We start from the raw sequence: 54,789 nt of genomic DNA on the forward strand, positions 1-54,789 counted from the left end.
GAAGCTTGCTTGAAGCTTGACACCGCCTTCGCTTCGCCGCGCCCGCGCGTGGCGAATCAAATGGGCCGTTGATAAGCGTGAGATTGGGCGTCCGATGGCGCATCGAACTAGGGGAAAGAGTGCCCATGAACAGTCGGCTGGATGTCCATGTCGCCGCCTACGAGGGCAAAAGCGTCTACGATTTCGACAACGAGATTTCGTTGACCTGGTATCCGAAGCGCATTGCTCGTGTCGTCAAGGATCCGCGTGCCGTCCTGGACCTCGGACTGGGGCACGGCTTCGCCACCGAACTCTTTTCGGACAGCTGCGAGCGCCATGTGGTTCTTGAAGGCTCCCCCGCGGTCATCCAGAACTTCAAGCTGCGGTTTCCGGAGAACAGAAGCGAGGTCATCGAAACCTACTTCGAGGAGTTCGAGACGGACGAACGATTCGACCTCATCGTCATGGGATTCATCCTCGAGCATGTCGACGATCCGCTTCTGATCTTGAACCGTTTCAGCAACTTTCTGACCCCCACGGGCAAACTCTTTGTGGCGGTCCCCAACGCCGAGGTCATGAACCGAAGGCTCGGACATCTTGCGGGAATGCTGCCGGATATGGAGGCTCTTTCGGAGAACGATCTGGTTCTTGGGCACCAGCGGTACTTTACGGTCGGCTCCCTCACCAAGCTGGTGACCGAAGCCGGCTACAAAATAGAGAGAATGGAAGGCATCTATCTCAAGCCCTTCGCGACTAGCCAGCTCCTGTCGTTGCATCTCGACACCAAGATCATCCAAGCCTTGTGCGAGATGGGCGTTGACTACCCGGAACTGTCCTGCGGGCTACTGGCGCAGCTCACGCCGGACGATTCAGCACGATCATGAGGGTATTGATCGTAGGCGGAACTTCGGCGTGCGCGCAGGCGCTTATCCCGCTGCTTCGTGAACGGTACGACGTGCTGACGGCCGGGCGCAGCGGTTGCGATGTCGAGCTGGACCTCTGTTCGAACGATGTCCAGATTCCCGGCGGGATCGACTGCGTGGTGAATATGGCGGCCGCCTTCGGCGGCAAAGAATTGCCCGACACCCTGCAAGCCATGAATGTCAACGTGCTCGGCCTGATGAAGCTCTGTCACGCCAGCTCCAGGGCCAACGCGAAGCACTTCGTGCATATCTCAAGCATTTTCTCGGATCTCGCGAACGATTCTCCCTTCTCCGGAGCTTACGCCCTTTCAAAAAGGCATTCCGAGGACGTTGCGCGGTTCTGCGGCAGAGAGCTTCGGCTGCCTGTCGCGGTACTCAAACCCTCCCAGATCTATGGCGTGGGAGCGTCGTTTCGAAAACATCAGCCTTTCCTCTACACCATGATGGACAAGGCCGAGAGAAACGAAGACATCGACATCTTCGGCTCGAATGACCCTCTGAGAAACTTCATTCACGCTGACGACGTGGCCAAGGTTCTCTCGGCCGTCATTGCGATGCGGATCGAGGGCATCTATCGCTGCGTGAATCCCGACAACGTCAGATATTCGCAGATTGCGGCGGCGGCGATTTCGGCTTTTGAAAGCAAGAGCAAGGTCAGGTTCCTGAGGGATAAGCCCGACATCCCGGACAACGGCTTTTCTTGCGACGACACGTTGTTCCGCATGATCAATTATCTTCCCCGCATATCCACCGAGCAAGGCATGCAGATGGAAGCGGCTCATCGAAGGCTGGCATCGTGACGACAGTCCTGGTTTCCGGCGCCGCCGGAATCGTCGGCTACGGAATCCTGCGCTCCCTCAGACTGTCGAAGCGACCGATGACGCTCATCGGCACCTCGATCTATGCCGACTCGGTCGCGCCGGGATTTTGCGACATCTTTGAGATCGTCTCCAGGACCGATGCGCCTGATTACCTCGACCAGCTTGCCGCGCTGCTGCGCAAACATCGGGTCGACGTCGCATTCCCCGGCATCGATGCCGACATGTACAAATGGGCAGATCACGTCGCCGAACTTGAAGCGACCGGAACCAGGGTTGTTCTCAATTCGCGCGAACTGATTTCCCTCTGCTCCGACAAATGGGCCTTCTACCAGCGGCAGCAGGAACTGATGCCGAGCTACGCGATTCCGAGCTATCTGGACATCGACTTCGATGTCCTCAAGGCGAATTGCGGCTTGCCATTCCTGCTGAAGCCTCGCCGCGGCTTTGGCTCCAAGGGCATCGTGACGGTCGAGACTGCGGAGCAGCTTGCCAGGATTGCTCCCGCGACAAAGACAATTTTGATGGCCCAACCCATCGTCGGACGAGACGACGAGGAATTTACCGTGTCCGCGTTCTGCGACGGCCAAGGGGGCTCTTCCGCCTGCATGGCGCTTCGCCGAAAACTCTCCAAGGATGGATTCACGGAAAAGGCCGAGGTCGTCGACCACGCCGAGTTCTCCGACGCGATCCGGGATCTGAGCAAGGCGTTTTCGCCGGTCGGGCCGACCAATTTCCAGTTCCGCAAGACTGACACGGGCCTGAAGCTGCTCGAGATCAATCCGAGGATTTCGTCATCGACGTCGATCCGCACCGCCTTTGGCTACAACGAGGCGCTCATGGCGGTCGACATGGCCATCGAGCAACGACTGCCGGTGCAACCGGACATCAGGCGCGGCAGAGCCGTCCGCTATACCGAGGATTTCATCTTTCATGACCATAGCGTTCATCTCTGACATCCACGGAAATTTCGAGGCGCTGAAAGCGGTTCTTGCCGAGATCGACCGCATGCGCGTCGCGGAGATCGTCTGCGTTGGCGACGTGGTCGGCTATTATTCCCAAGTGAACGAATGCTGCGATGAGCTGAGAAGGCGCGGCATCCCAAGCGTTCTCGGCAACCATGACTGGTATCTCGGCTACGGTGGGTTCTGCACCAGATCCAAGAGCGTGAACGAGTGTCTGGTCTATCAGCGGAAGGTCATCACGTCCGAAAACGTGAACTGGCTGAGGGCCTTTCACCTGCAACTGCAAATGGACACTGTCCGGATCGTCCATGCCGGCTGGGGCGATCCGATCGACGAATACCTGACCAACCCGAGCGAGGACTATTTCGCGCGACTGTCCGGCACACATTTCGTAAGCGGCCATACCCACGTGCAAAGCATCCACCGCTTCGGCGGAAAGACCTATTGCAACCCGGGATCCGTCGGACAACCGCGCGACGGCGATCCGCGAGCCGCGTTCGCAACCTTCGACGGCCAGACCTTCGCGCTGCACCGGGTCGCGTACGACATGCAAAAGGTCTTTGACCGGATGGAGGCCGCGGGATTCCACGACTACTACTATGGCGGACTGAAGACTGGCGCGAAAAATCTCAGGCGGCTCGCGGATTGACCCTCGCGAACCCGGCGTTGTCCGCTCCTCTCATCAACATGAAAACGTGTGAGCACAAATCATGACATCAAACGATCCGCAGGACGCGCAGAACTTTACCTATGCTGCCCGGGACGAAGTGGCCGCTTACGGCCGGCTGCAGGAGCTGATGAAGACCTCGCCGCTGCCTCCGCGTGAATTCCACGCAAATCTCGGCCTGTTCCTCAATCGCCCGTCGCTGGCACGCATCCTCTTCATGCATGACCTTTATTCGATGACCCTGCGCACCCATGGCGTCATCATGGAATTCGGCGTTCGCTGGGGCCAGAACATGGCGCTGTTCACGACCATGCGCCACATCTACGAACCCTACAACATGAGCCGCAAGGTTGTTGGCTTCGATACGTTCGAGGGCTTCCCGTCGGTGGCACCCCAGGACGGCGATTTCGACGGGCTGAAGGTCGGCGGGCTCAGCGTCACGCCCAATTACGAAGACGTGCTGGCAGACATCCTGTCGGCGCAGGAGAAACTCGCCCCGCGCAGCCACCTCCGCAAGTTCGAGCTGGTCAAGGGCGACGTGACCGAGACCCTTCCCGCGTATCTTGAGAAGCACCCCGAGACGATCATCTCGCTGGCCTATTTCGACCTCGATCTCTACGAACCGACGAAGCGATGCCTCGAGCTCATTCGCCCCTATCTGGCGAAGAACAGCATCGTCGGGTTTGACGAGCTGGTCCTCGCCGAGAATCCGGGCGAAACCCTGGCGTTGCGCGAAGCATGGGGCACCGAGGGCTATCGCATCTGCCGCAGCACGATCTCGCCGCAGCAGAGCTACGTCGTGTTCGAATGAGGCGTCGCTCTCGACGCCTGATCGTTTTCGGATCGACGCACCTTGAGGCCTACGTGTCCTGCTGAACCAGATCGTAATTTTCGGCGATGATCTCGCTCAACTTCGACACCGGGTTGAACATCAAGAGATCGACGATCGACAGATATGGCACATGGGGCTGCCCGAACTGCTCATAGGGAAACGGCCTGGCTCGCAGCGCCCTGAATTCGATTCCTCGGGCCCTGAAAGCATCGGCATCATAGAGCTCCAGGCCGCCGATCGCGTTGATGTACTTTTGCGTGCCTTCCGCTTCGCACAATGCGAGCACCCTGTCCTGGAACTTGAGCGAATGATCGATCGGCACCTCGGACGAAATCTTGAAGGCAGTCTTCAAACCGAGATGCGCACAGGTCATCCGCAGCGAATTGAAGAGATAGCGAAATAGATTAGGATCTTGAAAGCCGACAATCTCTTCCAGAAGCGGGAAGGTCTGCTTGAAGAAGGGCGCGGTTCTGTAGGCCCCCCGCCATTGATTAAGCAGCTTTGCACGGTCGAACTCGGCCGCCAACTCCCTGTCGCGAATATCAAGCGCGTCCGAGGCCTTCTTCAACGGCAGCGAGAACAACGCGTCTTTGCCGTTGACCAGCATCCGGTTGCGATTGACCCAGCCCTTTTTTACATATTTGACGTTATCGTAGACGATGAAGAGATCGACCGCACCGATGAGCTGATAGTAGCCGATATAGGGAAGAAAATACGGCTGCATGATCGCGAGTTTCATCGTGTGACGCCCTGCTAGCCCCAAATGCGCGCATCGTGGGTATAGGTCGTCGACGTCGCATTGTTGTTGCGCGGCACCACAAGCGGCGCGAAGCAGGCATACGCCTGCATGAAGCGATAGACGCTGTTTCCCATCCCGTCCAACCCGGTCGTCGGCAGCATGCGATTGCCGAGCGCCTCGATCCGGACCGGCCGATTATCCATCGGATAGCACAGCTCCAGGAGCCTGTTCGCTCCGGCCGGAGATATCAGGTTTCCGGCTGGTCCGAAGCAAGTGTTCAGCCGGAGCGCGGCCACCTGGGAATTCGCGCTCTGGAAAGCGGCATCACTTCGGTCGTCCGGGTGCGCAGGCCGAAAGACCATCATCGACTTCATGCCCTGCGCGAGCTCGAGATCGAGCACTGAATCCGTATTGTATCCGAGCACCAGGAGGTCCCAGTTTCCAAGAGTCGGAAGCAAATTCTCCAGACGTGCGATGATGTCGTGACGGATGGTACAATCGTCCTCGAAGACAAGGGCAGGCTCAGTCTGCCCGGCGATCCAGTTCAATATCCGCCACAGCGAAGCGGCGCCGCCAACGGCTCCCCTGGTGAACTGCGAACCGGGCGCGACAAGCCGCATCGCCATCACCTCCTGATCGGTCAGCTCCAGACCATTCGTCGCGGAGAAACGCTCGAAGGCGATTCCGCAGCCTGCATTCCGCTTCAGGAAGTTTTCGAATTTCTCTGGATGGCGATCGAGATTGATGACGAAGTTCTTCATTTGCCAAAAGGACCGTTCGCGGAAGGATGCCCGGAGAGCGCCACTAGAATATTGATTCGCCAGCCGCGGCTAGTGCAAACGCGCCTGTCAATCGCGGATCACGTCGCGCACGAATGCTCCACACAAGTCTCGACCTATATCGATAAGCCGTCACGAACTTGCATCGACAATCAGGACTCGAGATGACTGCCGCAGTCCCGCTTGAATCTCTCACGCCGCTGGCCCGGAGCCCGCTTCATATCGTGCGTCCCAGGTTTCCGAGAACCGAACAGTTCTTGGCCGCTTTCGAGACAGCGCTGGAGACCGGCCAGGTCACGAACAATTCCCGCTGGGTCGTCGAATTCGAGAAGCGCTTGAGCGAGTATCTGGGCGTCCCGACGCTGGTTTTCTGCAACGGCCAGATCGGAATGATGGCCATGCTGAGGGCCGCGGGGATCACCGGCGGCGAAGTGATCGTGCCATCGTTCACGTTCAGCGCAACACCGCATGCGATCAAATGGGTCGGCGCCGAACCGGTCTTTGCCGATATTCTCGACGACCAGACCATGCGTCTCGACCCTGATGACGTCGAGCGCAGGATCACGGACCGAACCGTCGCCATCCTCGCCGTCGACGCCTATGGGATCCCCAGCGATTACGCTTCGCTCGCCGGGATAGCCGGACGCCACAAGCTGAAATTTCTGGTCGATAGCGCCCCCTCTTTCGGAACGCGCATCAATGGGCAGCTGGTGGGAGGCTGCGCGGACGCGCAGATGTTCAGCTTCCACGCCACCAAGGCCTTCGCGACGATGGAAGGCGGTTGCGTCTGCAGCCACGATGCGGAATTGCTCGTGCGCGTCAAGGCGATGCGGAACTTCGGGCAAGTGGACGGCGCCGATTGTCACGAGCCGGGCCTGAACGGGAAAATGCTGGAGATAGCGGCCCTCATCGGCCTCGAGCAACTCAAGACGTTCGAGCAGGCCATTGCGACACGCCGACACGCTGTCGAACGCATGCGGACCGGGCTTTGCAAAATTCCCGGTTTGCGCGTGGGGCAAGAGCCCGCAGGCGCGCAAACGAACTGGCTCTATCTTCCTGTCGTCGTCGACGCCAGGGAGTTCGGGCTCGGCCGCGATGCGCTGGCGTCGGCGCTCGAGACGCACAATGTGTTCGTCCGCAAATATTACAGCCCGCCCTGCCACCACATGACCGCCTACACGACGCAGAGGGAAGTGAGTTTGCCGGTGACGGAAAGGGTCGCTTACAACGTCATTGCGCTTCCGGTCTACAACGACATGACCGACGAAGAATGCGATCTCGTCGTTTCCGCCATCCGGTACGCGCGCCAACAGGCGCAAAACAGACCGAAGCCTTAGTCGCAGAGCCGCAACCGACCCGAGACCCTCACGAACATAGAAGTCTAGGACATGCAGAAAGTTCTCGTCACTGGAGCCGGAGGCTATATCGGCATTCCTCTGTGCCAGATGCTGGCGCAAAAGGGCTATTCGGTGACTGCGCTCGATCGATGCTTTTTCGGCCGAGATCGATTCATGCAGGCGGCTTCTCACCCGAATATCAAGATGCTCGTCGACGACATCCGCACCGTCGACCCCCAGCAGTTCGAGGGGATGGACGCCGTCATCGATCTGGCCGGACTGAGCAACGACGCCTCCGCCGAAATCGACCCCGAGCTGACGGTCTCGATCAATCACCAGGGCGGCGTTCGCCTGGCTCGCGCGGCCAAGCGGGCCGGCGTGCGCCGCTATGTCTATTCGAGCTCGGCGTCGGTCTACGGCCACGGCCAGGAAGTGTCGCTCAACGAGCACGCCGTCTGTCGCCCGCAGACGCTTTATGCCGAAAGCAAGCTTCACGTCGAGGACGAACTGCGCAAGCTGCAAAGCGACACGTTCGAAACGGTCATTTTGCGCAACAGCACCGTATTCGGCCTGGCTCCGCGCATGCGCTTCGACCTCGCCATCAACGTCATGACGCTCCGCGCCTGGAAGGAGCGGGTGATCTACGTCATGGGAGGCGGCGAGCAGTGGCGGCCGTTCATCCACGTTCATGATGTCTGCCGCGCCCTCATGATGGGCATCGAGAGCGAAGCGTCGGTCGTATCAGGGGAAACGTTCAACGTCGGCAGTGACGATCTCAACTACCAGATCAAACAGCTCGCGAACTTCGTCAAGGACATCATTCCGAACATCGTCACCCACACGATCCCGGATGCGACGGACAAGCGAACCTATAATTTGTCCTTTGCCAAGATCATCCAGCGCCTGAAATTCGATCCATCCTCCCGCGTCCATGAAGGCATCGTGGAGATCAAGCAGGCGCTGGAGCGGGGCACGGTCAGCGGCGACGATCCCACCACCCATACGCTGGGCTGGTACCGGTCCCTGATCGACTGGGAAAAGCGGATCAAGGAGTTGTCGTTCAACGGCAAGATCTTGTGATCGCTCAGGGCACAAGTTCAGGCGGCGGCGAGCGGTCGAGCACGTCGCCCCTGGCGCCTTCAAGCAGATCGACACCATAGGTCTCGACCACGAGCGGCCCGCGCTTGCGCTGCAGCTCGGCGACTCGCGTCACTTGTGTGAAGAGGTCTTTGAGGAAGGGATGGCCTCCGGGCTTGATCTCGTCGACATAGAGCAGCTTGCCCGCGAGCAGCTTCGGATCGGGCTCGGGCATGTTGACCCAGCGAATGCGCTGGTTCTGCTGCACCACGCAAGCCCCGCGCGGCAGATAGAAGGCGAGCCAGCCCGTGGTACCGTAGTCAGGCGTGAGCACGCAGGTTGCGCCATTGCGGACGCGTTCAGCTTCGATATTGGCTGCGAGCTCGCGCCAGCCGACGCCGACGCTGCGCACGGTCGCGTCGCGGCGATAGCCTGAAAGCCAGCCGGTATTGGCCTGCAGGATCAGCGCGGCAAACATCACGATGCCAACAGGCGCGGCCCAGCGCAGGCAGAAATCCACCAGGCGGCGCGCCCGCGGCTTCCACTGTGCAGGGCTGGCGGCGGCCGCGGCGGCGACAATGAACGGCGGATAAACCGGCGCAAACCAGTTGGCCTCGACGCGGGCATGGAGCGAATGCCAGACGAAATAGACCACAATGGTCCAGAACATCGTCTCGATCAGCACGCGCGAGGCCAGCGCGCCGGCCCGGCGCCAGGTCAGCGCATGCAGACCCATCGCACCGAGGATGAAGACCAGCGGCGTTGCGAAAGCGATCTGGGTCGGGATCAACTCGGCAATGAAGACCGGGCGGAAATCCTCGATCCTGGCGCGGCCGAGCTGCTTGACGAACGAGACCCAATGATGATCCGCATTCCACAGGATCACCGGTGAGAACAGCGCCAGCGCGACGAAACCGCCGAGATAGGGCCAGGGCGAGAGGAACCAGCGCCGCAGCTTCGGCACCGCCGCAAGCCAGATCAGGATCGCAGCACCGAAGAACATCGCGGTGTACTTTGACAGCAGCGCCGCGCCGACGGCAGCGCCGACTGCCAGCCACCAGGCACCGCGGCCGGTCTCGAGCACCTTGGCGAGGAAGAACAGCACGAAGCTCGAGGCAACCAGCAGCGGCGCATCCGGCGTCACGATCAGCGTGCCGACCGAGGCCATCATGGTGACGTTGAGCAGGATGGCGCTGGTCGCCGCCACGCGCGCACCGCCAAACAGGATCGCGGCGGTGCGATAGATCGCATAGCTCATCGGCAGCGCGAGCAGGATCGAGACCAGTCGGACGCCGAACGCGGTATCGCCGGCGATCATGGTGCCGGCGCGGATCACGTAAGCCACCATCGGCGGGTGGTCGTAATAACCCCCCGCGAGGTTCTTCGACCACATCCAGTAATAGGCTTCGTCGAAGGTGATCGGCGTCAAGGCGGCCACCACCAGCCGCAAGACGACCAGTGCAAGGATCACCAGCGCCGTGTTACGGACGATCCGCGCGTCAGCCCCGCCCATAGCGGCGCACTATTTCTTGCGCCAGACGAACAGTCCGGACATCGCGTAGTTCCACACCACGCCCATCAGCGCGCCGGCCAAGCCGGCCAGCCACCAGATCGGCTCCTGATCGTAAACCGAGAAGGCGACGCCGACATTGGCGAGCAGGCCGACGCTGCAGACGATGTAGAACATGATCAGGCCGCGCAGGATCGCAAAACCCTTCAGCCGCTGGTCGCGATAGGTGAGGAAGTTGTTCATGATGAAATTGCTGGTCATGGCGACGATCGCGCCGGCGGCCTGCGCCTCCGCGAACGACACCTTGATCAGCTGAAGCGCGATGAACAGCGTGGCGAGATGCACGATGAGGCCGATGCCGCCGACCATCGCGAACAGGATGAAGCGCAGCGAGACGATGTCGTTGGTCAGCTTTGCCAGGACGAGGCCAAGGAAGTCCAGCGCGACCATGGAATCGAGCTTGCTCTCGCCGTGCTGGCGGGCGCCGAAGGTGTAGGGAATTTCGACGGCGCGCAAATTGCCGTGCGCGGTGGCAACGAGGTCGAGCAGAATCTTGAAGCCGTGCACCGACAGTTTCGGCGCCAATTGCTCGAAACGGTCGCGGCGGACCATGAAGAAGCCGCTCATGGGATCAGCGATCTCGACCCGGAGCATCTTCCTGGCGACTTCGGTCGCCAGCGCGCTGGCGCCGGCGCGCTTTTTGTTGAAACCTTCGCTCTTGTAACCCTCGATGTAGCGGCTGCCGACGACGAGGTCGGCCTTATCGCTTGCGAGCAGCAGCAGCATCTTCGGCAGCTGCGTCTCGTCGTGCTGGAGGTCGGCATCGATCACGGCCGCATAAGGCGCGCTCGAGGCCAGGATGCCCTCGATGCAGGCGCCCGAGAGGCCGCGGCGGCCGATACGGCGGATGCAGCGCACGCGGCTGTCTTTCTGCGCCAGCTCGCGCACGACGTCCCAGGTGCCATCGGGCGAATTGTCGTCGACGAACACGACCTCCCAGGCGACGTTAACGAGCGTCGCCTCCAGGCGCCGGTACAGCACGGTGACGTTGTCGCGCTCGTTGAAGGTCGGGACGATAACCGACAGTTCCGGCCCCTCTTGGGCTTGGCTGTGGGCGTCCGGTCTGATCGCTTCATTCATGACGGCAGCGTATATCCGCCGCGTCCAGCGATGCCAAGTTCTTGGGCTATAAGTTCTTGGGCTAGGAGTTCTTGGGCTACAAGCCGAGGTTTTTCAGGGAAACCGCCCCAAAGGGGCCCAAAAATGCCAACGACCCCGGAACGGCGGACCGCGCGTACATCCGGCGCAGGCCCAAGCTATTCCAAGGTCGTTCCAGCGCCGGAGCTTTTGGCTCAACATCGCCGTTAGAGCCTAGATGGGAACGGAAAAGCCTGATTGCAAGGGGCCGAACCCGCCCTTTTTCAGGCCATCATTGATTCGGGACTTCTCGGATCACCGGGCCCCGAGGCGCGGGGGCCACAGGCGCCGCGGGCGCCATGGCGGCGGGGGCCTCGACCTTGGCCGGCTTCGGAGGCTTGCCGTACTGGCCGATCGGCCCGAAGACGACGGCGACCGCCAGCACGACCGCGGCGACGATCGCGCCAAAAATGCCACCGACCGACTCAGACGACATACCAACCCGTCCCCGTTCCAGATGAGCCCTGTCATATCACGGATGAATGCACGGTCGGAAGGGCCAGGGGGCGAGTTGCGAATCGCGAGTAGCGAATGAAGTAAACCATGCCTTCCCGCCCTATTCGCCATTGGCCATTCGCCACTCCCCTACTTCGCCGGCGGCCGGTGCTTGACGTAAGCGGTCACGATGTCCCTCTGCGCCGACTCCACCGCCCTGTTCGCGGTCGCGAGATGGGCGCCGGAATCGATATCAGGATATTGCGTGGTGAGATAATCGAGCAGCGCGACCCGGTAATATTGCCGCTCCGATGGACAGGCCCCCGCAACAGAGCGGCCGAACTCCTGCTCCGACAGGCCCTGATTGGAGTCGCGCGAATACTCGCGCGCCAGGCAATGCCAGTAATCGTCGCGGCCCTGCATCGCGAGCTTCTGTGCGCCCTTTGCATCGTCATCATCTGCCCTCACAGAATGTGTGGCAGCAGATGTCATCATGACGAGCGCCGCTCCCAGCATCAGCATCCGCATCTTGTTCTCCTTTTTGTGCAGATCGCGGGGCAAGCTTAGACGGGATGCGACAACTGGCCAATCACTTCTGGTTTGAATAGGATGCAGCTCTCCCCTTCCCGTCGATGCGAGATCCTCCCGTGGCCAAAGCAAAAACCGCGACCAAAAAATCCGGCAACATCTACATCGGCATCGGCGGCTGGACCTTCGAGCCCTGGCGCGGCGTGTTCTATCCGGAGAAGCTGACGCAGGCGAAGGAGCTGTCCTATGCTGCCTCGAAGCTGACCTCGATCGAGATCAACGGCACCTATTACGGCTCGCAGAAGCCGGAGAGCTTTCGCAAATGGGCGAGCGAAGTGCCTGAGGGCTTTGTATTCTCGGTGAAGGGGCCGCGCTTTGCCACCAACCGCCGCGTGCTGGCCGAGGCCGGCGATTCCATCAAGCGCTTCTATGATTCCGGCGTGCTGGAACTCGGCGACCATCTCGGCCCCGCGCTGTGGCAGTTCGCGCCGACCAAGAAATTCGACGGCGCCGATTTCGGCAAGTTTCTGGAGCTGCTGCCGCGCAAGCTCGAGGGGCGCGCGCTGCGCCACGTGGTGGAAGTGCGCCATGACAGTTTTTGCACGCCTGACTTCATCGCCCTGATCCGCGAGTTCGAGACGCCCGTCGTGTTTGCCGAACACGGCAAATACCCCGCGATTGCCGATGTCGCCGGCGATTTCGTCTACGCCCGGCTTCAAAAGGGCAATGACGAGATCAAAACCTGCTATCCACCGAAGCAGCTCGACGCCTGGGCCGCACGCTTCAAGGCCTGGGCCCAGGGAAGTGAACCCGACGACCTGCCGAAAGTTGACAAGACCGAGCCGAAAAAGGAACCGCGCGACGTGTTCGCCTATGTCATCCACGAGGGCAAGGTACGCGCGCCGCACGGCGCCATGGAACTGATCGCACGGGTGAGTTGAGGAGGCTCCATGGCCAAGGCGAAGAAGCTCTTCACCATCGGCTACGAGCAAACGCCGCCGAAGGCCGTGCTGGATGAGCTCGAGCAGGCCGGCGTCAAGCTCGTGGTCGACGTGCGCGCGGTGACGTCGTCACGGCGGCCGGGCTTTTCCAAGAAGCAGCTCGCCGCAGGCCTCGATGAGCGCGGCATCGCCTATGTGCATCTTGCCGCATTGGGCACGCCAAAGGAAGGCCGCCTCGCTGCGCGCAGTGGCCAGTACGATGTGCTGGAGAAAATCTTCTCGAAGCACCTGAAGACGCCGGAGGCGAAAGAGCAGATGGATGAGCTCTCGGCCCTCGTGAAGAAGGCCGGCCCGGTCTGCCTGCTGTGCTATGAGCGCGACCACACCCATTGCCACCGCCAGATGATCGCGGAGATCATCGAGGAACGCGACGGGGTTGCGGTGAAGAATTTGGCGGGGCGGCAGGTGTAGCAGCAGCTGTAGCCGTCACCCTGAGGTGCCGTAGCGAAGCGGAGGCCTCGAAGGGCGGCGGCGTGCCACAGTCGCGGCGACACCTCGGCCGTACATCCTTCGAGGCTCGCAAGGGCTCGCACCTCAGGATGACGGGTCTATCATCGGCGCTTGGCGCGGAGAGCCTACCCCTGCCCCGCCAGCCTGAACGTCCCCTCCATCATCTGCACGCAGGCACCGCCGACATGGGCGGAGAGGATCTTGCCGTCGCGCTTGACGACGCGCGTCTGCAGGATGCTGGGGCGACCCATGTCAAAGCCCTGGCCGACGGTGAGCTTCAACTCGCCGTCCCCGACAGGATCGAGAGCGGCGAACAGCGCGGCTGCGGCGACCGTTGCGCTGCCGGTGGCGGGATCTTCGGCGAGACCGCCGGCGCCGCGCATGAACATGCGCGCCTGCCGCTCGCACGGCGCCTCCGAGGCGGGCACATCGCTTGTGTAGAACCACACCGAGCGGGCGTCGTCGCGCGGCAAGATCCTGCCGAACGCGGCCGCGTCGGGCCTTGCCCGCTTGAGCGCCTCACGCGACACCACCTCGGCCACCAGAAACGGCGTTCCGACGCCGACGACTTGCGGTGCATGATGTTCGGTCCTGATGTCGTCGGCCGCGAGCGAGATGCAGGCCGCAACATCAGCGGCGGACACTTCCGCCCATCGGGACAGCGGCTGCGGCGCCGTCAGCTCGGTGCTGATGACCCGCCCCTGCTCGCGAAAAATGTCGATCGGCACGAGGCCCGCCTTCTCCTCGAACCGCAAACGCGACTTCGGCTCCCTCGCAAGGCTCGCCAGCACGAAGGAGGTGCCGACATTGGGATGCCCCGCGAACGGCATCTCCCTCACCGGCGTGAAAATGCGAACCTCGGCGTCGTTGTCCCGGTCGCGCGGCGGCAGCACGAAGGTCGTCTCGGAATAATTGAACTCGGTCGCGATCGCCTGCATCTGCTGCGTCGAGAGCCCGGCAGCATCGAGCACCACGGCGAGCTGGTTGCCGCCGAAGGCGCGGTCGGTGAACACGTCGACAGTGATGTAGCGGCGCTGCATGGTGCTTCCTCACGCTAACGGCGGCGGCAACCCGCGCCGCCTCGCGCAGCACTCTACAAGCGCGAAACATCGCTCGTCATGCCCCAAAATTGAGAGCAATCGGAGCAATCACGCTCGCTCGTCAGAAGCGGAAAAGGGGTCGCGGCGATGCCAGCACCTGCGCGCGCTCGCGCTCGTCGACGATGAGCGTGTCGAGAAATTGCCGGTTCTTGGCGTAAGTCTGCGTCGCCTCGAACTGCGTGTGCGGCCAGTCGCTGCCCCACAGCAGGCGATCGAGCCCGTAGGCACTGCGAAGCAGCGGATAGGCCTCCTTGGCAAAGCTCTCGCCCGCTGCGCCGTTGCGATACGGCGCAGAGATCTTGACCCACACGTTCTTCGTCGCCGCTAGCTTCAGCACGGATTGAAAGCCGGGATCTGCGACGCCGAGCTTGGGATCCGGCAGCGCAAAATGATCGAGCACGACGGTGACGCCGAGATCGAGCAGACGCGGGGTGAGCACGGCGAGATCCGACGCGTTGCGCTGGATCTCGACCTGCCAGCCCATCGCCTTCACGTTGGCGAGCAGTCCCTTCCATTCGCTTGCCGAAAGGTCAGGCAAGGGCTGGCCGACGAGATTGAGGCGGATGCCGACTACGCCGGCACGATCGAGTTCACGCAGCTCCTCGGCGGGCATGGCAGGATCGACGACGGCAATGCCGCGCAGGCGGCCGGCCGTCTGCTTCAGGCAATCGACGAGATAGGAATTGTCGGTGCCGAGGAAGCTCGGCTGCACCAGCACGCCATTGCTGATGCCGTTGTGGTCGAGCTGTTCCAGATACAGCGACAGCGGCGCGTCGTAGTCGGGCGCATAGCGCCGGCCCGGCGCGAGCTTCAGTCCGCGGTGGAAGACATGGGCGTGGGTGTCGATCACAGGCATCGTCGCCTCACCTGCCGCTTTGCCCGCAGCCGCGATGGCCGCCAGGGCTGCGGCGCCCGCGCTGAATTGGCGGCGCGTCATGCCGCGTTCGGTTATCTTCATGTTGATTACTCCTCATTCCCGTCAAACGCGCGCGGCCGCAGCCTGCTCGAACACCTTGCCGCGGGTTTCGGGCAGCAGCAGAACCGCGATCAGCACCAGCGAATAGGCGAACGCGGCGTCGATGCCGATCGCGGGCCCAAGGCCGATGTGATCGCTGAGAAAGCCGACCAGGAAGGGGAACGCGGCGGAGACCACGCGGCCGAAATTGTAGCAGAAGCCGACACCGGTGCCGCGGACGCCGGCCGGATAGAGTTCGCTGAACAGCGCCGCCATGCTCGCGGGGATGCCGGCCGAGAAGAAGCCGAGCGGAAAGCCGAGCACCAGCATCTGGCCGTTGCTCAGCGGCGCAAAGATATAGACCAGCACGGTGGCGATGCAGGCGCTGGCGAAGAACGCCACGTTCGCGCGGCGGCCGATGCGGTCGCTGACGATCCCGCTGGCGACACAGCCGCAGAAGAAGGCGATGATGATGACGGCGAGATATCCGCTGGACCCGAGCACCGAGAGGTGCCGCACTTCCCGCAAGTAAGTCGGCAGGAACGTCGTCAGTGCGGCATAGCCGCCATGGGCGCCGATGCCGAACAGACCGCCGACCAGGGTCGAGCGCAGCACGTCGCGGTGGAAGATGCCTGATAGCGTCGCGAAGAACGGCACCTCTGCGTCCTTGGCGACAGCGCGCGGCGGCTCCTTCAGCCCGCGGCGGATGAAGATGATGAGCAGCGCCGGCAACAATCCGATCGCGAACAGGATCCGCCAGGCGATATCGGCCGGAGCATTGGTGAACACCAGCGCGGACAGCAGCACGGCCGCGCCCCAGCCCACGGCCCAGGCGCTCTGCACCGTGCCGAGCGCCTTGCCCCGATGCTCGGGGCGGATGATCTCGGCCATCAGCACCGCGCCGCAGGCCCATTCAGCGCCGAAGCCGAGGCCCTGGATCGCCTTGAGCACCAGGAGCTGGGTGTAGCTCATCGCGAATGCTGATGCGAAGGTCGCAAGCGCGAAGGTCGCGACCGTGATCTGGAGCGCCTTGACGCGACCGAAACGATCGCCGAGCGCGCCGCCGAGCCAGCCGCCGAACGCGCCGAAGAACAGGGTGACCGAGCCGAGCAGGCCCGCATCGGCCTTGCTGATGCCGAAGGCGGCGATCAGCGCGGGAATGGCAAGACCGAACATCTGGACGTCGAGCGCATCGAGCGCCCAGCCGCCAAAGCTTGCCCAGAAGGTGCGCCGCTCCAGCGGCGAGCTTTCACTGTACCAGTTCGACATGTTTCCTACCCCTGTACGCGTTTATTGCTTGGTGTCGTTGAAGGCCGCCATCACCGGATCTCGGCGTGGTAGCGGAAGCGATCCGCCGGCCCGCGCGAGCGGCGCCATTCGATCGGCCGCCGTTCCAGGTCGAGTGCGAGGCGCTCGATCACGATCAGCGGTGCGTGCGCCTCGAGGCGCAACAGCCGGGCCTGCATTTCGTTGGCTGTCTCGACCGTCAAAACTTCTTCGGCGGAAACCACGACCTCGCCGCAGCGCTCTTCGTAGAGCGGATACAGCAGGTCGCCGAACTCGGCGGTGTCGATGTCGAGAATTGGCGCAAAGCGCGATTGCTGCAGCCAGATTTCCTCGGCGAGCAGCGGCACATCATCGAGCAGCCGCAGGCGCGACAGGCTGATCACGGGTTCGCCGACGGGAATGCGCAGCGCGGAGGCGACCGCCGTCGTCGCTGGCACGCTCTTGCGCCTGAGGATGCGGCTCTTCGGGACGCGCCGCTCGCCGCTTTGGGACTGGAAACGGAAGAAGCGGAACAGCGAGGAGTTGAAGCGGGCGCGGCGCACGAAGGTGCCGCGGCCCTGCTGCCGCTCCAGCACGGCATCCGCGACGAGCTGGTCGATCGCCTTGCGCACCGTGCCGATGGCGACGCCGTAATGCGCCGCCAACTCGGCCTCCGATGGGATGGGCTCGCCCGGCCGCCATTCATTGCGGTTGATCCGCGCGGCGAGGTCGTCGCGCAGGCGCTGGTAGCGTGGCAGGCGGTCGTCGCGCGGATCCGGATTCATATAGTCATATAGATGACTAGATGAGAGCCAAGTCAAGCGCTACTCAAATACCGCATGCGGAGGATGCGACGCCGGGCTGGATATTTCAGCACGCGCCTGCAAAGAAACGCGAGCGATCCCCTCACCCCAATTGAAACACGGCGACCGGCTGTTCATAGCCGCGCACCGTGACCTCGCCGAGCGCGACCGCATCCTCGCCGTCTTCACCCAGCGCCTCGCGCACGGACGCCGAGATCAGGAGCTGCGAACCAAACTCTTTATTGAGCGCCTCGAGCCGCGATGCGAAGTTCACGGTGTCGCCGATCACGGTATATTCCTTGCGCCTGGGCGATCCGATATTGCCCGCGACGACCTCGCCGAAATGGATGCCGATGCCGATGCGCAGCGGCCAGCTCGTCTGCGCGTTGATGTGATCCATCGCGATCAGCATCTCGCGGCCCGCGGCGACTGCGCGATGCGCGGCATCGGAGGCCTCCAGGGGTGCGCCGAACAGCGCCAGAAAGCCATCGCCGAGAAACTTGTTCACGATGCCGCCATGGCGGTCGAGAATATCGACCAGCACGGCGAAAGCGCCGTCGAGCCGGTCGACGACCTCCTGCGGGGTGCGCGACTGGGCGCCGGCGGTGAAGCCGCGGAAATCGACGAACATCACGGCGACGCGCCTGATATCGCCGGCGACGCTGGTCCCCTCCGCCATCAGCCGCTCGACCACCTGCGGCGAGACGTGCTGGCCGAACAGATTGGTCACCCGGTCGCGCGCGGTCGCCGCCGCGATGCTCGCGCCAAATTGCCGCCGCAACTGCGCGCCGACGGAGCCCGCGAGCACGCCGCAGAGCAGGATGACCGCGCTGCGCACGGTGTGGAAGTAGATCAAGGGTTCGCCGTCGTCGTTCGCCGAATTGAAATACAGCGCGACCGCCAGCAGTTCGCTCGCTGCGACAAATCCCGTGAAGGTGGACAGCCAGAAATCGAGCCGCAGCGTCGAAAGGATGACGAAGATGAAATAGACGAACGGCAGCACGAAGCCGAGCGCGGGCCCAGCGCCCATGCTGCGGATCTGCAGGATCAGGATCAGCGTCGGCGACGAGGTCTCGATAAAGGCGCCGATATAGCGCCTGATGACCGGCAGGTCGCGATCAAGCTTGAGGTTTCGCCTGATCTGGCTGTGGACCCAGACCTCGAACAGCAGGAAGCCTATCACAAGGCCGTATTCGCGGACCATGCCGTCCGTCCCGCGCCAGATCCGGTTCGCGATGGCAGGGTCGATCAGGAAAGTCGCCGTGAGCAAGACCAGCATGACGAGGCCCGTGGCGATCAGCGCCTGCACCCGCAGGAGCTCGGTCCGCAGCACTTCGCGGGTCAACTCGCGCTCGAACTCCTCCGACAAGACGGCTCTGCGCCGGGCTCTTAAGAAGCTGACCATTGTTCCCCCGGGTCATTCCGGGGCGATGCGACAGCATCGAACCCGGAATCTCGAGATTCCGGGTTCACGCTTCGCGTGCCCCGGAATGACCTCAGCTATTGTGCCTCAATCCAGCGTGCGGCGGAAGCGCGTCACGGCGATGGTCATGGCCACCAGCATCAAGATGGCCAGCGCCAACGTATCGAACCGCAAATTCGGCATGGTGGCGCCCTTCAGCATGATGGCCCGGACGATGCGAATGTAGTGCGTCAGCGGCAGGCATTCGCCGATATATTGCGCCCAGGCCGGCATCCCCGCGAACGGGAACATGAAGCCGGACAAGAGAATGCTCGGCAGGAAGAACATGAACGACATCTGGATTGCCTGCAGTTGATTCTGCGCGATGGTGGAGAACGTGTAGCCGATCGCGAGATTTGCAGCGATGAAAAGGGTCGAAAGTCCCGCCAGAAGGAACAGATTGCCGAGCACCGGCACGCCGAACAGGAACACTCCGATATTGACGATCAGGAAAGCCTGGATGAAGCCGACCAGGATGTAGGGAACGATCTTGCCGATCATCACCTCGACCGGCTTGATCGGCATCGACAGGAGGCTCTCCATGGTGCCGCGTTCAATCTCGCGCGTCACCGACAGCGCCGTGAAGATCAGCATCGTCATGGTGAGAATGGTGCCGACAAGTCCCGGCACGATGTTGAGCCGCGATTCCGCCGCCGGATTGTAGCGCGCATGGGCGCGGATCTCGAACGGCATCGCCGGGGGATCGCCGATATAGAGATCGTGCGCGAGTGCGGTCTGCACGATCATGCCGAGCGAGCCGAGTGCGGAGCTTGCGGCGACCGGATCGGTCGCGTCGGCTGCAACCAGCAGCGCCGGCTTGTCGCCCCGCCGCACCGCGCGCTCGAAGCCGCGCGGGATCTCGACGCCGAACAGCACCTTGCCGGACTTCAGCAAATTGTCGAACTCGTCGACGTCGTGCACTTCGTAGACGAAGCGAAAATAGGCGGTATTCTCCAACGCCTTCAGGATCGAACGGGCAAGGTCCGAGTCCTCCTGCAGCAGCACCGCGCTCGGCAGATGGTGCGGCGTGGTGTTGATGGCATAGCCGAACAGCAGAAGCTGCATCACCGGGATGGCTATGATCATCGCGAACGAGACGCGGTCCCGCCGAAGCTGAATGAACTCCTTGGCCATCATGGCATAGGAGCGACGCCAGAAGCCGAAGCGGTCGCGGATCTCCCGTGCAAGGCCGGTTGTCTGGACAGTGCTCATTGGAAATTGTCCTTGGAGCGGCCCATCAACTCGATGAAGACGTCCTCCAGCGACGGCGCCGATTTCTGCCAGTGCAGCTCACCCTTCTCGCGCCACGGCGCGATGCTGGCTTCGAGGGCGGCGATGTCGCGGCCCGAGACGTGCAGCGAGGTGCCGAACGGCGCCACCATGTCGATCCCGGGCTTGCCGGCAAGCTGGGCCGCGAGGCCGTTCAACTCGCCGGTGACAGTGTAGGTCACTAGCGCGGACTTCGCGATCACCTCGTCGACCGTGCCGTGCGTCAGGAGGTGGCCATAGGCGATATAGGCGATCTCGTGACAGCGCTCGGCCTCGTCCATGTAATGGGTCGAGACCAGCACGGTGAGGCCACCGGCGGCGAGCGCATGGATCTCGTTCCAGAAATCGCGCCGCGCCTTCGGATCGACGCCCGCGGTCGGCTCATCGAGCAGCAGCAATTCCGGATTGGGCAGCGTGCAGGCCCCCAATGCAAGGCGCTGCTTCCAGCCGCCGGAGAGTTCGCCCGCGAGCTGCTCCTCGCGGCCCGAGAGGCCAAGCCGCCTGATCATGTCGCGCGCAGCCCCGCGCGCGTCGTCAAGGCCATAAAGCCGCGCAACGAATTCGAGGTTCTCGCGCACGGAGAGATCCTGGTAGAGGCTGAAGCGTTGCGTCATGTAGCCGACCTTGCGCTTGATCTTTTCGGCATCGCGCAGGATGTCGTAGCCGAGACAGGTGCCTTCGCCGCTGTCGGGCGTCAGCAGGCCGCAGAGGATGCGGATGGTCGTGGTCTTGCCCGAGCCGTTCGGCCCGAGGAAGCCGTAGATCGAGCCGCGCTTCACCTGCATCGACAGGTCGTGCACGACCTCGCGGCCGCCAAACGACTTGGTCAGGCCCTTGACGTCGATCGCGATGTCGTTCGCACCGTTCATCGCTTGTCCGCCACCGGAGTCTTGAAATCAAGATTCTTGGGGTTGAGATAGACGTCGATCGGCTGCCCCACCCGCAAGGCATCGGGCCGCGACGGTCGCGCCTGGACCAGATAGACGAGCTTGTTGCGCTCTTCGAGGCTGTAGATCACGGGCGGGGTGTACTCGGCCGTGGTCGCGATGAAGTAGATCTTGGCGGTGAGATCGGCCGCGCAATTGTCGCAGGCGATCCGCACCGTGTCGCCGATCGACAGCTTCGGCAGTTCCGTTTCCGGCACGAAGAAGCGCAGCTTCATGTTGCCGGGCGGCATGATCGAGAGCACCGGCCGCTGCGCCGCCACCATCTCCCCCTCGCGGAAATAGATCTGCTGGATGGTGCCTGCAACAGGCGCAAAACCCTTGCGGCGCGCTAGTCGCGTCTCCGAGGTTGCCACCCGCGCTTCCGCGACACGCAGCGACGACACGGCGGAATCGAGATTGGCTTGCGTGCCCGAACCGGTCTTGCTCAGCGAGGCTGCGCGATCATAGGTCTGCTGCGCATTGGCCAGTGTCGCCTTGTTCTGGTTGAGATCAGCGAGCTGGAGATCATCATCGACGGAATAGAGCTGCTCGCCGACCCTGACCTCGTCACCCTCCCGGACATTCAGCTTCGTTACCCGCCCGGCTTCATCCGGGCTGACATAGATCATGTCGGCCTCGACCCAGCCCTGGAAACCGGGATCGCGCTTCTCGTTGCAGCCGGCAAGTCCGGTTGCGAGCATGGCGGCCAATGCGGCTGCAAAAATCCTTCGTGACGACGTCATGTCGTCCTCCGTTCGCCAAAAATCAAATCGAGATGGACACGCAGCATCTCTTGCGCGTCGAGCGGCGCGTGCCGCGCAAACAGGCTTTGCCAGATCACCGCGATCATCGCCGGCGCGATCAGGATCTGCGGATAGCGCGCGAGCTTTGCCTGTTGGATCTCGCCACGGGCAATGCCGAGCTCGATCAGCGCGCGCATGCCGGCCATCCCCCGCGAGACCACCTCGCGGTAGTAAAAGTCCGCCACCGCCGGAAAGCGGGGCCCCTCCGCCACGATCAGGCGGACGAGATCGCCGCGCCTCGTGCCGATCACCTCTTTGAGAAAATTGCCGGCAAAGGTTTCGATCAGATCGCGCACCGAGCCCGTCGGCGGCGGCAGCGCGTTCAGCTTCGCCACCACCGGCACGATCACGGTGCGCACCAGCTCCTCGAACATCGATTCCTTGTCCTTGAAGTGCAGGTAGATCGTGCCCTTCGCCACGCCGGCGCGCCTGGCGATGTCGTCGAGCCGCGTCGCGGCAAAGCCCCGCGTGATGAACTCCTCCATCGCCGCCGCGACGATCGCATCGCGCCGCTCCGCCGCGCGCGTGGCCCGGTTCGACACCGGCGCGGCTTCGTCGCCGGCTTCCGGATTGCGCGTCTCTGCTTTGGCCGTAGCCGCTTTGGTGAACTTCTTTGTCATGCTAAGTTTATGACTGACTAGTCAGTCAATGTCAATGAGGCCTGGGCCATTCCGCGACACAACGAATTAGCATTGACTAATGCATTAGTGTTCGCTAATTGATCGACATGATCGAAGCCGCCCCCAATCCCGTCACCGCCGTGATGCGCGCCCTCGCCGATCCGACCCGACGCGCGGTGTTCGAGCGCGTGTTCGACAGCAAGGAGATCAGCGTCGCCGAGCTGACGCGCGGCAGCGGGGTGACGCAGGGCGCGATCTCGCAACATCTGAAATCGCTGAAGCAGGCGGGCCTCGTCGCCGAGCGCGCCGAAGGCCGCAACGTCTATTACCGCGCTGCGCCGCAAGGACTCGAACCGCTTGTGACCTGGATCGATCATTACGGTGTCTTCTGGCGCGAGCGCCTCCAGAACCTGCGTGACCTCTTGAAGGAGATCGACCCGTGAGTGCAGCCGCGCTGAAAGCCGAAACCAAAGATATCGTGATGGACGAGGTGCTCCCTCACGCGCCGGAGACGGTCTGGAAGGTGCTGACATCTGCCCAGCTGATCGCGCGCTGGCTGATGCCGCCGACCGGCTTCGAGGCTGTCGAAGGCAATGTCTTCACCTACCAGACCAAGCCGGGCGGCCACTGGGACGGCGTCATCCATTGCCGCGTTCTGGAAGTCGTCCCTAACAGGCGTCTGGTCTACGCCTGGAAGGGCGGCGACGAGCGTAACGTTGGCTACGGCGCGCCGCTCGACACTGTCGTGACCTGGTCCCTCACCCCCGTCGAAGCCGGCACGCGCATTCAGCTGGTTCATGCCGGCTTCGTCATGCCGAGGAACGACAGTGCTTACACCGTCATGAGTGGCGGCTGGAAGAAGGTGATCCGGCAGCTCGACGAAATCAGCGGCGAAGACAGTTGAGGAGTTATTGCGATGACCAAGCCCTATACCGGCGGCTGCGCCTGCGGCGCGATCCGCTATTCTGTCGTCGGCGAGCCCATGTTCTCCAATCATTGCCAATGCCGGGACTGCCAGCGCGAAAGCGGCACCGGCCACGGCTCCTACGCCACCTTCCCGCGCGCTGGCGTCACGGTGACGGGCAAGGCCAAGACATGGGACATGACCGGCGACAGCGGCAACGTGAAGACGCGCGCCTTCTGCCCTGAATGCGGCGTCGCTGTCTACATGACCTTCAAGGCCATGCCCGACATCTTCACCATCCGCGCCGCCAGCCTCGACGAGCCCACCCGCTACAAGCCGCAAGCGGTCACCTACGCGGTGCGTGCGTATGACTGGGATCCTCTCGATTCCGGCCTGACGAAATTCGAGAGGATGCCGCCCGGTTGAGGCGCTCGAACACGCTTTAGCCAAAGTCGAGCACCATGCGGCCGTCGATCTTGCCAGCCTTCATCCGCTCGAACACGTCGTTGATTTGCGAAAGCGGCACTTTCGTCACCTCGGCTTTCACCTTGCCGTCGGCAGCGAACGCAATGGCCTCGTCGAGATCCCTGCGGGTCCCGACGATGGAGCCGCGCACGGTGATGCGCTTGAGCACGACATCGAAGATCGGCGTCGGGAATTCGCCCGGCGGCAGGCCGACGAGGCTGACGGTGCCCTTCCGCCGCACCAGCTTCAACGCCTGCGCGAACGCGGCAGTCGACACCGCCGTGACCAGCACGCCGTGAGCCCCGCCGCCGGTCGCCGTCAGCACCTTGTCCACGGCGTCTTTTGCGAGCGCGTTGACCGCAAGATCGGCGCCAGCCTCGCGCGCGAGCTTCAGCTTGTCCTCGGCGATATCGACGGCCGCGACCTTGAGCCCCATCGCCTTGGCGTACTGGATCGCGACATGGCCGAGCCCACCGACGCCCGAGATCGCAACCCACTCCCCGGGTCGCGCGTCCGTCTCCTTCAATCCCTTGTAGGTGGTGACGCCGGCGCAGAGGATCGGCGCCACGGCCGCGAAGTCGATCGTGGCCGGCAGCCTTGCCGCGAAGGCCGCCGAGGCGATGACATATTCGGCAAAGCCGCCGTTCACGCTGTAGCCGGTGTTGTGCTGATGCTCGCACAGCGTCTCCCAGCCGGTCTCGCAATATTCGCAACTCATGCAGGCGTCGTGCAGCCAGGCGACGCCGACGGCATCGCCGACCTTCAGATTTTTGACGCCGGGCCCGAGCGCCGCGACGATGCCGGCGGCTTCATGGCCGGGAATGAACGGCGGCACCGGCTTGACCGGCCAGTCGCCCGAAGCGGCGTGCAGGTCGGTGTGGCAAACGCCGCAGGCCTTTACCTTGACCAGGACTTCACCGGGACCGGGCTGCGGTACCGGTACATCCTCAATCACCAGCGGCTTGCCGAATTGTTTGACAACAGCGGCTTTCATGGTCGGCATTGCTCTGCTCCATTGCATGACGCAAGCAGACTAGCAATGCCGCACAGCTCTCACTTGATTGGAGTCAAACAACGCAGGTTTATTGGTCGCATGGCGGAGCGCAGAGCGCGCGCGGCAGCGAAGAGCGCGCCTGGCAGCGAAGAGCGCGCCTGGCAGCGAAGAGCGCGCCTGGCAGCGAAGAGCGCGCCTGGCGTCAGCTATGGAACTTCAATCCGTCGACGATCTTATCGATCAGCTTCCGCTCGGCGCGCATTGCGATGCCGACGAGATTGAGATCGCCGCGCGCGACCGCCCTCACGACCTCGCGATTGGCGGCATCATGCGTGGTCTTGAACATGTCCTCGGTATAGACCGCCGGCGTGACGTTGCGCGTGAGCGCACGATCGAGTGCGCGCGACAACGCCGGACCATCCGCACCATAGATCAGGATCGGCTGACCGATCAGCGCAAGATACTTCGTGCTTGAAGCGTCCTCGTAGGCCTCGCCGATGCACTCCGGAAAGGCAGCCGCGACGCCGCTTGTCAGGAATGACGCAACATTGAGCTTCTGCCAGGCCTGGAGGTCGTTGCGAATGACAACGGCAATCTTGGTATCGAACTGCATGAATTCTCCCGCGCACATCCAAACATCTGGCAAGCGCCTGGAAAGAAAAGAAAATCCCGAGCGCTGCGACTGGTGATGAAATGTAACGCGAATTCTCCGAGCGATCACAGCGCAGAAATTTCAATGCGGGATGCGATCGGCTATGCTTCTCTCCGCCGGTCAAGTCGGATATACGTCGATGCCCTGTCACTGAACTGACATAAAGCTACCAATGTCCGAAACCGGCGCCATCAAGCGAGCACTCGAACCGGTGCGGCGTCTCGCCGGGTCAAACGATCAGCACGTTGCAATCAAGAACGCCGCGGCTTCCGCTGCGGAACAAAAACCTGGTTCCAAAATCTCCGACATCGAGCCCCCGCGCAGTGGACCACGTCCCGCCGGCCTACCCGCCGAGGATATCGGCGCCGAAGCGACGACGCCGGATGTCTCTTCGCCCCGCGATGTTGCGCCTCACGCGAGCGAAATCGAACTCAAGCTGCTCGTGGCTTCCGATCGTCTGGCGGATTTCAACAATGCGCCGATCATCGCAGCGAATGCGCGCAACAAGGGGACGCGCAAGCATCTCAAGGCTGTCTACTACGATACGCCCAAGCGCGCGCTTCGGCGTGACGGATTCAGCTTCAGGGTGCGCCAAAGCGGCACGCGATTCACGCAGACCGTGAAAACGGAATCCAGCAACGATCCGCTGCGACGTGGCGAGTGGGAGGCAGCCGTGCCGTCGATGGCGCCCGACATCGCGCTGGTCATGCCGCTGGTGTCGGACAAGCTGCGCACTGAGCTGGAGCGTCACCCGGTCGAAGCCGTCTTCAGCAGCGACATCCACCGGCATCAGCGCCTCGTCGACTTGCCGTCGGGCACGGTCGAACTCGCCTTTGATCATGGCCATCTGACCGCAGGCGATCGCTCGTTGCCGGTCAGCGAGATCGAGCTGGAGCTCAAGAGCGGCAGCCCGTCCGCGATCTGGGAGCTCGCACTGCGGCTCGCCGAGCATGGTTCCGTGAAACCGTCGATCCGGACAAAATCGGCGCGCGGATTTGACCTCGCGGCCGATGCGCCGCCGCGGACCCCGAAGCCGCCGAAGCTTCATCTCGATCCATCGATCGCCCTCGACGAAGCCTTCTCCGAGATCCTGCGATCCTGTCTGTTGCATTTGCTCCAGTCGTTGCCCCTAGCCGAGGACGGTCGCGACCCCGAGGGGATGCACCAGCTTCGCGTCGCGCTGCGCCGCCTGCGCTCCGCGCTCGACCTGATGCGGTCGGTGGTATCGCTTGCCAAGCTCGACCTGATGCGCGCTGAAGCAAAATGGCTTGCGGGACGTCTCGCCGGCGCGCGTGACTGGGACGTGTTCCGGCAGGAGACGTTGCGAACCGTCGCGGACGGCTGTCCGTCGGTCACCGGCTTCGACGCGCTCGGCGCGCTCGCAGACGAACGTCGCGCAGCCTGTTACGATGCGGCCCGCCTCGCCCTCGCCGACCGACGCTGCCAGTATTTCGTGATCGGGCTCGGCGCCTTTATCGAAGCGCGCGGCTGGCGCAGCGACGTTGCTCCCGAAGGCCTGGCGCAACTGGCGGAGCCGGCGATCAACTTCGCACGCAACATCCTGTCGGCGCAGCATGCCAAGGTGCTGAAGCGCGGCCGCAGATTCAAATCGCTGACGACCGAGCAACGGCACCGCGTCCGCCTCGCCGCGAAGAAGCTGCGCTACTTCGCCGACTTCCTGCTGCCGCTCTGCGGGCACGGCAAATCCGCAAAGCGCTTCTCGCGCAAGCTCGCGGATCTCCAGCAGGAGCTCGGAATCTACAACGACATGGCGACGACGTCGTCGCTGCTCGCCGACGTCAATGCCGGCGCGATCGGCAGCAGCATGGCCGCGGCGGCGATCACGGGCTGGCAGGCCCATGCGACGGTCGGCGTCGAAGCGCGGCTGCTAAAGGCCTGGTCGGAATTCGCTGGGGCCAAGGTGCCCTGGTCAGTGGACGCGGCGGAGCAGCCGATCAAGCTGGTGCAAACCAGCGCGGGCTGGCTGCGCTAACGGCAGTTCGATCCTTGATTAGCCTTTGGCGTCGCACGCCCAGGCCCGGATCACGCATTCCTTGCCGCCATATTTGTAGCATTCGCGGGTCGCGGCATTGAGCGAGGCCGAGATCTTCGGCTTCACGGCGTAGCCATAGGCGCCACAGGGATTGGTCATGTCGACTGACATGGCCGCACAGGCCCGCCTCATCGTCACTGTCGTGCATTCGCCCTTGCACTGCTTTTGAGCGGCGGCACGGGCCTCGTGCTCGGCGCCGTAATCATAGGCCTGGCCATACGCGCCGCACTTGCCAACGGCAAGGGCGCCGGCCGCATGAGCCTCGGTTATATGACGGGCGCCGGCGACACAGACCGACAGCGCAAAGAAAAACATCGCGCAACGGCGCGCGACGACGGTCGTAACCATGGAAAAAACCCCTCACCCCCAAGGCAAGCGGCGGCAACTCTAAGCGGCGGTCGTTTCCAGATGGTGAATGAGTGGTTGAAGCCATGACGGAATAGTGACACCGCATAACACACTTTATAGTTGTAACTTTTCATGGCGTTATTTAAGGTCGTATAGCGTCAAGCAGAGAGGCAGGGGAAACGTTCATGCGTCCAATCAATTCAATGCTGTTCGGAATCGTTGCGGCGGCCTGTCTGATCGGGCCCCTGCCTGCGCGCGCGCAGTCGGTGAACTGGACCTGGACCAACCAGTATGGCTCGACCCTGGCCATCACCAGCTTCAACCAGAACACGGGCGCGATCGCGGGGACCTACACCAACAACGCGGCGAGCAGTTGCGATGAAGGCAAGCCGCAGGGCGTGACCGGCTGGCTGGCCTACGGCAATACGGGCACCGCGATCAGCTTCTCGGTGAATTACCTCGGCTGCGGGTCGACCACCGTCTGGACCGGACAGCTCAACAACTCGGCCGGATTCCAGGGACTGTGGTATCTGTCCCTCGGCGAGGCCGTCGCATGGAACGGCATCAGCGCGGGCGCCGACACCTTCACCTTCAGCAGCGGCGACAAGACCCTGCTGACGAAGAGCGGCGTCGATCTGAAGGCCGCCAGCGAGAAGCTGTCGAACACCAAGAAATAGGCAAGCAGGGACCCGTAGGGTGGATTAGCGAAGCGTAATCCACCAATGTGTCATCGCAGAAAAGGAAGTGGCGGGTTACGCCAGCGGACCGCGCTTCGCGCAGCCGCTGTCTAACCCACACTACGAAGTTACAGCGCCTTCAACCGCGCCTTGCCGCTTCCAGAGCCTGCGGCGTGTCGATGTCGAGGAAGGCACTCTCGCCGTCGACGGGCACTTCCGCGACCGCCTCGGTGTGTTTTGCGATCAAATGCCGCGCGCCGACGTCGCCGTCGAGCGTCATCAATTCCTTGAAGAAGCGACGCGACCACAGCACGGGATTGCCGCGGCGGCCTTCGCTGACGGGCACGACGATCAGATTGCCACGATCAGGCGCAAAGCTGTCGATCAGGCGATCGATCAGGCCGGCATCGATCAGCGGCATGTCGCCGAGGCAAATTACGGCGCCGTCGCTGGCGTCGGGCACGGCCGCAATGCCTGCTTTCACGGAGCTCGCGATGCCGCCGGCGAAATCAGGGTTCTTGACGAACCTTACGTTTAGGCCTTGCAGCGCCTGCTCGACCAGCTCGGTCTGATGTCCGGTGACGACGATCACCTCGGATGCTTTGGAGGCCAGCGCCTGTTCGGTGGCGATCCGCACCAGCTTCTTGCCGTCGAGCTCGGCGAGCAGCTTGTTCGGCCCGCCCATGCGGGTGGAGCGTCCGGCCGCGAGCACGATGGCCGCGACCTGGCTGTTGCCCTCGATCTCGGGTTTTGCGCGCGGCTGCGGCCGCGTCACGATCTCCATCAGCAGGCCACCGACTCCCATGCCCATCAGCTCGGAGCGTGTCACCTTGATGCCGGCGAGCAGACGCATCAGCACCCAGTCGAATCCGTTCTCCACCGGCGAGCGCGCGCAGCCCGGCGCGCCCAGCACCGGCACGCTGCCGGCGCGCGCGATCAGCAGCAGATTGCCGGGATCAACCGGCATGCCGAAATGTTCGATCTCGCCGCCGATTCCGGTGACGGCAGCCGGAATCACATCGCGGCGGTCGGCAATTGCGGAAGCACCAAACACGATCACGAGCTCGGCGCCAAGCGCGAGCAATTCCTTGATCGCCGCCGACAGCGCGCGCTCATCGTGCGGAACCCGCCGTTCGGCGACGATGCTGGCACCGGCCGGCGCGAGGCGTTCGGCGGTGACGCGCAAGGTCTTGTCGACCACCTTGGACGACAAGCCCGGCAGCAGCGTCGAGACCACGCCGACACGCTTGATGACATAGGGCGCGATTTTCAGCACGTCCTTGCCGGCCGCCTTCACCGCGGCATCGCGCAAGCTGCCTTCGACACCGAACGGGATGATCTTCACCGTGCCGACCATCTCGCCTTCGACCACCGGCTTGTAGGCGGGGAGCGTGGCAAAGGTGATGGCCTCGTCGACATTGTTGATGCGGTCGACCGCGGCGCGGTCGATGACCAGCACGCCCGGCCGCGCGGCGAACAAATTGGCGCGGCCGGTAAAGGCGCGCTCGACATGGATGCCCTCGCCCCCGATGGCAAGCGCGATGCTGGCGGCCGCAACGTCCTCGGAAACGTCGCCTTCCTCCATGCGCACCACCACGATGTCCTCGATGCCGGCGCGCTCCAGCTGTTCGACCTCGGCAGGCCCGATCGTCGTGCCTTTCTTCAGCACCAGCGGTCCCTGGCGCAGGGTGTGGACGGTCACCCCGCCGATCGCATCCCTGGGGCTCGCGGGGCCGAACTTCATGCCGCTTCTTCTTTTTCCTTGGGTGGCAGCCGCAGCACCGCCGTGATCTCGGCCATGATCGCCACCGCGATCTCGGAGGGCGAGACCGCGCCGATCGCAAGGCCAATGGGCGCGTGGATGCGCGCGATGTCGCTTTCCTTGGCGCCCTGCGCCCGCAGCCGGTCAGCGCGCTTGGCATGCGTCTTTCGCGAGCCCAGCGCGCCGATATAGAAGCAGTTGCGCTCAAACGCATGCAGCAGCGCGGGATCGTCGATCTTGGGATCATGCGTCACTGCGACGAAGGCGGTGTAGGCATCGACATTGAGCGGCGGCAGCGCGGTCTCGGGCCATTCGGCGACCAGCGGAATGTCGGGGAAGCGCTCGGGGCTGGCAAAGGCCGTGCGCGGATCGACAACGGTGACGTCATAACCGAGCGAGCGCGCCAGCGGCGCCAGCGCCTGGCTGATATGGACCGCGCCAATGATGACGAGCTTTGCGGTCGGCGCGTAGACGTTGAGGAACAGTTTTTTACCGCCGGCCTCGACATTGGCGCTCTTGCCCATGCGAAGCTGCTTGTCCAATTCAGTACGCAGAGGGTCCTTGGCGAAGTCGGCCGCCTTCACCAGGCGCTGCTCGCCGCTCTCGGTGTCGGTCACCAAAATCACCGGCCGGCGCGCGGCGCGCTCGGCATTGAGTTCGTGCAGAATTGAGAGCTTCACGGTCAGCCGACCTTCTCGACGAAGACGCGGATGGTGCCGCCGCAGGACAGACCGACATTCCAGGCGGTCTCGTCGGCGACGCCGAACTCCAGCATCTTCGGCTTGCCGCTCTCGATCACATCCATGGCCTCGGTGACCACGGCGCCCTCGACGCAGCCGCCGGAGACGGAGCCCAGGAACGTGCCCTCGTCATTGATGACAAGGCTCGAGCCCGCCGGGCGCGGGGCCGAACCCCAGGTTTCGACAACGGTGGCCAGCGCGACGCCGCGCCCGGCCTTCTGCCAGTCCTCCGCCGCCTTCAGGATGTCCTCGTCGCGATCGAGCATGGCTAGCCTCTCAAGCTGCGGAGCGGATCAGGCTGCGGTGATGCGGCGGCAGCGGCCGGGAGAGCGTCGTGATCAGCTCCTGGATCGAGCTCAAATTATGTACCGGGCGGAATTCGTCAACGTGCGGGAGCATCATTTTAATGCCCTGGGCCTTGGCCTCGAAGCCCCCGAACCGAAGCAGCGGGTTGAGCCAAATCAGCCGCCGGCAGGAGCGGTGCAGCCGGTCCATCTCGAAGGCCAGCTTGGAATCTGCCTCCCGCTCCAGCCCGTCGGAGATCAGCAGGACGATCGCGCCCTGGCTCAGCACCCGCCGTGCCCATAATTTGTTGAAGTTGTGCAGCGAGGCCGAGATCCTCGTGCCGCCGGCCCAGTCCTCGACTGCCGCCGAGCAGCTCGCCAGCGCCTCGTCGGGATCGCGCTGGCGCAGCGCGCGTGTCACATTGGTCAGGCGGGTGCCGAACAGGAACACCGAGACGCGCTTGCGCGCATCGCCAATGGCATGCAGGAAATGCAGGAACAGGCGGGTGTACTCGCTCATCGAGCCGGAGATGTCGAGCAGGGCCACGATCGGGGCCGGTTTCTCGATCCGCCCGAGGCGATGGATGTCGATGATATCGCCGCCGGTGCGCAACGACGCCCGCAGCGTTCGGCGCATGTCGAGCCGCAGGCCACGCGGATCGGGCAGATAGCGGCGCGTCAAAAGCTCCGCCTGCGGCAGGTGCATCATGTCGATGGCGCGGAGCGCCTCTGCGATCTCGGCCGCACTCATTTGCGCAAAATCCTTCTTCTGAAGGATCTCCTTGTCGGAGACCGACAGGCGCAGATCCTGCTCCTGGTGCTGCGGCGTCTCGGTCATGCGCGGCTGCGACATCGCCTCCTGGACGCGGCGCGAGCCGGCCTGGGGCTTCTTCTTGGCCTGCTCCGGCAGCGGCACCGAATCGAGCAGGTGCTTCCACTCTTCCGAGGCGCGGAAAAACAGGTTGAAAGCCTGCTTGAAGATCAGCGCATGCTCATGGCGCTTGACAAAGATCGCCTCCAGCGTGGTGAAGACGTCGGCGCGGTTGCCGATGTCGATTACCTGCAGCGCGCTCATGGCATCGATCACCGCGCCGGGGCCGACCGGCATTCCGGCCGCGCGCAGCGCGCGCGCAAAGCCGACGATGTTGTCGGCGAACTGCTCGGTCTGCTCCGGGGCAAGGTGGTTGATGGCCATGCTGGTACTCATCTTCTCGTCATTCCGGGGCGCGAGTGAAACGAGCGAACCCGGAATCTCGAGGTTCCGGGTTCGATGCTTCGCATCGCCCCGGAACGACGACGACTAATTCTCGCTCGTCGCTTCCTTCAGCACCTTCTGCAGGGTGTCGCCCTGCATCCGGGTGATGTCGTCCTGGTATTTGAGCAGCGCGCCCAGCGTGTCGCCGACCACTTGCGGGGTCAGCGAGCGGGCATCGAGTTCGGACAAGGCGGTGGCCCAATCGATGGTCTCGGCGACACCGGGCGACTTGTAGAAATCCTGGTTGCGCAGCGCCTGCACGAAGCGGACGACCTGCTGCGAGAGCTTGGCCGAGATACCGGGCACGCGCGTCTTGACGATCGCAAGCTCGCGCTCCGCAGCGGGATAGTCGACCCAGTGATAGAGACAGCGCCGCTTCAGCGCATCGTGAATTTCGCGGGTGCGGTTGGAGGTGATGATGACGATCGGCGGATGCGGCGCCTTCACGGTGCCGAATTCGGGGATCGTCACCTGGAAGTCGCTGAGGATTTCCAGGAGATACGCCTCGAACGCCTCATCGGCGCGGTCGAGCTCGTCGATCAGCAGCACCGGCGGTCCGGCAACGTCAGGCTCCAGCGCCTGCAGCAGCGGCCGCTTGATCATGTAGCGGTCGGCGAAGATGTCGCTCGACAGCTGCTCGCGATCGGTGTCGCCGGCGGCTTCCGCCATCCGGATCGCGATCATCTGCGCGGCGCTGTTCCACTCATAGACCGCGGAGGAGACGTCGAGGCCCTCGTAGCACTGCAGGCGGATCAGCTTCCGCCCCAGCGCCGCCGAGAGCACTTTTGCGATCTCGGTCTTGCCGACGCCGGCCTCGCCTTCCAGGAACAGCGGCCGGCCCATGCGCAGCGACAGATACGTCACCGTCGCCAGCGACCGCTCGGCCAGATAGCCGCGCGAGGTCAAGAGTTCGAGCATCGCATCGACCGATGCCGGCAGGGTCGCTGAAGTCATGAAAGTGCCAGTCTCGTTAGGCCCTCGCTAACGGGCAAGTATCGGGCCAAGGCGTGAGGTCCACTCACTCCTTGGCATTGGCCGCGTCGACGGCGCGCCGTGTCAGCACGCCGATCAGGTGCGCGCGGTATTCGGCGCTGCCGTGGATGTCGCTGTTGAGGCCTTCCGCCGGCACGTCGATGCCTTCAAGCACCTTGGACGAGAACCGCTTTTTCAGCGCTTCCTCGAACGCACCGACGCGGAACACGCCGTCCGAACCGGCACCGGTGACGGCGACGCGCACATCCGACGGACGTCGCGCCACGAACACGCCGACCAGCGCGTAGCGCGAGGCCTGGTTGCGGAACTTGATATAGGCCGCCTTCTTCGGCAGCGGGAACATCACCTTGGTGATGATCTCGTCGGCTTCCAGCGCGGTCGAGAACAGGCCCTGGAAAAACTCCTCGGCCTTGAGGCGGCGCTTGTTGGTGACGATGGTGGCGCCGAGCGCGAGCACCGCGGCCGGATAGTCCGCGGTCGGATCGTTGTTGGCGAGCGAGCCGCCGATCGTGCCCTTGTGGCGCACTGCGGGATCGCCGATCTGGCCGGCGAGATCGGCGAGCGCCGGAATGGCTTCACCGACGACGGCCGAGGTCGCGACCTCGGCATGCTTGGCGGTGGCGCCGATCACCAGCGAACGGCCCTTCATCTCGATCGTGTTCAGCCCCTCGATATGGGAGAGGTCGACCAGATGCGGCGGGCTTGCGAGCCGCTGCTTCATGACCGGAATCAGCGTGTGACCGCCGGCGATCAGCTTGGCGTCCTCGTTCTTCACCAGGAGATTGGCGGCCTGCCGGACGGTGCCGGGGCGGTGGTATTTGAATTCGTACATGGGGGTATCCTGGGGGTGTCCTGATCGCGGAGGGCGCGCGGTTACGCGAGATCGGATTTCGCCATCGCCTTCGCGCCGGCGGCGATCGAGGCGACGATATTCTGGTAGCCGGTGCAGCGGCAGAGATTGCCTTCCAGCTCTTCCCGGATGGTATGGTCGTCGAGCTCGTGGCCCTTGCGATGGACGATGTCGATCGCGGTCATGATCATGCCGGGCGTGCAGAAGCCGCATTGCAGGCCATGGTGCTCGCGGAAGGCTTCCTGCATCGGATGTAGCGGCGCGCCGTCGGCGGCCAATCCCTCGATCGTCTTGACCTCGTGGCCGTCGGCCATCACGGCGAGCGTCGTGCAGGACTTCACGGCCTTGCCGTCGAGATGCACGACGCAGGCGCCGCACTGCGAGGTGTCGCAGCCGACATGGGTGCCGGTCAGGCGCAGATTCTCGCGCAGGAACTGCACGAGGAGCGTCCGCGGGTCGACATTGCCGGTAACAGGATTGCCGTTCACGATGAGGGAGATTTTTGCCATAAGCACTCTCTGTCAGCGCCCCGACGGGTCCCGTCGAAGCGGTTCTTTCTTATAATTATTCCAACCCATCATATGGGCCATTATGGCCGGGGGCAACATTGCCCCAAGCGCAAGGTGCCATGACGGAAAGCGAGGGCGATCAGCCCTGTACCGCCTTGGCGAAATTCGCGAAAAACTCGTCGGCCAGCTTCTTGGCGGTGCCGTTGATCAGGCGCTGCCCGAGCTGCGCCAACTTGCCGCCGATCTGCGCCTCGACGTCATAGGAGAGCAGCGTGCCGCCATCCTTCTCCGCGAGCTTCACTGCGGCGCCGCCCTTGGCAAAGCCGGCCACCCCGCCCTCGCCCTCGCCCGAGATCTTGTAGCCGTTCGGCGGGTCGAGATCGGAGAGCATCACCTTGCCCTTGAAGCGCGCCGAGACCGGACCGACCTTCATTTTTGCCGTTGCACGGAAGCCGCCGTCCTCGGTCTTCTCCAGCTCCTCGCAGCCGGGGATGCAGGCCTTCAGCACCGCGGGATCGTTGAGCTTCTCCCATACGGCCTCGCGCGGCGCCGCAAGCTGGACTTCGCCGTTCATTGTCATGGCCATGGGGCGCCTCCGGGGTCGCAAAAGGTGGGATGCTCAAGTAACGCAGGGAGACCGCAAAGAAAAGGGTCACCCATGGTCACGTGGAATGCATATTCGCACCTGCAAAAAGTCTTGTGCCGATCGTCAGGGATTGGCAGAGCCTGATCATGATGATTAGGTCTCTTTACCGGACTTGCGCAACATGAGCACAGCCCTCTCCCCCCTGCTTGCGCCGATGCTGTCGAGCGCAGCCATGCGCGCCGTCTGCGACGACCGGACCACGCTGCAGAACATGCTCGATTTCGAGGCAGCCCTGGCCCGGGCCGAGGCCGCCACCGGTATGATTCCCGCATCCGCAGTGGGCCCGATCGAAACGGCCTGCAAGGCCGATGCCTTCGACATGACCGCGCTGGCCATGGCTGCGACCCGGTCGGGCAATCTCGCGATCCCGCTGGTCAAGATGCTGACCGCCAATGTCGGCAAGGCTGACGTGGAGGCCGCGCGCTATGTGCATTGGGGCGCGACCAGCCAGGACGTCATCGACACCGCGACCATGCTGGGCTTGCGCGCCGCCATCGATGCGCTGGATGCCGACCTCGGCCGCGCCATCAAGGGCTTCGCCGCACTCGCGCGCGCCCATCGCAACACCGCGATGGTGGCGCGGACCTGGCTCCAGCACGCCCTGCCGATGCCGTTCGGATTGAAGGCCGCTGAATATGCCTCGAGCCTCGCCCGTGCCCGCTGCCGTCTGCGGCGGCTCCGCCGCGAGGGTCTCGCCCTGCAATTCGGCGGCGCCGCCGGCACGCTCGCAGCCCTCGGCGACAACGGCCTCGCAGTCGCCGAACGATTGGCGCAGGAGCTCAGCCTGCCGCTGCCCGAGGCGCCCTGGCACACCCATCGCGACCGCATTGCCGAAGCTGCATCAGCCTTCGCGATCCTCGCCGGAAGCTGCGGCAAGATCGCGCGCGACGTCTCGCTGATGATGCAGACCGATGTCGGCGAAGCCTTCGAGCCCGCCGGCGAAGGCCGCGGCGGCTCCTCGACCATGCCGCACAAGCGCAACCCGGTCGCGGCCGCAAGCGCGCTCGGCTGCGCGACCATGGCCCCGCAGCTCACCGCTACGATTCTGGCCGCGCAAGTGCAGGACCACGAGCGCAGCGCCGGGCCCTGGCATGCGGAATGGCCGACACTGCCGCAATTGATGCTCGTCACCTCGGGCGCGCTCGCCGCGATCGTCGACATCGCCCAAGGCCTCGAGGTCGATGCCGCGCGCATGCGCAGCAATCTCGATACAACGCACGGGCTGATCATGGCGGAAGCCGTCACCTTTGCGCTCGCCGACAAGATCGGCAAGAGCGATGCGCATCATCTGATCGAGGTCGCGAGCAAGCGCGCGGTCGCCGAGAAGAAGCACCTGCGCGACATCCTCTCCGCCGATTCGCAGGTCACCGCGCATCTGACGCCGGAGAAAATTGCGGCATTGTTCGAGCCGATGGCCTATCAAGGTGCGTCACAGGCCCTGATCGATCGCCTGCTCGCTTCGTTGGATCTCTCCTGATGTCATTGCCAGGCTTGACCCGGCAATCCATCATCCAGGATAGATTCACCTTCTAGATGGATGCGCGGGTCAAGCCCGCGCATGACAAGGAACATGCAATGCCCATGATCGATGCCGACGGTTGCCTGATCAACGTCTCTGTCGAGGGCCGTGACGGCGGGCCGACCCTGATGCTCTCCAACTCGCTCGGCTGCACGCTGCAGATGTGGGAGCCGCAGATGAAGGCGCTGACGCAGGTGTTCCGCGTCATCCGCTACGACCGCCGCGGTCATGGCAAGTCCAACGTCCCGCCCGCCCCCTATACGATGGAGCGCTTCGGCCGCGACGTGCTCGCGATCCTCGACGACCTCAACATCGAGAAGGTACATTGGTGCGGCCTGTCGATGGGCGGCATGGTCGGGCAATGGCTCGGCGCCAACGCGCCGGAAAGATTCGGCAAGATCATCCTCGCCAACACCTCCTGCTACTATGCCGAGCCGACCAGATGGCTGGAGCGCATCGACGCCGTGAAGAAGGGCGGCATCGCGGCGGTCGCCGATGGCGTGATCGCGGGCTGGCTGACGCAGGATTTCCGCGAGCGCGAGCCCGAGATCACCGCCAGGATGAAGGCGATGCTGCTTGCGACCCCGGTCGAAGGGTATCTGGCCTGCTGCGAGGCGCTGTCGACGCTCGACCAGCGCGCGCTGCTGCCCAAGATCAAGAGCCCGACGCTGGTGATCGCCGGCCGCCACGATCAGGCCACTCCGATCTCCGCGGGCGAGCTGATCCGCTCGAGCATTCCAGGCGCCAGCATGACCATCATCGACGCCGCCCACATTTCCAATGTCGAGCAGCCGCACGCGTTCACCGACGCGGTGGTGGGATTCTTGACGCAACGGTAGTTGTTATCACCGTCATTCCGGGGCGCCGCGAAGAGGCGAACCCGGAATCTCGAGATTCCGGGTTCGATGCTTCGCATCGCCCCGGAATGACTGATCCGGAGGAAACAGCATGGACGACCAGAAGCGCCGCGATGCCGGCATGACCGTACGCCGCAAGGTGCTGGGCAATGCCTGGGTCGACAAATCGATCGCGAACCGCAACGCCTTCAACACCGATTTCCAGGACATGATCACGCGCTATGCCTGGGGCGAGATCTGGACCCGGCCGCATTTCGACGAGCGGACGCGGCGCGTGCTTGTCATTGGCACCATGGTCGCGCTCGGACAATGGGATGAATTCCGCCTGCACGTGCGCGCGGCGCTGGCCGAGGGCGGCTTCACCCCCGACGACATCAAGGAAATCCTGCTGCAGCAGGCGATCTATTGCGGCGTCCCGGCGGCGAACCACGCCGTCAAGGAAGCATCAGCGATTGTGCAGGAGCTCGGCCTTATCAAAGGCTAGCGCCGCGGTATCCGGAACGGCAACCGTCTTCGGCGCTCCGTCCGGCCGCTCGATCAGCAGCACGATCGCGGCGCCAAGCAGCAGCAGCAGCTCCGTGGCGTGCAACCGAAGGGCGGCCATCTCGCCGACCTTGGAGGCCATGACCATGCTTGCGAACGAGATCAGGCTGCCGATTGCGAGCGCAATGCCGAGCGCCTCGTCGCTGGCCCCGCTCCTGCGGGTGCGCGGAATGACCAGAAGCGCAAGACAGATCGCAAAGAACGCCACCACGGTCAGCCGTCCCAGCGCCAGCAACCAGGCGGCGCGCACCGTGCTCAGGCCGGACATCTGCAGCTGGTCGCTGAGGAACAGCGCCACCGCGACGCTCGGCCGCTCGTAGAGACCATGCACCGGCGCGACCATGATGTTGAAGGCGACCATCGTCCAGGCCGGGATGAAATAAGCCGCCAGCAGCGCGCCGTTGACCGAGCTGATCCGCCAATTTTTGAACATGCCGCTTCCCGCTTCGTCTACTCGCCTTCGTGGTAAGGCCTTGCCGGGAGCTAACTCGCACCGGACTGCGGCGGCAATTTAAACTCTTTGTTTACCTTAACTGGCCTGTTGACAGGCCGTTGTTCCGGGATGGTGCGTGCGCACCAGACCTCAGGTGCGCAATTGCGCACCGGGGAACCTCGAGATTGCGGGCTCGGCTGTTCGAGCGCCCCGGAATGACGCCAGACGAAAAAAGGCCCCGCCTCTCGGCGGGACCACGTTGCGCTACTCCCTGGGGGTCAATCCAGTCTGTTGTCCTGCTTGCCGCCCTGCTGCTGGCCGGGCTTGTCGCCCTGGCGCATCGGATCGTGCTGCTGCTGCTGTCCGGGTTTCTGGCCGCCGCCCTGCTGCTGCCCTGGTTGCTGGCCCGGGCGCTGCTGGCCGGGGCTTTGGTTCTGCTGGCCCGGATTCTGGTTCTGCTGCTTCGTCATGGGGGAAAGCTCCCTTGTTGGACGTCAGTTGGGAGATAACCGCCGGTGTTGATTTTGGTTGCCTTGCGGAACCCGGTTCCTCGCAGGTGCGGAACCGGGAGCCGGCATCCGAAGCCGAAATCAACTCTGTACAAGCGCTTGTGCCAGGGCATCCCCAGTTGCGGCCGCCAGTTCCCTCCTGTTACAAAACGGGAAGAAGACGGGGCTGCCGGGGCCCGAGAAGAAACCAAGCACTCTCTCGAATAGCTCCCTTTCAACGTCAGGTTCGGTAACGGCAGCCCATGGATTACTTCGCCCAGCAGCTCATCAACGGCCTCGTGCTCGGTTCCATCTACGGTCTGATCGCGATCGGCTACACGATGGTCTACGGCATCGTCGGCATGATCAATTTCGCCCATGGCGACATCTTCATGATCGGCGGCTTCATCGCACTGATCACTTTCCTGCTCCTGGTCTCGCTCGGTCTGACTGCGATCCCGCTGATCCTGCTGCTCGTCCTGCTGGTCGCGATGGCGGTCACCGCACTCTATGGCTGGACGGTCGAGCGCATCGCTTATCGGCCGCTGCGGCACTCCTTCCGGCTCGCACCGATGCTGTCGGCGATCGGCATGTCCTTCGTGCTGACGAACTATTCGCAAGTCGCGCAGGGCGCCCGCGTCAAGCCCGTGCCGCCGATCATCACGGGCGGCTACACGCTGCATGAAGGCGCCGAGGGGTTTGCGGTGCAGCTCTCCAACATGCAGATCATGGTCGTGCTGGTCACCATCGTGCTGCTGGCCATGTTCACCTGGCTCGTCTCGCGGACACGGCTCGGCCGCGACATGCGGGCCTGCGAGCAGGACCAGACCATGGCGGCGCTGCTCGGCGTCGACGTCGATCGAACCATTTCCATGACTTTCGTGATCGGCGCGGCGCTCGCCTCGGTCGCGGGTATGATGTACCTGCTCTATTACGGCCAGGTCGATTTCAACATGGGCTTCGTCGCGGGCATCAAGGCCTTCACCGCGGCCGTGCTGGGCGGCATCGGCTCGCTGCCCGGCGCGGTGCTGGGCGGGCTCGCGATCGGCCTGATCGAGACCTTCTGGTCGGCCTATTTCTCGGTGGAGTACAAGGACGTCGCCGCCTTCTCGATCCTGATCATCGTCCTGATCTTCATGCCGACCGGCTTGCTTGGCCGGCCCGAAGTCGAAAAAGTCTGACGGGCCCTCGCGTGACAGCTCTTTCAACCGAAACTATGCAGGCCAGCCGCACGGCGGGCATTCCGTTCATTCTGAAAAAAGCTTTCCTCAGCGCATGCGTTGCGCTGGTGCTGTTCTCGCTGATGATCGGCATCCGCACTGAGGCCGGTCCCGACGGGCAGCTGACCTGGTGGACGCGTTTCGGCGATCTCGCCTCCATCGTCGGCCTCGTGTTCGGCGGCTCCATCATCATTGAGCTGCTGCGGCAATGGCTCGGACCGATCGGCGCGGAAAAGCTCGTGCCAGCGCCGGTCCAGCGCGGCCTGTCACTGGCGGGCCGCTTCCTGGGTCCGGCTCTGCTCGTCTTCACCCTGCTCGTGCCCGTCATCTTCTACAATCAGCGCTATATCCTCGACCTCGCCATCCTCGTGCTCACCTATGTGATGCTCGGCTGGGGCCTGAACGTCGTGGTCGGGCTCGCCGGCCTGCTCGACCTCGGCTATGTCGCCTTCTACGCGGTGGGTGCCTATTCCTATGCGCTGCTTGCCACCAATTTCGGCTGGTCGTTCTGGGTCTGCCTGCCGCTCGCCGGCATGCTCGCCGCGATCTGGGGGGTCATGCTCGGCTTTCCGGTGCTGCGGCTGCGCGGCGACTATCTCGCCATCGTGACCCTCGCTTTCGGCGAGATCATCCGGCTCGTCATCCTCAACTGGCAGAGTCTGACCGGCGGACCCAACGGCGTATCCGGCATTCCCCGCCCCACCTTGTTCGGCATTCCGCTCGACAACAGCGATGACGGGCTCGCCGCCAAGCTCGGTATCGACTACTCGCCGACCCATCGCATCGTCTTCCTGTTCTATCTGATCCTGGCGCTCGCGCTGCTCACCAACTGGGTGACGATCCGCCTGCGGCGCCTGCCGATCGGCCGCGCCTGGGAAGCGCTGCGCGAGGACGAGGTCGCCTGCCGTGCGCTCGGCATCAACACCACGACCACCAAGCTCACGGCCTTCGCCACCGGCGCGATGTTCGGCGGCTTTGCCGGTGCGTTCTTCGCAACACGCCAGGGCTTCATCAGCCCGGAATCCTTCACCTTCCAGGAATCGGCGCTGGTGCTCGCCATCGTCGTGCTCGGCGGCATGGGCTCGCAGCTCGGCGTCGCGCTCGCCGCCCTCACCATGATCGGCGGCTTCGAGCTGTTCCGCGGCCTCGAGACCTACCGCATGCTGGTGTTCGGCATGGCGATGGTGCTGATCATGATCTGGCGGCCGCGCGGCATCATCGGCCATCGCGCGCCGACCGTATATCTGACCAAGGCGCAGGCGATCTCCTCCGACCTCGTCAAGGAGGGCCACGGATGAGCGGCGAACCAATTCTCAGCGTCGACGGGCTCACCATGCGCTTCGGCGGCATCGTCGCCGTGCACGACCTGTCGTTTGCAGCCGAACGGAAGCAGATCACCGCGCTGATCGGACCGAACGGCGCGGGCAAGACCACGGTCTTCAACTGCATCACGGGCTTCTACAAGCCGACCGGCGGTACCATTCGTCTCACCCAGGACGACGGCAGGCAGACCGCGCTGGAGCGGCTGAACGATTTCCGCATCGCCAAGCAGGCCAAGGTCGCGCGCACCTTCCAGAACATCCGCCTGTTTCCCGGCATGACGGCACTCGAGAACCTGATGGTGGCGCAGCACAACACCTTGATGCTCGCATCGGGCTTCACGGTTCTCGGCCTGATCGGCGTCCCCACCTATCGCGACGCCGAAAAGCGCGCGATCGCGCTCGCGACCGACTGGCTCAAACGGATCAATCTGCTCGACCGCGCCGACGATGCCGCAGGCAACCTCGCCTATGGCGACCAGCGCCGCCTCGAGATCGCGCGCGCGATGTGCACCGAGCCCGCCCTGCTTTGCCTGGACGAACCCGCCGCCGGCCTCAATGCACGCGAGAGCGCCGCGCTGAGCGAGCTGTTGCAGTCGATCCGCGGCGAGCTCGGCACCTCGATCCTGCTCATCGAGCACGATATGTCGGTGGTGATGGAGATCTCGGACCACATCGTGGTGATGGACCATGGCGTGAAGATCGCGCAAGGAACGCCGCGGGAGGTGCGCGACGACCCGAAGGTGATCGCCGCCTATCTTGGCACCGACGAGGAAGAGGCTGCGGCCGTGATGGAGAGCGGATCGTGACGGCTGCCACCCCCTTGCTCGCGATCCGCGGCTTGCGCGCCGCCTACGGCAAGATCGAGGCTCTCAAGGGCGTCGATGTCGAGATCAATGCCGGCGAGATCGTCGCGCTGATCGGCGCCAACGGCGCCGGCAAGTCGACGCTGATGATGACGATCTTCGGCAAGCCGCGCGCCCGCGCCGGCCAGATCCTGTTCGACGGCAAGGACATCTCCGCTGTCCCCACCCATCAGATCGCGCATTTGCGCATTGCTCAGTCGCCGGAGGGCCGCCGCATCTTCCCGCGCATGAGCGTCGCGGAAAACCTGCAGATGGGCGCGGACGTCACCGACAGCACGGAGGCGGAGCGGGAAAGCACCCGGGAGCGCGTGTTCGCACTGTTCCCCCGGTTGAAGGAACGCGTCATGCAGCGCGGCGGAACCCTGTCGGGCGGCGAGCAGCAGATGCTGGCGATCGGCCGGGCGCTGATGAGCCGCCCGCGCCTGCTGCTGCTCGATGAACCCTCGCTGGGGCTCGCGCCCCTCATCGCGCGGCAGATCTTCGATGCGATCCGCGCCCTGAACCGCCAGGACGGCCTGACGGTCCTCATCGTCGAGCAGAACGCCAACCATGCACTGAAACTCGCCCACCGCGGCTATGTCATGGTCAACGGCCTGATCACCCTGGCCGGGACCGGCGCCGAGTTGCTGCAGCGCCCCGAGATTCGCGCGGCCTACCTGGAAGGCGGCCGGCACGCCTGACGGCCTTGGCGTGCGGCCGAATATGGCGAGATATCTTTGCAATTGCCCGTATTTTGCCGGTGACTTCTCGAAAAATTCATTGAACAATGGCGCCGGTTTGAACCGGGCTTGCCCGGCAACTCCCACAGACGATCACCCGCGAGGTATCTCATGAAATCACTGAAACTCATCGGTCTGGCATTCGGCGCTTCCGTTGCGCTGTCAACGGCGGCGTTCGCAGACGACCTCACCATTGCAGTCGCGGGCCCGATGACCGGCACCGAATCCGCCTTCGGCCGCCAGATGAAGAACGGCGCCGACCTGGCGGTGGCCGACCTCAATGCCGCCGGCGGCGTTGCCGGCAAGAAGCTGGTCCTCGATGCCGAGGACGATGCCTGCGATCCCAAGCAGGCCCGCTCTGTTGCCGAAAAGATCGCGGGCGCGAAGATCCCGTTCGTCGCCGGCCACTTCTGCTCGTCGTCGTCGATCCCGGCTTCGGAAGCCTATGCCGACGGTAACGTCCTCCAGATCACGCCCGCCTCGACCAACCCGCTTTTCACCGAGCGCAAGCTCTGGAACGTGGCGCGCGTCTGCGGCCGGGACGATCAACAGGGCCTGATCGCCGCGCAGTACATCGCGAAGAACTTCAAGGGCAAGAACGTCGCGATTCTCAACGACAAGACCACCTACGGCAAGGGTCTGGCGGATGAGACCAAGAAGGCGCTCAACAAGGCCGGCATCACCGAGAAGCTCAATGAGTCCTACAACAAGGGCGACAAGGACTTCAACGCGATCGTCTCGCGCCTGAAGAAGGAGAACATCGACCTCGTCTATGTCGGCGGCTATCATCAGGAGGCGGGCCTGATCCTGCGCCAGATGCGCGACCAGGGCATGAAGACGGTCCTGATGTCGGGCGACGCGCTGGCCGACAAGGAATACGCCTCGATCACGGGCCCGGCCGGCGAAGGCACGCTGTTCACCTTCGGTCCCGATCCGCGCAACAAGCCGACCGCGAAGAAGATCGTCGAGGCCTTCAAGGCCAAGGGCATCGATCCGGAAGGTTACACGCTCTACACCTATGCCGCGATGCAGGTCTGGTCGCAGGCGGTCAAGAAGGCCGGCACCACCGATGCCAAGAAGGTCATGGAGACCATCAAGGCCGGCAAGTGGGATACGGTGCTTGGGCCTCTCGAATATGACGCCAAGGGCGACATCAAGCAGATCGACTATGTCGTCTACAAGTGGGACGCCAAGGGCGGCTACGCCGAGCTCAACGCCCACGGCACCTAAGACAGGCCGCCTGATCTTTTAACCAGCTTGACGTCAACGCCCCGGCTCGCCGGGGCGTTTTGTTTTCGCAAGCCGGTCAGACGGCAGCAGACAATTCGCCGCCAGCCGCTGTCTGCGCCTTCCGGAGCGCTTGCAGCAGATCGTTCGGCCGAAACGGCTTTTGCACGCAGATCACGCCGGCGAGACCCGGCGCCTCACGGATGAAATCCAGTGTCGTCATCCCCGATACCGCCACAATCGGAAATCCGGGAACACGCTCGCGAATAGCCGCCATGACCTCGATACCGCTGATGTCGGTCAGGAAGATGTCGACAATGGCCGCGTCGAAAACCTCTTCGCCAAAGGCCTTGAGGCCAGCCACACCGCTCTCGGCTTCAACTACGTCAAATTGGTTGACCCGAAGGACGATCGAGACCATGGCGCGGACGTCCTTCTGGTCATCCACAACAAGGACACGGGGCATGGGAACAACTCCCGGATTCGCATCATTAATTGGTTTCAATTCAAACGGCGACGTACGGCAAGGTAGTATGAGCCCGTCAAGTAAAGCCAACCTTACCGATTTCCTATTCCGATTCCCCGTCCGAGTTAAGTAAGCTGTAACCCTCGGTTGAGTCGTGGGCATATCCCCTCGGGACACGCGCCCAGAGCGGGTTACCATGGAGGCCAAGGCCGAAACGCCAGGCCAGTACCCGAGGCGGCCGGCCGATCAAGTCACGTGGACTACCCATGCCGTCCCTGCGAGAGGTCAACGTGCACGCCAGAAACGACCGAAGCACATTCCTTTCAACCTTGCCGGCCATGCAGAGCGATCGCACTGCAGCGTTGGCGATCGTCGGGATCTCCGCGATCCTGTTCGCACTGGCTGTCCCCTTCGCGGCGACTCCCCTGGTCCAGATGCCGGCCTTCGTGGCCAGCTACCAGTCGGCGCTGGCCGTCAGCGATATCATTACCGCTGTTCTGCTGCTGTCGCAATTCTCGGTCCTGCGCAGCCGCGCGTTGCTGCTGCTGTCAATAGGGTATCTGTTCACCGCAGCGGCGGCGGTGACACACGCCCTCACCTTCCCCGGACTGTTCGCGCCGACGGGATTGCTGGGCGCCGGCACCCAGACCACGGTCTGGCTCTACATGATCTGGCACGGCGGATTCCCGTTGTTCGTGCTGGCCTATGGCTGGTTGAAGGACGGCAACGGCGGCAACAAGATCGAGGGACCGACGCAGCGGTCGATCGTGGTCGCCGTGCTCGGCGTCATTGTCGCGATGATCGTCATCGGTTGGTTCGTCACGGCGCGGCACGATTTGCTGCCGGTCCTGCTGAGGGACGGCCGCTACACCACCACCATGATCGGCGTGGTGTCTTTTGTCTGGTCCTTGAGCTTCGCGGCGCTGATCACGCTCTGGCTCCGCAGGCCGCATACGGTGATCGACATCTGGCTGATGGTCACGATGTGCGCCTGGCTGTTCGACATCGCGCTGTCGGCGATCGTCAATGTCGCCCGCTACGACCTCGGCTTCTACGCCGGCCGCATCTACGGCCTATTCGCCGCGAGCTTCGTGCTCGCCGTGCTCCTGATCGAGAACGTCCGCCTGCAGGCGAGCACGATAGGCCTTGTCGGCCGGCTGCGCGAGCAATCGGCCTTCGAGCGCGACTATTACGGCAAGCGTCTCGCGCTCTATGGCGCCGTGGTCGAATCCTCCAACGATGCCATCATCACCGAATCGCTCGACGGCCGCATCACGGGCTGGAACAGAGCTGCCGAGCGTCTGTTCGGCTATTCAGCCAATGAAGCCATCGGCCGATCGATTGATCTCGTGGTGCCGGAGGACCGCAGGGCCGAAGCCAGGGGTCTTCTCAACCGCATCAGCAGCAACGAGTCGATCGCCCAGCACGAGACCGTTCGCATCCGCAAGGACGGCCGGCAGATCGACGTCGTCCTGAACGTCTCGCCGCTGCGATCCGACAATGGCGAGATCATCGGCGCCTCCAAGATTGCCCACGACATCACCGAGGAGAAGCAGGCGCGGGAGAAGCTGCGCCGCGAGATCGAGGAGCGCGAGCGCATCTTCGAGACCTCGCAGGACCTGATCCTGGTCACCGACGGGTACGGTAATTTCATCCAGGTCAGCCCGAGCGTGAAGGACATTCTCGGCTTCAACCCGGAGGACATGATCGGGCACAGCGCGATCGAATTCATCCATCCCGACGATCTGGACAGGACGCGCGAAGAGATGCGCGCTGCGCGGCGCGGTCAGACCAAGCGTAGCTTCGAGGCGCGCTATTACCACTATGACGGGCACGAGGTCTCGCTGAACTGGGTCGGAAACTGGTCGGAGCCCGTCAAGCGCCATTTCTTCATCGGCCGCGACCTCACCGACAAGCAAGCCGCGGAAGCCCAGCTGCGGCAGGTCCAGAAGATGGATTCCATCGGCCAGCTGACCGGCGGCGTCGCCCACGACTTCAACAACGTGCTCACCGTCATCACCGGCACGATCGGCATTTTGTCGGACGCGGTCGCCGACCGGCCCGAGCTTGCCGCCATCACCAAGCTGATCGACGACGCTGCCGAGCGCGGTGCGCAGCTGACCAAGCATCTGCTCGCCTTCGCCCGCAAACAGCCGCTCCAGCCCCGCGAGATCGACGTCAATGCGCTGGTGCTGGAGGCCGCAAAGCTGCTGCATCCGACGCTCGGCGAGCAGATCACGATCATGCCGCAGCTCACCGAAGACGCCTGGCCTACTCTGGTCGATCCAGGCCAGCTTTCGACTGCGATCCTCAATCTCGCCCTGAACGCGCGCGACGCCATGCCCGACGGCGGCACCCTGGTGCTGGAGACCCGCAACATCTTCCTCGACGACGGCTATGCCAGCATGAATCCCGATGTCGTCGCCGGCAATTACGTGATGATCGCGGTCAGCGACACCGGCTCGGGCATTCCGGCCGCGCTGCTCGAGCGGGTGTTCGATCCGTTCTTCACCACCAAGGAGGTCGGCAAGGGCACGGGCCTTGGCCTCAGCATGGTGTTCGGCTTCGTCAAGCAGTCCGGCGGCCACATCAATATCTACAGCGAGGAAGGCCACGGCACGAGCGTGAAGATCTACCTGCCGCGGTCCACCGGCATGCAGGAGACCGAGTACGAACAGCCTCAGAACGTGCCCATCACCGGCGGTAACGAGAAGGTCCTGATCGTCGAGGACGACGCGCTGGTGCGGCAATATGTCGTGACCCAGGTCAAGAGCCTCGGCTATGCCGCGCTCGAGGCGGCCAACGCCGCCGAAGCCCTCGTCATCATCGATGCCGACAAGGACATCGACCTGCTCTTCACCGACATCATCATGCCCGGCAACATGAACGGCCGCCAGCTCGCCGATGAGGCGACACGGCGGCGACCGCAGCTGAAGACGCTGTTCACCTCGGGCTACACGGAAAACGCCATCGTCCATCACGGCCGGCTCGATTCCGGCGTGCTGCTGCTGGCCAAGCCTTACCGCAAGTCGGAGCTCGCCAAGATGCTCAGGACCGCGCTGGCGAGTTGAGCCCGCCGCTCGCGTACGCTATCGCTGGGACCGTGCCAGCCGCATGGGAGTGCCGTCCTTGAAAAACCTGCTCACCGATATTGCCGGCGTCCGCGTCGGTCATGCCGATGACGCAAAACTTGCCTCGGGCGCAACGGCCATCGTGTTCGATCAGCCGGCGGTCGCGGCGATCGACATCCGCGGCGGCGGACCCGGCACGCGCGAGGACGCGCTGCTTGGCCTTGCCAATACCGTCGAGCGCGTCGACGCGATCGCGCTGTCCGGCGGCTCTGCCTTCGGCATCGAGACCGGCGGCGGCATCCAGGCCTGGCTTGCCGAGCAGGGCCGCGGCTTTCGCGTCCGCGAGGCCCTGATCCCGATCGTGCCGGGCGCCATCCTGTTCGATCTGCTCAACGGCGGCGACAAGGCCTGGGGCCGCTTCGCGCCCTATCGCGATCTCGGCTATGCCGCAGCCGCCTCAGCCGGAAGCGAGTTTGCGCTCGGCAGCGTCGGGGCCGGCTTTGGCGCCACCACAGCGACGTTCAAGGGCGGCCTCGGCTCGGCATCCGCCGTGACCAGCAGCGGCGTCAAGGTCGCGGCGCTCATCGCCGTCAACGCGGTCGGCAGCACCACGGTCGGCGACGGACCCTGGTTCTGGGCGGCGCCGTTCGAGCTTGGCGGCGAGTTCGGTGGCCGCGGATTGCCCGACAAGTTCACCGACGACATGCTCAAGCTGCGCATCAAGGGCGGCCCCGCCGCAACCGAGCGCGAGAACACCACGATCGGCGCCGTCGTCACCGATGCAGTGCTGAGCAAGCCCCAGGCCAAGCGGTTGGCGATGATTGCGCATACCGGCTTTGCGCGTGCGATCTATCCGGTGCATGCTCCGACCGATGGTGACGTGCTGCTCGCCGCCGCAACCTGCGCAAAGCCGATTGATCCGATCGTCGGCCTCACCGAGCTCGGCATGGTCGCCGCCAATGTGGTTGCCCGCGCCATCGCCCGCGGCGTCTACAACGCGACCGCGCTGCCGTTCCCGGGCGCGCAGCCCGCGTGGAAGGATCGGTTCGGAGTGTAACGAGAGCGCCTCTCTCCCCACGTCGTGTGTCATCGCCCGGCGAAGACCGGGCGATCCAGTATTCCAAAGACGATTGCGATTGAAATGAGAGGCCGCGGCGTACTGGATGCCCCGGTCCCGGCTCCGCTAGGCTACGCCGGGCCTACAAGGAGCACGGCCGGCGAAGCTTCAGCGAAGACGGCAAGCCGGGGCATGACAGCGGATGCGCCCCTTACACGCTCATGGACATCGACGAAGCCGCGGAACCGGCCGCGGTCTGGGTCTGGCGCTGCATCATCTGGCCGAACCAGTCATAGGGCGAATTGGCGCTGGAGGCGCCCGGCACCACTGTCGTCATCTTGAAACCGTCAGCATAGGTGACGGTTGTGGTGGTCGAGCCGTCGGCGGCGGTCGTGGTGGTCGAGGTCGACCCGCCGCTCGGCGATGACGAGGAATCCGAGCCGTTGCCCGACGCACCGCCCGAGCCGCTCGGCGCGTGCGCATCGTGGTGGCCGCCATGATGGCCGGCGCCCTTCAGCGCCTTGGACATCTCGTCCAGGCTGACGCTGGCGTCCGAATTGGTATCGAGCTTGGAGAACACGTCGTCGGCCTGCGCCAGATTGGTGCCGCCGGCGCCGAGCGCGTTCTCGAACTCCGATTGGGTGATCTTGCCGTCGCCATTGGCGTCGATCTGCGAGAACAGGTCCTTCAGCGCTGCGTCGCGGCTGCTCGAAGTCGCGTTGCCCGTGCTGGCGGTCTGGTCCGTCGACTGGCTTTGCGCGGCGAACAGCGCATTCATCGTCTCCGGCGAGATCTGCGGATAATAGCCAGGATTCGCCGACGGAGCTGCACTGCTTGACGTGCTGCTGGTGCTGCTGTTGATCGCGAATGGGTTGGCCGCGCCTTGCGACGAGCCAGTCTGCTGCGTCGAGGACGATTTCGAGCTCGTCAGCGATTGAATGGCATCAAGCGCAGTCGAGACGGCACCAAGCGCAAACAACATTGCACAACTCCAAACCATGCGGCATGCCGCGGCCAATGTTCTGGCCGTGAGGTCAGCAAGCGACGTGCCAGCGCGAAAAGCTCAATGAAATCCATATCCGCCGGGCCTTGCGGGGTGCGGGACCATCGGCAATTCATGCCCGCTGGCGGCAGAAATTTCCGCCCACAGGAAGCTCAACCTCCCTGCATTGCCCGGCCGGGAGGCCCATGTTAGGCGAGGCCAACAGCCCCCATGCCGCCCCGGGAAACAGCGCCATGACCCAAGCCTTCGCCCCCCGCCCCCTGGCCATCGCGCCCTCGATCCTGGCCTCGGATTTCTCGAAGCTCGGCGAGGAGGTCCGCGCGGTGGATGCTGCCGGCGCCGACTGGATCCATCTCGACGTGATGGACGGGCACTTCGTGCCCAACATCTCCTACGGCCCTGACGTCATCAAGGCGATGCGCCCGCACACCAGGAAGGTGTTCGATGCGCATCTGATGATCTCGCCCTGCGATCCCTATCTGGAGGCCTTCGCCAAGGCCGGCTGTGACCACATCACCGTGCATGCCGAGGCAGGTCCGCATTTGCACCGCTCGCTCCAGGCCATTCGGGCGCTCGGCAAGAAGGCGGGCGTCTCGCTCAATCCGGGCACGCCGATCAGCGTGCTCGAATACGTGCTCGACCTGGTCGATCTCGTGCTGGTGATGTCGGTCAATCCCGGTTTCGGCGGCCAGGCCTTCATCCCCTCCGCCATCGGCAAGATCCGCGACATTCGCGCGATGACGGCGGGGCGTCCGATCGATATCGAGGTCGATGGCGGTGTCGGCCCCGATGTCGCCGGCGCGCTTGCGGCCGCCGGCGCCAACGCCTTCGTCGCCGGCACGTCCGTGTTCAAGGGCGGCACGCAGGATGTGTACAAGAACAATATTGCAGCGATCCGCAACGCGGCACTCGCGGCGCGCGGCGAGGCGATCTGACCGGCGCTACGCCGGCAAAACTGCGGCCTTTACGGGCATTGCGACGCGCAATGACTAAAATTGCAACCTAAATCCGTACTCCTCCGGACTTCCCTGATTCGTGCAAATCATCGCTAGTGATTCCTGCCTGATTTGACAGGAGCACATCATGACGACGACCCTGGTTTGGACTGGCGTGGCGTTGTGGATCGGTTTTTGTGCGTTCGTTGTGTTCGGCCCATCGGCCGGACCGGTGCAGGTCCCGGCGCGTTCGACCCGCATCATCGGTCGCCGCCGCTATCCGGGCTGACGCCATGCAGATCGCCCTCGTGAAGCGTCAGCCGAAACGCAGGTGCCGCATCCCGCGCCGCCCGCATCCGAACCTCGACTATTTCTTCGGTCGGCTCGAACGCACCGAAGGCAATATGCGCGACGATCCGGGCGCCGAGACTGTAGACCTGGACCACTCGTTCCGGTCACCGCGCCGGCATTGAAATCCTTTTCTGGACTCAACCAATGAAACCGCACTGCCCGAACTGCCTGAAGGAAATGACCAAGGCGTCCGCGTCGCGTAACCTCTTCAACTGCGAGCCCTGCCGCGAGATCATTCAGTACTTCGGCGGCAGCGCGGATCACGGCGAGGCCGGCCCGCACTTCACCTGGCCGATCCGTCGCAAGCGTTCGATGCACACCGCGCACGCGGCGTGAATCTTTCCTAGCCCCACACCACGCCGGCGTCCGGTTTGGCAACAGCCATGCGCGGCGGCCGCACCACGGTGACGGTGCAGGTCGCCTCCGCCGCCACCTTGGCCGAGACGCTGCCAAGCAGCGTGCGCCTGAACGAGCTCTGCCGCGCGCCGATGACGACATGGTCGACCTGGTTGACCTCGGCGAATTCCAGCAGCGCCGTGGCGGGATCGACCGCCTCCAGCACGTGAACCGACAGCCGGCTTTCATCCAGCTTCAGCGGCGTCGCCCAATGCCGGAGCGCGACCAGGCGGTCGATATGCTTGTTGGAGCCCTGGTCGTCCAGCGTCTTGTCGATGGCGATGCGGTTGAGCTTCAGCACATTGACGCAGGCAAGCCGCGCTGACGGCAGCGTCGCGAGAATGCGCTCCGTGGTCACACGCAGCGCCTCGTTCAGCTCCGGCTCACCTTCCACCGTGTCAAGCGCGACTGCGAGGATCGGGCTCGAGGCAATCTGTTCGGCAACATCCGCCTTCGCCCGCGGCTGCATGGCGTCCTGGTTGAACCGGCGCCGCCAGGCCACGCTCAAGGGATCGCGCTTGATCCGCTCCGAACGCGCGGTCAGCCTGACCTGGTTCGGATGCGCGAGATCGAAGGCGAGCTGGGTCGCGGTCGGGTAGCGCCGGACCGGCTCGATCTCGAGACACCGCAGCACCACTTCCTGGAGCCAGGGCGGATAGTCGGCGCGCAAGCTTCGCGGCGGATGCGGATCGCGCCACAGCCTCCGCCGCATCGCGCGCAGTGTCTCGCCCTCGCCGAACGGACGTTCGCCGGTCGTGAAGAAGTACAGCAGCACACCGAGCGAAAACAGGTCGCTGCGCGGATCGTCGCGCACGCCCAGCAGCCGTTCCGGCGCCATGTAGGGCGCTGTGCCATAAGGCAGACGAAACTCCGCCTGCAGCAGGTCGGGCAGATGATCGTGGTGCGACAGGCCGTAATCGATCAGCACTGCCTCGCCGCTCTCGCGGAACATGACGCTGCTTGGCTTGATGTCGTGATGGATCACGCTCTGCCGATGCAGATCGGCGAGCGCAGCCGCGATCTTGGCAACCAGCAACCGCGCCTCCTCGTAAGGTAGCGGCAGATCGGGCAGCCGCTTGTAGAGCGTTGTGCCCGGAATGCGCTCGATCACGGCATAGGCCTGGCGGGCAAAATCGCCGGTGCCATAGCAGTGCGGCACGTGCGGGCCGGCCAGCCGCGGCAGGATCATCATCTCCATCTCGAACGAAACGATTGCCGCGGGGTCCTCGCCTTCCGACGCCCGCGGGACCTTCATCAGCAGCGGCACCTCGATGCCGGGACGGGTGACGGTCCACAGCGTCGCCATGCCGCCGGCATGGACGCATTCGCCGATCGTGTAGCCGTCGATGACAGCGCCTGATTTGACCAGGGATTTGGGCATCGGCCTCTAGCGCCCCTGCGACAGCCGATCGGCGAGCCAGGGCGGCAGGCCGTTCTCGCGGATCTTGCTTGCCGCGCTCGCGATGTCATAGGGCACACGGCAATAGGTGATCTGGCACGAGACCGTGTCGAACAGCACGAAAGATGCCGACGGATCGCCATCGCGCGGCTGGCCGACCGAGCCGAGCACGGCGAGCCATTGCCGGCCGCGCAGGAGCTGCACCGGCACATCGGTCTTGGGCACGAAGCTCGTCATCTTCGCCGTCACCGACATCGAATAGAGCGCGGGCCGATGAATGTGGCCGCAGAACGTGACGTGAGCCGGCGTTGCGATCAGGCTCCTGGCGGCATCCGCCGTCGAGCGGACATAATGCCAGCGCTTGGGGCTCGAGGCTTCCGAATGCACGAACAGCCGATCGCTGTCGTCCACCAGCATCGGCAGTTCGGCCAGGAACCGCCGCTGTGCCGCATCGAGCCGCCCGCGCGTCCACTCGATCGCGATCTGCGCCTCGTTGTTCATGTTCTCGGTGGTGGTGTTGACGGCTTCGTCATGATTGCCGCGCACGGCGACGGCACCATGGGCGACCAGATCCATGGCGGTGTCCACGACCCATTCCGGGTCGGCGCCATAGCCGACGAAATCGCCGAGCAGGATGAACCGCTCCGCAGCCCTGGCGCGGGCCACCTTCAGGCACGCCTCGAACGCCTGCCGGTTGCCGTGGATATCCGAGAAGACAGCGAGAAGCACGCACCCTCCACCCTCAATAGTCTTATTGGAAGCCGATAAAGCCAATTTGAGGGAGGTCAACAAGATGCGCCAGCGCAAGGCGGTTGACCAGCGCCACGCGGCCGCAATGGTGAAGAGCCTATTGCTCGTCCTTGGGCGGCATCCGAGGTGGCGGCAACGGCGTGAAGACGGCGCCTTGCGCGCCTGATGGCGGGGCATTGAACTCCCCGGTCGAGGAATCGCCGCCGCTGGTCTCGAGGATGGCCTTGGGCGTCACATACTCCCTGATCATGTCGACCAGGCTGCCCTCGCCGCCGCCAAAGTCCGCCGCACGCCCGCCTTGCGGATGGCCCGCCGCGATCTCGTTCTCCGCCGCATGGGTCTTGTCGGCCAGGGTGTCGTTATAGGGGACGCGGAAGGCCCGTGGAATGCCGCTCGGACGATGATCCGCATCGAGTTCCTCCACCCACAGATAGATCGAGCCGGGATCGCCCTCCAGCGAATGCGGCTCGACGATCCGCGCCGCCAGCAGCTTGAAGGACGCAGGGAGCCTGTCCGTGCTGGCCCAGCCGAGCAACCCGCGCATGTCCGTGAAGCTGACGACGTAGAAGGCACTGGTCACGACGACGGCGACCGCCT

At 63.8% G+C, this 54,789-nt stretch carries 61 protein-coding genes (1 of these 61 only partly in view); 28 read left to right on the forward strand and 33 right to left on the reverse strand.

The features are described 5' to 3' along the window. Window positions 1–125 precede the first annotated feature (125 nt). From XH80_RS01365 to XH80_RS01385, 5 genes are all read left to right on the forward strand, one after another. On the forward strand, window positions 126–863 hold the full coding sequence (locus XH80_RS01365; RefSeq protein ID WP_271597026.1) for a class I SAM-dependent methyltransferase: 738 nt from the start codon (window positions 126–128) through the stop codon (window positions 861–863). After that, a complete protein-coding gene (locus XH80_RS01370) occupies window positions 860–1,702 on the forward strand; it encodes an NAD-dependent epimerase/dehydratase family protein (protein ID WP_271597027.1) in 843 nt (280 codons plus the stop codon). Before XH80_RS01365 ends, XH80_RS01370 begins: the two co-directional genes overlap by 4 nt. Next, on the forward strand, window positions 1,699–2,676 hold the full coding sequence (locus XH80_RS01375) for an ATP-grasp domain-containing protein (RefSeq protein WP_271597028.1): 978 nt from the start codon (window positions 1,699–1,701) through the stop codon (window positions 2,674–2,676). The genes XH80_RS01370 and XH80_RS01375 overlap by 4 nt, the downstream gene beginning before the upstream one ends. Further along, on the forward strand, window positions 2,654–3,334 hold the full coding sequence (locus tag XH80_RS01380; RefSeq protein ID WP_271597029.1) for a metallophosphoesterase family protein: 681 nt from the start codon (window positions 2,654–2,656) through the stop codon (window positions 3,332–3,334). The genes XH80_RS01375 and XH80_RS01380 overlap by 23 nt, the downstream gene beginning before the upstream one ends. 61 nt (window positions 3,335–3,395) lie before the next feature. Further along, entirely contained in the window at window positions 3,396–4,163 is a 768-nt protein-coding gene (locus tag XH80_RS01385) for a class I SAM-dependent methyltransferase (protein WP_271597030.1), read from the forward strand. A 49-nt stretch (window positions 4,164–4,212) separates the two neighbouring features. Here the strand turns inward: XH80_RS01385 and XH80_RS01390 are convergent, their stop codons facing one another. Then, window positions 4,213–4,923, reverse strand: coding sequence for a WbqC family protein (locus tag XH80_RS01390; RefSeq protein WP_271597031.1), 711 nt, complete (start codon window positions 4,921–4,923; stop codon window positions 4,213–4,215). Window positions 4,924–4,937: 14 nt separating this feature from the next. Then, a complete protein-coding gene (locus tag XH80_RS01395) occupies window positions 4,938–5,684 on the reverse strand; it encodes a glycosyltransferase family 25 protein (RefSeq protein WP_271597032.1) in 747 nt (248 codons plus the stop codon). A gap of 182 nt (window positions 5,685–5,866) precedes the next feature. Here XH80_RS01395 and XH80_RS01400 point away from each other — a divergent pair, with 182 nt between their 5' ends. Next, window positions 5,867–7,039: a DegT/DnrJ/EryC1/StrS family aminotransferase gene (locus XH80_RS01400; protein WP_271597033.1), complete on the forward strand. Its 1,173-nt coding sequence runs from the start codon at window positions 5,867–5,869 to the stop codon at window positions 7,037–7,039. A 51-nt stretch (window positions 7,040–7,090) separates the two neighbouring features. Beyond that, window positions 7,091–8,119 carry an NAD-dependent epimerase/dehydratase family protein gene (locus XH80_RS01405; RefSeq protein ID WP_237865770.1) on the forward strand — a complete coding sequence of 343 codons (1,029 nt, stop codon included), beginning with the start codon at window positions 7,091–7,093 and terminating at the stop codon, window positions 8,117–8,119. A gap of 4 nt (window positions 8,120–8,123) precedes the next feature. On the opposite strand, the gene XH80_RS01410 is transcribed toward XH80_RS01405, so the two are convergent. The 4 genes from XH80_RS01410 to XH80_RS01425 all read right to left on the reverse strand — a co-directional run bounded on the left by XH80_RS01410 (window position 8,124) and on the right by XH80_RS01425 (window position 11,786). Then, on the reverse strand, window positions 8,124–9,629 hold the full coding sequence (locus tag XH80_RS01410; protein ID WP_271597034.1) for a glycosyltransferase family 39 protein: 1,506 nt from the start codon (window positions 9,627–9,629) through the stop codon (window positions 8,124–8,126). A 9-nt stretch (window positions 9,630–9,638) separates the two neighbouring features. Then, window positions 9,639–10,766, reverse strand: coding sequence for a glycosyltransferase family 2 protein (locus tag XH80_RS01415; protein ID WP_057748801.1), 1,128 nt, complete (start codon window positions 10,764–10,766; stop codon window positions 9,639–9,641). 289 nt (window positions 10,767–11,055) lie between these two features. Further along, window positions 11,056–11,259: a hypothetical protein gene (locus tag XH80_RS01420; RefSeq protein WP_057748802.1), complete on the reverse strand. Its 204-nt coding sequence runs from the start codon at window positions 11,257–11,259 to the stop codon at window positions 11,056–11,058. Window positions 11,260–11,408: 149 nt separating this feature from the next. Further along, window positions 11,409–11,786, reverse strand: a complete 378-nt coding sequence (locus XH80_RS01425) for a hypothetical protein (RefSeq protein WP_271597035.1) — start codon at window positions 11,784–11,786, stop codon at window positions 11,409–11,411. A 104-nt stretch (window positions 11,787–11,890) separates the two neighbouring features. Between XH80_RS01425 and XH80_RS01430 the strand changes: the two genes are divergently transcribed. Together XH80_RS01430 and XH80_RS01435 are read left to right on the forward strand one after the other, a co-directional pair. Further along, on the forward strand, window positions 11,891–12,727 hold the full coding sequence (locus XH80_RS01430; protein ID WP_271597036.1) for a DUF72 domain-containing protein: 837 nt from the start codon (window positions 11,891–11,893) through the stop codon (window positions 12,725–12,727). A 9-nt stretch (window positions 12,728–12,736) separates the two neighbouring features. Continuing rightward, window positions 12,737–13,198 carry a DUF488 domain-containing protein gene (locus XH80_RS01435; RefSeq protein WP_220002669.1) on the forward strand — a complete coding sequence of 154 codons (462 nt, stop codon included), beginning with the start codon at window positions 12,737–12,739 and terminating at the stop codon, window positions 13,196–13,198. 164 nt (window positions 13,199–13,362) lie between these two features. Here the strand turns inward: XH80_RS01435 and XH80_RS01440 are convergent, their stop codons facing one another. The 9 genes from XH80_RS01440 to XH80_RS01480 all read right to left on the reverse strand — a co-directional run bounded on the left by XH80_RS01440 (window position 13,363) and on the right by XH80_RS01480 (window position 22,441). Beyond that, window positions 13,363–14,277, reverse strand: coding sequence for a PhzF family phenazine biosynthesis protein (locus XH80_RS01440; protein ID WP_271597037.1), 915 nt, complete (start codon window positions 14,275–14,277; stop codon window positions 13,363–13,365). 121 nt (window positions 14,278–14,398) lie between these two features. Beyond that, window positions 14,399–15,295, reverse strand: a complete 897-nt coding sequence (locus tag XH80_RS01445) for an amidohydrolase family protein (protein ID WP_271597038.1) — start codon at window positions 15,293–15,295, stop codon at window positions 14,399–14,401. A 21-nt stretch (window positions 15,296–15,316) separates the two neighbouring features. Further along, window positions 15,317–16,561 (reverse strand): MFS transporter, encoded by a 1,245-nt coding sequence (locus tag XH80_RS01450; RefSeq protein ID WP_271597039.1) that lies wholly within the window; start codon window positions 16,559–16,561, stop codon window positions 15,317–15,319. Between the two features lie 50 nt (window positions 16,562–16,611). Next, entirely contained in the window at window positions 16,612–17,343 is a 732-nt protein-coding gene (locus XH80_RS01455) for a GntR family transcriptional regulator (RefSeq protein ID WP_271597125.1), read from the reverse strand. Window positions 17,344–17,464: 121 nt separating this feature from the next. Then, window positions 17,465–18,766 carry an adenylate/guanylate cyclase domain-containing protein gene (locus XH80_RS01460; RefSeq protein WP_271597040.1) on the reverse strand — a complete coding sequence of 434 codons (1,302 nt, stop codon included), beginning with the start codon at window positions 18,764–18,766 and terminating at the stop codon, window positions 17,465–17,467. Window positions 18,767–18,871: 105 nt separating this feature from the next. After that, window positions 18,872–20,035 carry an ABC transporter permease gene (locus tag XH80_RS01465; protein WP_271597041.1) on the reverse strand — a complete coding sequence of 388 codons (1,164 nt, stop codon included), beginning with the start codon at window positions 20,033–20,035 and terminating at the stop codon, window positions 18,872–18,874. Beyond that, window positions 20,032–20,961, reverse strand: coding sequence for an ABC transporter ATP-binding protein (locus XH80_RS01470; protein WP_271597042.1), 930 nt, complete (start codon window positions 20,959–20,961; stop codon window positions 20,032–20,034). Before XH80_RS01470 ends, XH80_RS01465 begins: the two co-directional genes overlap by 4 nt. After that, a complete protein-coding gene (locus XH80_RS01475) occupies window positions 20,958–21,761 on the reverse strand; it encodes an HlyD family secretion protein (RefSeq protein WP_271597043.1) in 804 nt (267 codons plus the stop codon). Before XH80_RS01475 ends, XH80_RS01470 begins: the two co-directional genes overlap by 4 nt. Next, complete coding sequence (locus XH80_RS01480) at window positions 21,758–22,441, reverse strand: TetR/AcrR family transcriptional regulator (protein WP_271597044.1); 684 nt, start codon at window positions 22,439–22,441, stop codon at window positions 21,758–21,760. The genes XH80_RS01475 and XH80_RS01480 overlap by 4 nt, the downstream gene beginning before the upstream one ends. A gap of 107 nt (window positions 22,442–22,548) precedes the next feature. On the opposite strand from XH80_RS01480, the gene XH80_RS01485 reads away from it, so the two are divergent. Genes XH80_RS01485 through XH80_RS01495 form a run of 3 tightly spaced genes read left to right on the forward strand, consistent with a single transcriptional unit; the run spans window position 22,549 to window position 23,771 of the window. Beyond that, window positions 22,549–22,884: an ArsR/SmtB family transcription factor gene (locus XH80_RS01485; RefSeq protein WP_057748836.1), complete on the forward strand. Its 336-nt coding sequence runs from the start codon at window positions 22,549–22,551 to the stop codon at window positions 22,882–22,884. Then, complete coding sequence (locus XH80_RS01490; RefSeq protein ID WP_271597045.1) at window positions 22,881–23,345, forward strand: SRPBCC family protein; 465 nt, start codon at window positions 22,881–22,883, stop codon at window positions 23,343–23,345. The genes XH80_RS01485 and XH80_RS01490 overlap by 4 nt, the downstream gene beginning before the upstream one ends. A 12-nt stretch (window positions 23,346–23,357) precedes the next feature. Continuing rightward, the gene (locus XH80_RS01495) at window positions 23,358–23,771 is read left to right on the forward strand and encodes a GFA family protein (RefSeq protein ID WP_057748841.1); all 414 of its coding nucleotides are present in this window, start codon (window positions 23,358–23,360) and stop codon (window positions 23,769–23,771) included. Between the two features lie 16 nt (window positions 23,772–23,787). Here XH80_RS01495 and adhP read toward each other — a convergent pair whose 3' ends face one another. Together adhP and XH80_RS01505 are read right to left on the reverse strand one after the other, a co-directional pair. Then, a complete protein-coding gene (gene adhP, locus XH80_RS01500; protein WP_271597046.1) occupies window positions 23,788–24,813 on the reverse strand; it encodes an alcohol dehydrogenase AdhP in 1,026 nt (341 codons plus the stop codon). 193 nt (window positions 24,814–25,006) lie between these two features. Continuing rightward, window positions 25,007–25,417, reverse strand: coding sequence for a DUF2000 family protein (locus tag XH80_RS01505; RefSeq protein WP_271597047.1), 411 nt, complete (start codon window positions 25,415–25,417; stop codon window positions 25,007–25,009). Between the two features lie 211 nt (window positions 25,418–25,628). Here XH80_RS01505 and XH80_RS01510 point away from each other — a divergent pair, with 211 nt between their 5' ends. After that, window positions 25,629–27,449: a CYTH and CHAD domain-containing protein gene (locus XH80_RS01510; RefSeq protein WP_271597048.1), complete on the forward strand. Its 1,821-nt coding sequence runs from the start codon at window positions 25,629–25,631 to the stop codon at window positions 27,447–27,449. Window positions 27,450–27,467: 18 nt separating this feature from the next. Here the strand turns inward: XH80_RS01510 and XH80_RS01515 are convergent, their stop codons facing one another. Continuing rightward, on the reverse strand, window positions 27,468–27,857 hold the full coding sequence (locus tag XH80_RS01515; RefSeq protein ID WP_057748850.1) for a DUF4189 domain-containing protein: 390 nt from the start codon (window positions 27,855–27,857) through the stop codon (window positions 27,468–27,470). A gap of 185 nt (window positions 27,858–28,042) precedes the next feature. On the opposite strand from XH80_RS01515, the gene XH80_RS01520 reads away from it, so the two are divergent. Next, window positions 28,043–28,534: an avidin/streptavidin family protein gene (locus XH80_RS01520; RefSeq protein WP_271597049.1), complete on the forward strand. Its 492-nt coding sequence runs from the start codon at window positions 28,043–28,045 to the stop codon at window positions 28,532–28,534. Window positions 28,535–28,673: 139 nt separating this feature from the next. Here the strand turns inward: XH80_RS01520 and XH80_RS01525 are convergent, their stop codons facing one another. From XH80_RS01525 to XH80_RS01560, 8 genes are all read right to left on the reverse strand, one after another. Beyond that, on the reverse strand, window positions 28,674–30,278 hold the full coding sequence (locus XH80_RS01525) for a molybdopterin-binding/glycosyltransferase family 2 protein (protein ID WP_271597050.1): 1,605 nt from the start codon (window positions 30,276–30,278) through the stop codon (window positions 28,674–28,676). After that, window positions 30,275–30,976: an XdhC family protein gene (locus tag XH80_RS01530; protein ID WP_057748862.1), complete on the reverse strand. Its 702-nt coding sequence runs from the start codon at window positions 30,974–30,976 to the stop codon at window positions 30,275–30,277. Before XH80_RS01530 ends, XH80_RS01525 begins: the two co-directional genes overlap by 4 nt. 2 nt (window positions 30,977–30,978) lie before the next feature. Continuing rightward, window positions 30,979–31,302, reverse strand: coding sequence for an XdhC family protein (locus XH80_RS01535; RefSeq protein ID WP_008564652.1), 324 nt, complete (start codon window positions 31,300–31,302; stop codon window positions 30,979–30,981). 10 nt (window positions 31,303–31,312) lie between these two features. After that, on the reverse strand, window positions 31,313–32,515 hold the full coding sequence (locus XH80_RS01540; protein ID WP_271597051.1) for a vWA domain-containing protein: 1,203 nt from the start codon (window positions 32,513–32,515) through the stop codon (window positions 31,313–31,315). A 105-nt stretch (window positions 32,516–32,620) separates the two neighbouring features. Further along, window positions 32,621–33,529: an AAA family ATPase gene (locus XH80_RS01545; protein ID WP_188095444.1), complete on the reverse strand. Its 909-nt coding sequence runs from the start codon at window positions 33,527–33,529 to the stop codon at window positions 32,621–32,623. A 64-nt stretch (window positions 33,530–33,593) separates the two neighbouring features. Further along, window positions 33,594–34,400, reverse strand: coding sequence for an FAD binding domain-containing protein (locus XH80_RS01550; RefSeq protein WP_271597052.1), 807 nt, complete (start codon window positions 34,398–34,400; stop codon window positions 33,594–33,596). Window positions 34,401–34,441: 41 nt separating this feature from the next. Then, window positions 34,442–34,927 (reverse strand): (2Fe-2S)-binding protein, encoded by a 486-nt coding sequence (locus tag XH80_RS01555; protein ID WP_057748873.1) that lies wholly within the window; start codon window positions 34,925–34,927, stop codon window positions 34,442–34,444. A gap of 139 nt (window positions 34,928–35,066) precedes the next feature. Further along, on the reverse strand, window positions 35,067–35,513 hold the full coding sequence (locus XH80_RS01560; protein ID WP_057748876.1) for an SRPBCC family protein: 447 nt from the start codon (window positions 35,511–35,513) through the stop codon (window positions 35,067–35,069). 181 nt (window positions 35,514–35,694) lie between these two features. Here XH80_RS01560 and XH80_RS01565 point away from each other — a divergent pair, with 181 nt between their 5' ends. The 3 genes from XH80_RS01565 (at window position 35,695) to XH80_RS01575 (ending at window position 38,433) form a co-directional block, all read left to right on the forward strand. Next, a complete protein-coding gene (locus tag XH80_RS01565) occupies window positions 35,695–37,050 on the forward strand; it encodes a 3-carboxy-cis,cis-muconate cycloisomerase (protein ID WP_271597053.1) in 1,356 nt (451 codons plus the stop codon). A 98-nt stretch (window positions 37,051–37,148) separates the two neighbouring features. After that, on the forward strand, window positions 37,149–37,931 hold the full coding sequence (gene pcaD, locus XH80_RS01570) for a 3-oxoadipate enol-lactonase (RefSeq protein ID WP_057748963.1): 783 nt from the start codon (window positions 37,149–37,151) through the stop codon (window positions 37,929–37,931). 109 nt (window positions 37,932–38,040) lie between these two features. Next, window positions 38,041–38,433: a carboxymuconolactone decarboxylase family protein gene (locus tag XH80_RS01575; RefSeq protein ID WP_057748880.1), complete on the forward strand. Its 393-nt coding sequence runs from the start codon at window positions 38,041–38,043 to the stop codon at window positions 38,431–38,433. On the opposite strand, the gene XH80_RS01580 is transcribed toward XH80_RS01575, so the two are convergent. Together XH80_RS01580 and XH80_RS01585 are read right to left on the reverse strand one after the other, a co-directional pair. Further along, window positions 38,395–38,925, reverse strand: a complete 531-nt coding sequence (locus XH80_RS01580; protein WP_271597054.1) for a hypothetical protein — start codon at window positions 38,923–38,925, stop codon at window positions 38,395–38,397. The genes XH80_RS01575 and XH80_RS01580 overlap by 39 nt on opposite strands. 278 nt (window positions 38,926–39,203) lie before the next feature. Next, window positions 39,204–39,395 (reverse strand): hypothetical protein, encoded by a 192-nt coding sequence (locus tag XH80_RS01585; protein ID WP_057748885.1) that lies wholly within the window; start codon window positions 39,393–39,395, stop codon window positions 39,204–39,206. A gap of 281 nt (window positions 39,396–39,676) precedes the next feature. On the opposite strand from XH80_RS01585, the gene XH80_RS01590 reads away from it, so the two are divergent. From XH80_RS01590 to XH80_RS01610, 5 genes are all read left to right on the forward strand, one after another. Beyond that, the gene (locus XH80_RS01590) at window positions 39,677–40,594 is read left to right on the forward strand and encodes an ABC transporter permease subunit (protein WP_057748888.1); all 918 of its coding nucleotides are present in this window, start codon (window positions 39,677–39,679) and stop codon (window positions 40,592–40,594) included. A gap of 11 nt (window positions 40,595–40,605) precedes the next feature. Next, on the forward strand, window positions 40,606–41,931 hold the full coding sequence (gene livM / locus XH80_RS01595) for a high-affinity branched-chain amino acid ABC transporter permease LivM (protein WP_057748891.1): 1,326 nt from the start codon (window positions 40,606–40,608) through the stop codon (window positions 41,929–41,931). Beyond that, window positions 41,928–42,761 (forward strand): ABC transporter ATP-binding protein, encoded by an 834-nt coding sequence (locus tag XH80_RS01600; RefSeq protein WP_057748894.1) that lies wholly within the window; start codon window positions 41,928–41,930, stop codon window positions 42,759–42,761. The genes livM and XH80_RS01600 overlap by 4 nt, the downstream gene beginning before the upstream one ends. Beyond that, window positions 42,758–43,498: an ABC transporter ATP-binding protein gene (locus XH80_RS01605; protein WP_057748898.1), complete on the forward strand. Its 741-nt coding sequence runs from the start codon at window positions 42,758–42,760 to the stop codon at window positions 43,496–43,498. The genes XH80_RS01600 and XH80_RS01605 overlap by 4 nt, the downstream gene beginning before the upstream one ends. 150 nt (window positions 43,499–43,648) lie before the next feature. Next, window positions 43,649–44,767, forward strand: coding sequence for a branched-chain amino acid ABC transporter substrate-binding protein (locus tag XH80_RS01610; RefSeq protein WP_271597055.1), 1,119 nt, complete (start codon window positions 43,649–43,651; stop codon window positions 44,765–44,767). Window positions 44,768–44,843: 76 nt separating this feature from the next. On the opposite strand, the gene XH80_RS01615 is transcribed toward XH80_RS01610, so the two are convergent. Then, window positions 44,844–45,230, reverse strand: a complete 387-nt coding sequence (locus tag XH80_RS01615; RefSeq protein ID WP_271597126.1) for a response regulator — start codon at window positions 45,228–45,230, stop codon at window positions 44,844–44,846. Window positions 45,231–45,496: 266 nt separating this feature from the next. Here XH80_RS01615 and XH80_RS01620 point away from each other — a divergent pair, with 266 nt between their 5' ends. Together XH80_RS01620 and XH80_RS01625 are read left to right on the forward strand one after the other, a co-directional pair. After that, a complete protein-coding gene (locus XH80_RS01620; protein ID WP_271597056.1) occupies window positions 45,497–48,301 on the forward strand; it encodes a PAS domain S-box protein in 2,805 nt (934 codons plus the stop codon). Window positions 48,302–48,359: 58 nt separating this feature from the next. Next, window positions 48,360–49,358: a P1 family peptidase gene (locus XH80_RS01625; RefSeq protein ID WP_271597057.1), complete on the forward strand. Its 999-nt coding sequence runs from the start codon at window positions 48,360–48,362 to the stop codon at window positions 49,356–49,358. A 211-nt stretch (window positions 49,359–49,569) separates the two neighbouring features. Here XH80_RS01625 and XH80_RS01630 read toward each other — a convergent pair whose 3' ends face one another. After that, the gene (locus tag XH80_RS01630; RefSeq protein ID WP_271597058.1) at window positions 49,570–50,340 is read right to left on the reverse strand and encodes an EF-hand domain-containing protein; all 771 of its coding nucleotides are present in this window, start codon (window positions 50,338–50,340) and stop codon (window positions 49,570–49,572) included. 254 nt (window positions 50,341–50,594) lie between these two features. Here XH80_RS01630 and rpe point away from each other — a divergent pair, with 254 nt between their 5' ends. The 4 genes from rpe (at window position 50,595) to XH80_RS01650 (ending at window position 51,983) form a co-directional block, all read left to right on the forward strand. Next, window positions 50,595–51,296 (forward strand): ribulose-phosphate 3-epimerase, encoded by a 702-nt coding sequence (gene rpe, locus XH80_RS01635; protein ID WP_271597059.1) that lies wholly within the window; start codon window positions 50,595–50,597, stop codon window positions 51,294–51,296. Window positions 51,297–51,444: 148 nt separating this feature from the next. Next, window positions 51,445–51,585, forward strand: coding sequence for a hypothetical protein (locus XH80_RS01640; protein ID WP_271597060.1), 141 nt, complete (start codon window positions 51,445–51,447; stop codon window positions 51,583–51,585). 4 nt (window positions 51,586–51,589) lie between these two features. Continuing rightward, window positions 51,590–51,769 carry a hypothetical protein gene (locus XH80_RS01645; protein WP_271597061.1) on the forward strand — a complete coding sequence of 60 codons (180 nt, stop codon included), beginning with the start codon at window positions 51,590–51,592 and terminating at the stop codon, window positions 51,767–51,769. A gap of 22 nt (window positions 51,770–51,791) precedes the next feature. Next, on the forward strand, window positions 51,792–51,983 hold the full coding sequence (locus XH80_RS01650; RefSeq protein ID WP_057748915.1) for a hypothetical protein: 192 nt from the start codon (window positions 51,792–51,794) through the stop codon (window positions 51,981–51,983). Between the two features lie 7 nt (window positions 51,984–51,990). On the opposite strand, the gene XH80_RS01655 is transcribed toward XH80_RS01650, so the two are convergent. The 3 genes from XH80_RS01655 to XH80_RS01665 all read right to left on the reverse strand — a co-directional run. After that, window positions 51,991–53,424: a serine/threonine protein kinase gene (locus XH80_RS01655; protein WP_271597062.1), complete on the reverse strand. Its 1,434-nt coding sequence runs from the start codon at window positions 53,422–53,424 to the stop codon at window positions 51,991–51,993. A 6-nt stretch (window positions 53,425–53,430) separates the two neighbouring features. After that, window positions 53,431–54,171, reverse strand: a complete 741-nt coding sequence (locus XH80_RS01660) for a metallophosphoesterase family protein (protein WP_057748922.1) — start codon at window positions 54,169–54,171, stop codon at window positions 53,431–53,433. A 118-nt stretch (window positions 54,172–54,289) separates the two neighbouring features. Beyond that, window positions 54,290–54,789, reverse strand: the 3' portion of a protein-coding gene (locus XH80_RS01665) for a hypothetical protein (RefSeq protein WP_271597063.1). Its footprint extends 106 nt past the window's final position; 500 of the gene's 606 nt are visible here — the last part of the coding sequence; the start codon falls outside the window, past its right edge; the stop codon is at window positions 54,290–54,292.

It is taken from the genome of Bradyrhizobium sp. CCBAU 45384, from assembly GCF_028128665.1.
GTDB classification, from domain to species: domain Bacteria; phylum Pseudomonadota; class Alphaproteobacteria; order Rhizobiales; family Xanthobacteraceae; genus Bradyrhizobium; species Bradyrhizobium manausense.

Coding starts and splice junctions, on each gene's coding strand:
- XH80_RS01455 (WP_271597125.1), bottom strand. CDS start 17,343: ATGAATCCGGATCCGCGCGACGACCGCCTGCCACGCTACCAGCGCCTG.
- XH80_RS01450 (WP_271597039.1), bottom strand. CDS start 16,561: ATGTCGAACTGGTACAGTGAAAGCTCGCCGCTGGAGCGGCGCACCTTC.
- XH80_RS01535 (WP_008564652.1), bottom strand. CDS start 31,302: ATGCTCGATCGCGACGAGGACATCCTGAAGGCGGCGGAGGACTGGCAG.
- XH80_RS01470 (WP_271597042.1), bottom strand. CDS start 20,961: ATGAACGGTGCGAACGACATCGCGATCGACGTCAAGGGCCTGACCAAG.
- pcaD (WP_057748963.1), top strand. CDS start 37,149: ATGCCCATGATCGATGCCGACGGTTGCCTGATCAACGTCTCTGTCGAG.
- XH80_RS01400 (WP_271597033.1), top strand. CDS start 5,867: ATGACTGCCGCAGTCCCGCTTGAATCTCTCACGCCGCTGGCCCGGAGC.
- XH80_RS01525 (WP_271597050.1), bottom strand. CDS start 30,278: ATGAAGTTCGGCCCCGCGAGCCCCAGGGATGCGATCGGCGGGGTGACC.
- XH80_RS01435 (WP_220002669.1), top strand. CDS start 12,737: ATGGCCAAGGCGAAGAAGCTCTTCACCATCGGCTACGAGCAAACGCCG.
- XH80_RS01630 (WP_271597058.1), bottom strand. CDS start 50,340: ATGTTGTTTGCGCTTGGTGCCGTCTCGACTGCGCTTGATGCCATTCAA.
- XH80_RS01520 (WP_271597049.1), top strand. CDS start 28,043: ATGCGTCCAATCAATTCAATGCTGTTCGGAATCGTTGCGGCGGCCTGT.
- XH80_RS01510 (WP_271597048.1), top strand. CDS start 25,629: ATGTCCGAAACCGGCGCCATCAAGCGAGCACTCGAACCGGTGCGGCGT.
- XH80_RS01365 (WP_271597026.1), top strand. CDS start 126: ATGAACAGTCGGCTGGATGTCCATGTCGCCGCCTACGAGGGCAAAAGC.
- XH80_RS01615 (WP_271597126.1), bottom strand. CDS start 45,230: ATGCCCCGTGTCCTTGTTGTGGATGACCAGAAGGACGTCCGCGCCATG.
- XH80_RS01655 (WP_271597062.1), bottom strand. CDS start 53,424: ATGCCCAAATCCCTGGTCAAATCAGGCGCTGTCATCGACGGCTACACG.
- XH80_RS01440 (WP_271597037.1), bottom strand. CDS start 14,277: ATGCAGCGCCGCTACATCACTGTCGACGTGTTCACCGACCGCGCCTTC.
- XH80_RS01460 (WP_271597040.1), bottom strand. CDS start 18,766: ATGGTCAGCTTCTTAAGAGCCCGGCGCAGAGCCGTCTTGTCGGAGGAG.
- XH80_RS01610 (WP_271597055.1), top strand. CDS start 43,649: ATGAAATCACTGAAACTCATCGGTCTGGCATTCGGCGCTTCCGTTGCG.
- XH80_RS01555 (WP_057748873.1), bottom strand. CDS start 34,927: ATGGCAAAAATCTCCCTCATCGTGAACGGCAATCCTGTTACCGGCAAT.
- XH80_RS01445 (WP_271597038.1), bottom strand. CDS start 15,295: ATGAAGATAACCGAACGCGGCATGACGCGCCGCCAATTCAGCGCGGGC.
- XH80_RS01485 (WP_057748836.1), top strand. CDS start 22,549: ATGATCGAAGCCGCCCCCAATCCCGTCACCGCCGTGATGCGCGCCCTC.
- XH80_RS01395 (WP_271597032.1), bottom strand. CDS start 5,684: ATGAAGAACTTCGTCATCAATCTCGATCGCCATCCAGAGAAATTCGAA.
- XH80_RS01420 (WP_057748802.1), bottom strand. CDS start 11,259: ATGTCGTCTGAGTCGGTCGGTGGCATTTTTGGCGCGATCGTCGCCGCG.
- XH80_RS01650 (WP_057748915.1), top strand. CDS start 51,792: ATGAAACCGCACTGCCCGAACTGCCTGAAGGAAATGACCAAGGCGTCC.
- XH80_RS01600 (WP_057748894.1), top strand. CDS start 41,928: ATGAGCGGCGAACCAATTCTCAGCGTCGACGGGCTCACCATGCGCTTC.
- XH80_RS01620 (WP_271597056.1), top strand. CDS start 45,497: ATGCCGTCCCTGCGAGAGGTCAACGTGCACGCCAGAAACGACCGAAGC.
- XH80_RS01580 (WP_271597054.1), bottom strand. CDS start 38,925: ATGTTCAAAAATTGGCGGATCAGCTCGGTCAACGGCGCGCTGCTGGCG.
- adhP (WP_271597046.1), bottom strand. CDS start 24,813: ATGCCGACCATGAAAGCCGCTGTTGTCAAACAATTCGGCAAGCCGCTG.
- XH80_RS01380 (WP_271597029.1), top strand. CDS start 2,654: ATGACCATAGCGTTCATCTCTGACATCCACGGAAATTTCGAGGCGCTG.
- XH80_RS01495 (WP_057748841.1), top strand. CDS start 23,358: ATGACCAAGCCCTATACCGGCGGCTGCGCCTGCGGCGCGATCCGCTAT.
- XH80_RS01640 (WP_271597060.1), top strand. CDS start 51,445: ATGACGACGACCCTGGTTTGGACTGGCGTGGCGTTGTGGATCGGTTTT.
- XH80_RS01475 (WP_271597043.1), bottom strand. CDS start 21,761: ATGACGTCGTCACGAAGGATTTTTGCAGCCGCATTGGCCGCCATGCTC.
- XH80_RS01405 (WP_237865770.1), top strand. CDS start 7,091: ATGCAGAAAGTTCTCGTCACTGGAGCCGGAGGCTATATCGGCATTCCT.
- XH80_RS01645 (WP_271597061.1), top strand. CDS start 51,590: ATGCAGATCGCCCTCGTGAAGCGTCAGCCGAAACGCAGGTGCCGCATC.
- XH80_RS01575 (WP_057748880.1), top strand. CDS start 38,041: ATGGACGACCAGAAGCGCCGCGATGCCGGCATGACCGTACGCCGCAAG.
- rpe (WP_271597059.1), top strand. CDS start 50,595: ATGACCCAAGCCTTCGCCCCCCGCCCCCTGGCCATCGCGCCCTCGATC.
- XH80_RS01515 (WP_057748850.1), bottom strand. CDS start 27,857: ATGGTTACGACCGTCGTCGCGCGCCGTTGCGCGATGTTTTTCTTTGCG.
- XH80_RS01425 (WP_271597035.1), bottom strand. CDS start 11,786: ATGCGGATGCTGATGCTGGGAGCGGCGCTCGTCATGATGACATCTGCT.
- XH80_RS01415 (WP_057748801.1), bottom strand. CDS start 10,766: ATGAATGAAGCGATCAGACCGGACGCCCACAGCCAAGCCCAAGAGGGG.
- XH80_RS01565 (WP_271597053.1), top strand. CDS start 35,695: ATGAGCACAGCCCTCTCCCCCCTGCTTGCGCCGATGCTGTCGAGCGCA.
- XH80_RS01430 (WP_271597036.1), top strand. CDS start 11,891: ATGCGAGATCCTCCCGTGGCCAAAGCAAAAACCGCGACCAAAAAATCC.
- XH80_RS01480 (WP_271597044.1), bottom strand. CDS start 22,441: ATGACAAAGAAGTTCACCAAAGCGGCTACGGCCAAAGCAGAGACGCGC.
- XH80_RS01560 (WP_057748876.1), bottom strand. CDS start 35,513: ATGGCCATGACAATGAACGGCGAAGTCCAGCTTGCGGCGCCGCGCGAG.
- XH80_RS01550 (WP_271597052.1), bottom strand. CDS start 34,400: ATGTACGAATTCAAATACCACCGCCCCGGCACCGTCCGGCAGGCCGCC.
- XH80_RS01390 (WP_271597031.1), bottom strand. CDS start 4,923: ATGAAACTCGCGATCATGCAGCCGTATTTTCTTCCCTATATCGGCTAC.
- XH80_RS01410 (WP_271597034.1), bottom strand. CDS start 9,629: ATGGGCGGGGCTGACGCGCGGATCGTCCGTAACACGGCGCTGGTGATC.
- XH80_RS01465 (WP_271597041.1), bottom strand. CDS start 20,035: ATGAGCACTGTCCAGACAACCGGCCTTGCACGGGAGATCCGCGACCGC.
- XH80_RS01370 (WP_271597027.1), top strand. CDS start 860: ATGAGGGTATTGATCGTAGGCGGAACTTCGGCGTGCGCGCAGGCGCTT.
- XH80_RS01540 (WP_271597051.1), bottom strand. CDS start 32,515: ATGGCCATCAACCACCTTGCCCCGGAGCAGACCGAGCAGTTCGCCGAC.
- XH80_RS01505 (WP_271597047.1), bottom strand. CDS start 25,417: ATGCAGTTCGATACCAAGATTGCCGTTGTCATTCGCAACGACCTCCAG.
- XH80_RS01590 (WP_057748888.1), top strand. CDS start 39,677: ATGGATTACTTCGCCCAGCAGCTCATCAACGGCCTCGTGCTCGGTTCC.
- XH80_RS01385 (WP_271597030.1), top strand. CDS start 3,396: ATGACATCAAACGATCCGCAGGACGCGCAGAACTTTACCTATGCTGCC.
- XH80_RS01585 (WP_057748885.1), bottom strand. CDS start 39,395: ATGACGAAGCAGCAGAACCAGAATCCGGGCCAGCAGAACCAAAGCCCC.
- XH80_RS01545 (WP_188095444.1), bottom strand. CDS start 33,529: ATGACTTCAGCGACCCTGCCGGCATCGGTCGATGCGATGCTCGAACTC.